This window comes from Streptomyces sp. NPDC127197 (genome assembly GCF_042672405.1).
GTDB classification, from domain to species: Bacteria; Actinomycetota; Actinomycetes; order Streptomycetales; family Streptomycetaceae; genus Streptomyces; species Streptomyces flavusporus.
This window is the reverse complement of record NZ_JBHXVG010000017.1, coordinates 113422-170659: the sequence shown is the minus strand read 5'-3', so window position 1 is coordinate 170659 and position 57238 is coordinate 113422. Positions and strand designations below refer to the sequence as shown.

Genomic DNA, 57238 nt, shown 5'->3' with positions numbered 1-57238 from the left:
GCCTCGGCCCGCACCCACCTCGCGCAGGTCGGTGTGCCGCTGCACGTCGGCCCGTACTTCATCGCGGCGGACGACACCGATGGGCCCACCCTCGGGATGTACGCCGGCCACCGCGGCGTCGCCCTGCAGGGGGACTGGGCGGAGTGGGTGCGCATCGGCACCGACCGGCTGGCGCACCTGTGTGTCCGCACCGACGGCTCCGTACAGGCCCTCTTCCTCGGTCGCGGCGAAGCCGCCCTCTTCGTCAACTCGGACGTTGCCGCCTTCACCCACTGCGCCGCCGCCCTGGACCGCGCCCTCCCGGTGATCGCCGCCTCCGACGGACTCCAGTCCGCCGCCGAGGCGTTCGCCGCGCTGGTCCGGGAGATCCGACAGATCGACCCGGAGGCCGTCGCCGACCGGGAGAACTGGTGGTCGCGGGTGCTCGACGACGTCCGCCACACCCTCAACTTCCCCTTCTCGTCGGCCTTCGAGTACGTGGGCCAGGACGGCGCGAAGCAGATCGTCACCGCCCAGGCCGGTCCCGGCCGCCTGCACCCCGAGGAGCAGCTGTGGCAGCGGCTCTCCTCCTCCGGAGTGGAGCCCGAGCAGGTCCGCCGCGTCTACTGCGAACTCGAACCGTGCATGATGCCGGGCCACTACTGCGCCGCCTGGCTCCAGGCCGTCCTCCCGCATGCCGAGTTCACGCACAGCTTCGACTACGGCAGCACCGCTGAGTCCCGCGAGGAAGGCATCAAGGAGCTCATCACCCACGCCGCGCAGCAGGCCCGGCAGTGACTCGCCGCCCGGGCGCCGCAGGAACGGGGGTGGGTTCATGACCGCCGGTTCCGCCCCGCGCTGGTCCCGGCCCGCTTCCGGGCGGGAGCCCGCCGCGGCCGCCCTGCTCTCCTGGCTCGGCGACCCCCGCGCCCCGGGCCTCGCCGTGGTCACCGGCGCCGAGGGCAGCGGCAAGTCGCGGCTCCTCGCCTGGTTGATCGGCCACGGCACCCGGCCCGGCACCGTCAGCGAACGCCGCGTCCACGGCTTCGTACCGCTGCCCGGCCAGACCGCGACCACGGCCGCCTGGATGCTCGGCGAACAGTTGTCGATCGCCGCCCGCTCCCCGGGCGACCTGCTGGCCGCGCTTGCCGCCGACCGGCGCCGCACCGTCATCGCGCTGCCCGAACTGCACTCTGCCGAGCGGCCCGGCTCCCTCGTCGAACTCGCGCTGGGTCTCGCCTCGTTGGAGCACGTCCGGGTACTTGTCGAGGTCCGCTCCGGTACGGAATGGGCGCAGGCGCTCACCGCCGGACCCTGCGCCCGCATGGACCTGGATGAGCCCCGGTGGACCGACGAGACCCGCCGCGCGTCCTGGGACGCAGCCCACCCCGTCGGCCCGGCCGGGGCGACGGGGCAGGACCCGGAGCCGGAGGAACCGTTCGACCTGGACGATCCCGCCTCGGTCTGCGCCGCCGACCCATGGAGCGTGACCACTGCGTACGAACGCTCCGAGGAGAGCCACGGCGGACTGCGCGCCGCCTGGCTGCGGGCCGGCGCCTCCCTGACCCGCGAGCAGCCGGTCGCCGAACGCGCCCTGGTCCTCCTCGCCGCCCTCGGTGACGCCGGTGATCCGCGCCTGCCCGCCACCCTCACCTCCCTTGCTCGAGACGCCTCCTGGACCGTCGTCTGGCACCGGGTGCGCGGCGACGTCACCCCACCGTGGCCCGGCCCGGTCCGCTCCCTGGCGGCCGGTACCGGCCCTCTGGCCGGGCAGCTCGTCGTCGCCGACCACCAGGGCACCGTGCGCGTCCTCGACGCGGAGAGTGCCCGCTCCGCCGGACGCCTCCCGCACTCCGCGCCCGGCGTCCGCGCCACTGCCGAGCACGGCGACGGCACCGTCAGCGTCCTCGACGAGCACGGCCTCCTGCACACCCAGCGCGCCGCCGAGTCCGCAAAGCCCAAGGGGCTCACCGCCCTCCTCGACGACGGCCTCTCCGTGCAGGAGCAACTCCTCAAGGCCGTACAGGAGTACATGCAACGTCAGCAGGAGACGGTCACCGCGCTGACCGGCGCCGGGGACCGGGTTGTCCTCGGTGATGCCTCCGGAACAGTGCACGTGGTGAACGTCGGCGCCGAGCCGCGTACCGCCACTCTGCACCGGGGGCGCGTCACCGCGGTCGCCGGGACCGCGCTGCCCGTCTCCGCTGAGGGTGACACCGTCCTCCTGCTGTACACGGGCGGCGCCGACGGCACCGTACGCGCATGGGCCCCCCACACCGACCCCATGCCCGAGCCGGTGGCCGCCCGCAACTGCGCCGTCAACGCGGTGGCGGTGGCGACGGCTGACGCCGGGCTCGTCCTCGCGATCGCCTGGGCCGACGGCCTCGTCGAACACCGAGCCCTGGACGACGACCGACTGCGCACCTTCCACCCCGGCAGCCAGGCCCACGCCCTTGCCTTCACGGCGGAAGGGGACCTGGTGGTGGGGACGGACGAGGCACTCGTGCGGATGCGGGGGCGGTGACGACTGCCACACGGTGAACGGCGGACACCCCCATGGCGCCGGCCACGGGGGTAAGTACGTGCCGGACACTCCACTGGCTGCGCGCCTGCCAGTTGCATTGCGTTGCATTCGGTGTGCCCGTGCGCGCCGGGTCAACTCCGGTGCAATCACCGTCAGATGGGACTCTTGTCACAGAACCGTGACGCGGCCCGGTTTTCCCTTGTGCACCTGACAAGCTGCCCCGTTAGCTGTGGGGCAGGAGATGCAGTAGTTGACGGGGGGACGGAGCGCGCGGCCATGGGGCTGGTACTGCCGAGCATCATCGACGAGGCACTCGACCTCATCGGGGTCAACTGGCCCAACGTCGACGAGGACGACTACTTCGAGATGGCGACGTCCATGCGGGACTTCGCCAAGCAGTTCGAGGGTCACGGCGGCAACGCGGACAAGGCCGTGACCCGCATCCTCGACTCCTCCGAGGGCTGGGCCGTGGAGTCCATGAAGAAGCACTGGTCGCACGTGAAGGCCGGTCACCTGGAGAAGATCCCCGAGGTGGCACGGCTGTTCGCGGACGCCTGCGACGGTGTCGGCCAGATCATCCGCGGCATGAAGGTCAAGGCGGGCGTCGAACTCGGTGTACTCGCCGCCACCGTCGTCGCCGAACTCGCCGCCGCTCCCGTCACGTTGGGTATTTCCGCCGCGGTCGCCGCCGGTGAAATCGCCCTGATGCGCACCATCGTGAAGCGGCTCATCGACGAGGCGGTCGAACAGATAGTCGACGAGCTCATCGCGAAAGTCACCGAGCCCGTCACCGGCAAACTCCGGGAACTCATCTCGGACATGGCCCTCGACCTCGCCGAGGGAGCCTTCAACCCCGGTGAGAGACCGGGCGGCATGAAGCTGGCCTCCGCGGGCGACAGCGGCGGCTCCGGCGGCGAGGGCAAGAAGACGGTCATCGACCACTTCGAGTTCGAGGACGGCGCCGACAAGGTCTCAGGCCACGGCAGCGACTTGGGCGGCCAGTCCGGAATCCATCTCGGCAAGTCGAAGAAAACCTTCGGCAAGACCAAGGGTAAAGACACTTTCACCCAGGCCTTCGACGGCATCCTCGAGGAAGCCATCGACAGCATGGAGAAGGCCGCCAAGAAGGTGACCGACCACGTCACCGACACCATCCCGGACCGTGTCAAGGCCGCCTCCCGGCACCAGAAGCGCAAGGACCACGACGTCGGCGGCGAGGCCGAAAAGGTCGAGGTCAAGAAGGTCAAGAGTGACGGCGACACGCCCATGTACCTTCTCAGTGACGACGGTTCGATACGCCAGTTGCACCACGACGGGACCACCAGTCCCGTCCGTTCCAACGACTCCTCCGGAGTGAACGACGTACTCGGCGACAAGGCCTGGTACCCGTGGAACAACAAGGGGGAGAAGCAGCGCAAGAGCAAGCCCGGCAAGGGCGACACGGTCAACTCCACGAAGGTCGCGCCCGGCTCCACCGATCTGGCCCGCGCCGCCCAGCTCGGCCGCTACGCCAACCGCACCGAACGCCCCGATTCCTACATCCCCGGCGGCAACTACGCCTCAGCGCTGTACGACGACGGCAAGGGGAATCGTTTCATCCTGGTCGGCGCCAGCGGCGAGGCACACTCCGAACGTTCCATCGGACACCCGCTGATCAAGAACGGGCACGAGGGCAACGTCAGCGAGCTCTATACGGAACGTGAGCCCTGCCAGAAGAATCCCAAGTGCGACAAGTATCTTGCGAGGGAATTCCCTGACAATCTCGAGGTCACCCACAGCGCGAAATACGACCAGTCCGAAAAGGGGCCGGACGGCGAAGAACTCAGCAAGTACAAGAAGGACCGGGAGCACCGCGCCTACGTCAAGTGGCTACACGAACAGTGGGACCAGCACGGCGTCGCCGGCGGACGCACTGATACAGTGATGAACCTCTCGCCCTCGGACAACAAGTTCATTCCGTAAGAGGGCGAGGGAGCGGGCGGGGCGGAATCGGAGTCGCCGGGAGCGCCTCGATCCGCAACGTTGTTGTTGTGACCGCTTCCGTCCACTGAAAGTCCCACGGCGCCCGTGCCGCCGCCGAGTTCGGAGTTCCGGCAGTGCTTTTCGACGTCACCCGCAGCGAACTCGTCGACATCTTCGGCGAGGACCGGCTCGCGACCATCCCCGCCACCGCCTTCCCGCCCGCCGCCGCGGACACCGAGGGCGCCCGCCTCCTCCAGACCGTCGGCGTCCCCACCGGGACGCTCCTGCTGCGTCAGCCCGACGAGGACGACGGCCTGCTGCCCCTCGTCCAGGACGTCGTCTACATCGAGGACTTCGAGGACGCCGCGGAGGGCGCGGGTGACTGGCCCGTCATCGGCTGGCTGCTCAACGCGCACCTCGCCCTCGACCCCGTATCCGGCAAGGTGCACGCCTTCGACCCCGACGAGGAGACCGTGCAGGAACTCCACACGGACGTCTCCTCCCTCGTCCAGGTCACCCTCCGGTTCCAGCGCCTGCTCGAAGAGTTCACCTTCAGCGGCGACGACGGCGACGAGGAAGCCGACTTCGAGCGCCTGGACGGCGAGGTCGATCGCATCCGTGAGGAGACGAGCAGCATCGACCCGCTCCCCTTCCAGGACGACGAGACCGTCTGGTCGGTAGTGGGCGATGAGATCGCCATGGGCCAGCGCTTCAAGGGCAACAGCCCGGGAGCCCGCTCGCTCTACGGGTGATCGCCGGCCGATGTCGCCCACGCACCGCGCGGTCTGCGCGGTGCGCAGGCCGCCTTCCTGCGGACCGGTCTCCTCATCGACCTGCCCGACCAGCTCCACACTCTGCTTGGCCCTGGCCTCACCACCCGCCCCTTCACGCCGTACGCAGCGCGCTCCTGTCCAGCCCGCACCCCGAAGGATGCAGGTATCCAGGACGATTAAGTCTTGCTCCCGTTCATCGTGCCCGGCGATCCCTACGGTCTCAGGAGCGAGGCCACTGCGGCGCAGAGTGTCTGGCCGCAGGGACCTCAGTCCCATCTCCCGCAACCACCCAGCAGCCAGAGGCAAGATGTGCGTCTGTGCTGCCTCCCCGAAAGACGCAAGCGTTCACGGCGCCGGCTGAAGCGCCAGGGCTCAGCAGCGGTGACAGTTCTCGCTGAAAGGTGCCGAGTCCCGCTGAAATTTTCAGCCGACCTCACCCCCGTCTCACCGGCTGGTGCCGCCGTCTGGTGGACGACGACGGCACCGCCCACGAGATCGCACCCGAGGCGTTCACCCGCCTGTGGACGCGCTGGACCACCGTCGAGGAGCCCCGCGGCTTCCTCTACGTCACCGCGGCCAACCCGGTGCGCGACCACTGGCGCAGGCTGAAGCGCGAACGCCGGGCCGTGCGGCGCGCCGGCACCGAGGTCGCGCCGACCGGCCGCCCGCAGGAGGGCGCGGAGACCTCGGTCCTGATACGGCTGCTGGTGCAGTCGCTGCCCGAACGGCTGGGGACCGTCGTCCTGCTGTACTACTACGCCGACCTGCCGGTCCGGTAGATCGCCCAGCTGACGGAGCGAAGAGAAGGCATCGTCAAGGCCGATCTGCACGCCGCCCGCGAGTACCTGCGCGCCCGCCTCGGAGGATGACTTGATCACACCCGTTGAGTCCTGGGACGAGGACGGAGACGAGGAACTGCCGCGCTGCTGCGCCAGGGCCCCGCGATGCCGGCGCCGCCGCCCGGCGCTTTCGAGGGGATCCGCCGCCGCACGGCCCGGCACCGCGGACTGCGCGCCGCGACCGCGGGCGGCGCGACCACCGCCATGATCGCTGCCGCAGCCTGCTGTGGTCCACCACGGCCGCACCCTGCCCGACCCCTCTGCCCCGCTCGCCCCACCGGCCGCCATCTCCACCCCGACCACCGCAGCCACGCCCGTCACCCAGGAGCCTGCCACACCGTCACCACAGCCCATCCCGACCCGCCTTCCGTCCCCTCCCCCACGGCCGCTGTCGTAGGCGCACCGGCAGCAGCGGCAGGACGGGCGTCGGCGGCGGCCCGGGCACTGCGCCGTAACACCCACGGGACTGATCAGTGCCGTGGTGACCGGGACAAGGCATCCGTGGCTACCGCACGGCCACATGTCGGTCCGGTTCCACACGCAGTGAACGACATGGCTGTGCAGCCGCGAACCGCCTCGGCACGGAAGCCGCTCGGACTCAGGATCCATGGGAGACAACGCCGTCTGGGACACACTGCTCGGCCAGGGCCCGCGACCGTGCCACGGCGTGCCCTTACGAGCGGACAACGACGGTCATCAACGGTGCTTCCAGACCCTCAGCCCACCGCGACAAAACTAATCTGCCCAGGTCAACAGCCATACGACCACACGAGCGCCGTCGCTTCCCAAGCTGAGAGCGCGAGTTCGATTCTCGTCACCCGCTCTTCTTGAAGCCCCAGGTCAGTGGCCTGGGGCTTGCATATTGGTGATCCATTGCTGCGTTATGCAGGTGCCCCTGCACCGCGAGACGGGGCACGCAGAGGGCACGGGTGCCTTGCGTTGGCAGCCAATCACGTCGCAGCGCGGCGCTGACCTGCACTTTCACGTAGTCGCTGGATCCTGCCTCAGAGCGGTAGGTCGTCGGGAAGCACCCGGAACGCCTTGTGGCGGCCCAGCGGGCGTACGGCCCGGAAGTCTCGTCGGTCGAGGGTGAGCATCGCGTCCGTGTCGTAGTCGGCGGCGAGTGCCACGTTCACCGCGTCGGCGAGGTCGAGATTCAACGCGCGGTAACGGACGCGGAGGGACTGCGCAGCGCCAAGGTGGTCCTCCGTGATACCCGGCAGAACCACACGCCCCCGGCCGATCCAGCGCCGCAGGTCGTCGACCGCGCTGAGGGCGGCCTCCCTGCCCAGCTCACGCGTGGCGACGTGATCCAGTTCGGCCAGCAGGAGCGGGGACATAACCAACAGGCCAGCCGCCATGATCGCCTCGTTGGCCGCCACGTGGTCCTGGTGAGTCTCGTCCAGGGCCGCCAGGAGGCCGGAGGTGTCGGCGATAACAATGATCACGCGGCGGTTCCGGAACCCGAGCCGGTCTCACGCTGGACGGCTTCGGCAACGGTGTCACGGACCTCCGACTTGGACGGCGTGCGCCCCGGCCCCTCGAACGTGCGCGAGAACAGCGGCTCGTCCCAGACCCTGTTCGCCATGGCCGCGAGGTGAATGCCCTGGCGGATGATCTCGGCCTCGCTTATCCCCCGGCGCTTGGCGGCCTCCTTGATGATCGCCAGGTCCTCCGGGTCGGCGTAGACGTTGGTGCGCTTCATGGACATGTACCAAGAGTAGTCCATGTACCGGATTGATGTATCCGGCGCGCTTCCCCATCTCCCGTTGACGAGGATCAGCCGAGCCGACCGCGTGGAAGCTACGGGCCCTCGGCCAGGGATGGGCGGACGGCCTCGACGGCCTCGCCCGCGCCTACGGAGTCGACGTCCAATGACAGCCGAAGGTCGGCGCACATACGCACCCGCGACCACAGCCGTCCTGGGTTCGAAACACCTGAACGCGGAATCCTTCCAAGACCCCGTCGCCCCACCAAGACATCTGCGCTGGTCAGAGCCTTGCGGCCCGCCTAGCGCCATCGCGGTCGGGACCGACCAATGAACTCGCACCCTGCGCCCATCATGTTTGACGGCTGATGCGCGGCCCACGTACCCGATGTTACGAAGGCAGAGGGGGCAGGGTGTAGCGCGGGGCACGTCAGGCGTTCAGAGTTGGCCGACTGCGGACAGGACAAGCAAGCAGAGGCCCATCGACGTGGCAAAAGCAGTGCCGCCGTAAAGGACTGCCTCGGCGAATCCGGCTCCGGTGCTTGCCTTCAGGATCCCAGCGACAAGAGCCACTACAAGCGAGAACAACGCTGCCACGAGTAGCCACAGGTACCGCGTTCCGGATCGCGGCTCGGACGACGGAGCGTTCACAGAAGTCTTCCTTCTCGAAGGGACTGAAAGCAGAGGAGCCTGTCATTCCGGGACCAGGACGCCGGTCAGCAGATGGGCGGCGAGTGTGCTGCGGTGATGCGTCGCGGCCTGAATGAGTTCGCGATGCACGGTGATCTGTACGTCTACGGCATCCAGCGCGGCGCTGATTCGCCGCTGATGGGCAAGGGGCGGCAGCGGTACGGGCAGAAGTGCCAGCGTGGCGGCGCTGAGAGAAGGGACGGCGGTGCCGCGGGCGTACTCCTTGAGCCAGTGCGCTGTCTCCGGCAGAGACAAGTAGGCAAGCAGGTAGCCGGGGAGGACAAGTGGCTCCCCACCCGATTCCAGGGCTCGCAGCCGTAGCAGATTGGTGCTGAACAGCCAGCCGTCCTGCGCCTTCTCGACCAAGGCAGGAGGCATCTGGGCGCCGGAACGCACGCACAGGATGTCTCCGGGGCTGAGACGGAACCTTGCCAGTGCGCGGGCGACATCCACACTTACTCTCTCCATGTCGCGATCGTCGATACGTCCCTCACGCAGGTGCTTGGGCATCACGACAGGTAGATCACCTGCCGCGGAGCGCACCTCGGCCGGCAGGCGTGAGTAGGACGGACCCGCCATGATGTCGACCAGGTCTCCCAGCGGAACCCGGCGCCAGTCACGAGGTAGCCCGTCGTACGAGAGCGCGACGGTTGACGGCAACGGGCCGTACGAGAGCGCGTCGACCGCGCTGTCCACGGCATTCGTCCGACGCCTCGCCGCATCGAGCGCCCGCTTGGTGGCTGCTGCCTCAGTTGCCGCATCAGTCGGTGACGCCGTGGACATCCATCTGTCCACATAGTCGGCGGGGCTGAGCGAGTAACCGGCAGCCCGCACCGCCTCCAGCGGAGCGGCGACCGCAAGATGGCCCGCGTTCTGCCGACCGAGACGGAAGCCGCTCCCTCGCCGCCACGCCTGGACGGTTTTCGTGACGGCCCGGACGTGTTCGTCGGACAGGACTCGGGGTCCGCGAGCCGCCTTGTCACCCAGGTCCCGGGCGTCCACGAAGAGGATCTCCTCGCACACCGCCGCGGAACGCCGCAGGAACCACAAGCAAACGGACGCCTGAGCCCCCGAGAAGAGCTGAGGCGGCAGCGCGACAATGCATTCGACAGCCCCGTCCTCCACCAGCCCGCCTCGAATCTCCCGCTCCCGGACGTCTGCGGAGGCGCCTGCGCTGACCGGCATCACCACGACTGCACGGCCCTCGTCCTTGAGAGACACCAGGACATGCTGGAGCCAAGCGAACGCAGGACTACCGGGGGGAGGCGGTCCGTACGGCCAGTCGATGCCCTCGCGCGGCTTCGGCACGGCCCCGCGAGCGTTGAAAGGCGGATTGGTCAGAATCAGGTCGGCCTGGTGGCTCTTCGGCCAGATACGTTCGTTCCATGGGGCCGTAGTGCCGGCCTCCAGTTCGACCGGGACTCCGTGCAGCGCGAGGTTCATTCCAGCGAGCCGAAGTGTGCCGCGCTGCGGGCTCTCACCACGCAGAGTCAGAGGCGCAACGCTACTGAGACGTTCAGCGGCTGCGTCAAGCATCTCGCCTGCGCGCACATACGGGTCGTAGACGCGTTGCGCGGAGTCCTCGTCCCCTATGGCAGCGTCCCGCATCAGCCGCACGACGGCACGTGGGGTGAAGAACTCTCCGCTGGGAAGCCCGGCTCGGGAGCCGAATTGATCCACCAGTTGTCGGAACTCGTCGATCCCCAAGCCGTCGGTCAGGCGGATCACCTCGACGACGTCCCCGTACTCCCGAGGCTCCAACTTGACGATGGCTGACCGCATGCCCGGCGGCACACCGCGCAGGCGCAGTGCCTCGTCGGCTGCCTCCCCGATCTCCTGCAACAACGCCGCCGTGTCAGCCCTGGATCGAGCCCGCACCGTACGCGGGAGCGACGCCGAGCGGGGGCTTCCGCTCACCTGCAGAAAAACCAGGGAGAGGAGCAAGGCCAGGTAGTCCGTCATCGATCCGCCGCCGCGCACGGCGTCTGCCATCGGTCCCAGCAGTTGCGCAAGTTGCCGCGAACGCTGTTCTTCGTCGCTCAACGGACCGCTGCCGCCTGCCTCACCCCTCAGCGCGGCTGCTCTCTGCCGGGCATCGTCCGATGCAACGAGGTTCCGCCGCATACGGTCGGCATAGGTGAATCCAGGCGGCTCGTCAGACGCACGCGCACGCGACGGGATCTGACGGGAGTCAAGCCAGCCGAGGACCGCCCGTAGACTGAAGAGTTCTGCTTCCCCCGTCCTGATCGGCTCCGGATAATCCTCGTACCGCCGCTGCCAATTGGTGACCGCCGGACGCATCACCCCGGCCAGTTCCGCCAGTTCGGCCCTCGACAGCAAGCGATCGTCGCTGAGACCCGTACCGTCCATGAAGCCCCCGTACACCGTCCTAGTTGCTCTCGATGAGGGAACGGTAGAGAGGTCACAGCAGGAGCGTCAAACAGCGCACCGACGGTGCGCAGATCGGCAGGCGGACGGGGCACGCTGATCGCGGGTCCGATTCTCAGCGGCCTTCCAGGCGTTCAACAGCTATTTTTCCCTTCCAGTGCTCCCTTCAGCCACCCAATCGTCAGGAGGCGAGAAACATTGCTTGTTAAGGGGCTAGCTGGGGAGAGCCTGCGTCAGTCTGGGCTGGTCAACCGGCTCAGCCAGGACCTCCATGTCGCAACCGAGAACCCGGAGCGCATGGATAAGGTGATCGACCTTGACGATCAGCTGGTCGCTGACGTGACCAAGGCCCTCGGCACCAGCACCAGCACCAGCACCAGCACCAGCACCAGCACCAAGAATGAAGCGGTCGACACCCCCCTGCGCGAGGTGCTCGAAAACCGGCGGCGCGTTCTGGCGCTCACCCGCCTGCGCGCGGCTGTGGAAGAAGGCGCCTTCGACCTGGATCTCTTCGAGGAAAAGGGGAACTGCCGCCGGTGAACGCCGCGCAGTTCCTGATCCACACCAGCGCGCTCGCCCGCCTCCTGCGCGGCGACGCCGAGCAGTACGGATGGGACCAGGCGGTGGCCGCCGGGCTCATCGCCACCTGCCCGATCACCGAGCTGGAGTTCTTCTACAGCGCACGTTCCGCTGCGGACCGGGCACAGGGCATCGACGACATGCGCCTGCTCTTCGGATGGGTGCCGGTCAACGACCGCGCCCGGCAGGTCCAGGAGATCCTCACACAGCGCGGACAGCACCGCAGTGCTGGAGCCGTCGACCTCGTGGTGGCCGCCACGGCCGAGCTGCAGGGGCTGACTCTTCTGCACCGGGACCGGGACTTCGAGTGCATCGCCGCGGTCACCGGCCAGGCGCTCCAGTGGTACGGCCCGGACGCCGGGAAATGAGCCGGGCCGCGTTTGCTGTTCCGAGGAAGCACGAGCGTCGATCCAATAGCCGGAGCACGCTAATTGGCAGGCGTGTGCTCGCGCGAAGGCGCCCCGAGCCGGACATCCCCATCAGCCGAGCCAGGCTCAAAGCCCATCGTGCCAGGGCACTGTCGGCCGGTGTCTGAAGTTGTGCCCACAGCGTGCCCGTAAGAGTGGACAACAACGGTCGACAGCGGTGCGATCCGACCGGCACAACCACCCCAGCGGGCAATCATCCGCGCAGGTCAGAACCGTAAGGCCCATTCAAGCGCCGTCGCTTCCCAAGCTGAGAGCGCGAGTTCGATTCTCGTCACCCGCTTCATGCAAAACCCCCAGGTCACAGACCTGGGGGTTCGTTGCTGCCCAGGCCGGTGGGAGGGGTGCGTTCCCCTGGCGCACCATTAGCGTTTCGGTGGCTCCTGCTGCCCTCGCTCCCCTGCGGAAGAGCGAGGGCACTTTTATGTGATCGCCGTGCGAGCGTGAACCGTCGAGAGCGACGTTCGGGTTATTGCACGTCCACGAAGTCGCCGGTCGCCTTGACGGCCGGGGTGGTGGAGGTGCCTGCGAAGTCCCAGCGCCAGTAGCCGTCTTCGGACGCGGGGACTGTGGTCGTCAGGTTGCCGGTGCTGGAGGTGTACACAGTCTTGATGGGCGTGTAGGTCGTAGTGCCGGCCTTGCGGAACTGGAGCTTGACCGGCTGGTTGGTGTAACCCCGGTAATCGAGCGTGTCCCAGTCGGCCCGGGTGAGCTTGCCGGTGACGGTGAGGGTCTTGCCCTTGGTGAGGACCGCGCCACTTCTTGAGGTCGGCGAAGCCGTGCTCGTTTGCCGCCTTCCGCCGAACTCAACAGCCGCCCACGCGAGAATCGCGATTCCGGTCCACTCGGTCTCGGCCCGCTTCCGGCCGTCTGCCTGCGGTTCCGCCGCGGACAGGGGGCCATCGCCGGCCCCGGTGCTGCGGTGAGCCGGGGCTGGGGTTCTCGTGCCGGTTGTGGGCGTGATCGTCAGCCGGTGATCATTCGGCGCGTTGCCGGTTCGCCGGCCTCATGGATGCTGCCGCCCTCGAGACCGTCGCGGACCTCGGTCCCTCGGCGCTTGGCGGCCTCCCGGCTGTGTGCCGCGCCGCGTGATCCACCGTGTGACGTCTGGGAGGGCGCTTGCGCTGGATAAGTGCCGCCTGTCGATCACGACAGTGGCAGTGACGAGCACAGCACCTGACCGCTGTGCTCGTCGTGCCTTCCGCGGAGCTCACCTCCAGACGACGTCCTACTGAAGGAAGCGACCCACCACGTGCGCATAAGACAGTTCGCAGAAAGAGCGGCACTTTCCGCTGCTCTGAGCCTCTCGTTCCTCGGCCTCGGAACGACCGCGGCCGCCGCGGACACCAGTAGCTCACTGCCGATCAGCTCGTATCGGGACATAGCCGTCGACGCAGCTCATCAGCAGGTCTTTCTCAGTGACCCGTTCGGTGACAGCGTTCTGGTGACGGACTACACGGGCCAGGTCGTAAAGCAGATCAGCGGTGCGGACGGCGCCTGGGGATTCGCGCTGTCCAGCGACTCCAGGACGCTGTACGTGGCGCTCCGCGACGCCGGCGCGATCGCCGCGATCGACACCGTCACCCTGCAGGAGACCGCCCGGTACGACACCGGCACCGGCGCGGGTGCCTATGCCGGTCCGACCTCCCTCGCGCTGGCCGGAGGCAGGATCTGGTTCGGCTACAGCCTCGACACCTGGAGGGGCGCTCTCGGCTCTCTGGACCTGAGCGGCGCGCAGCCGGTCGTCACCCGGGGCCAGGGCCTCGACACGTTCCGCGGCTCGCCCCGCCTGGCCGCCACGCCGCAGGATCCGAACACTCTCGTGGCAGCCGAGTCCGACGGCAACGCAGCCGCCGTGGCGGTGTACGACGTGAGTACCGGTCAGGCCGACACCCAGGCGAAGCGCGTCGATCCAGGGCCGGACGGATGCGAGAGCCTGCAGGACGTCGCCCTGACACCGGACGGCCGGCAGGTCGTCGTCGCCTGCGCCGCGGCCCATTACCACCAGGTGTTGCGCACAGCCGACCTGGCGGACGACGGCATCTACACCACCAGTTGGTCCCCCACCGCGGTGGCCATCGCCCCCGACGGCACGATAGCGGCGGGCGTCTACGGGCCATCCTGGCCCGACGTGCACCTGTTCGCGCAGGGCAACCCCACGGCCTACACGGCCTGGGATTTCCCGGAGCCCTCCGATTACGCCGACACCACCCTCGCGTCCGGCGGTCTGGCCTGGGCTCCGGACGGCAGCCGGATCTTCGCAGTCACCGAGACCAGCGGCTCTTCGTCCCTGACACTGCAGGTCCTGAATCACCCGCAGGTCGCCACCACCGTCACCGTGCAAGCACCCGCCTCGTCACCCCGGAACCAGAACCTCACCCTCACCGGAAAGCTCGAAGCGCCCGTGGGCTTCGGCGCTGGAAGCACCGTCGACATCTGGCGGATCGACGACCCCATGGCGGGTGAGGGCACGCTGATCGGCTCCGCGACCGTCGCCGCGGACGGCACGTTCAACTACACCGACCAGCCGAAGGCCAAGGGCGATGTCCAGTACACCGTTCAGTACTACGGCGACGCGCGGCACGCCTACGCCTATGGCTCGGTCACGGTCAACATCACCTCGGACTGAGGCCCTTCCACTTTGCGTCACAGGCTCGGCTCGGACCCTGCAGGCTGCATCCGACGCAAGGGGCCGTACCGGCTGACGCGGCTGATGTACTCAAGGGGTCGTTGCAGCACGTGGTGAGTCGGTCAAGCCGCGAGCAGCTCAGACAGGCGCTCGGCTGGGGTTTCCCAGCCGAGCGTTCTCGCGTGGGCGGCTGTTGAGTTCGGCGGGGACAGCACTCATCAGGCTCCCGGGATCGACCCGTGCACTCGCGACGGCGCTCCCGAGCACGCCATGCTCCTGCTCGACATGACCGCACCCCAGCCGCCGGCCGCCCGGACACGCAGGCCGAACAGCAGCAGCGCACGCAGTCCTGACCGGCGCCGACGTCACAACAGCCATGTGCGGCCGCAACGGCACATCGAGGACCAACACGGGCATCAAGCACCCTGGACGCAGGGTGAGCCGCACGGGCGGCCCGGCAGCCCTCACCGCCTCCCCGTGCCCACAGCGTGCCCGTAAGGGGGGACAACCACGGTCCACAGCGGGCGATCCGACCCGCACGGCCGCCCCGAGGGGGGGCATCCGCGCAGGTCAGCGCCATAGAAACCGCCCAAGCGCCGTCGCTTCCCAAGCTGAGAGCGCGAGTTCGATTCTCGTCACCCGCTCCAGAATGAAACCCCAGGTCAGTCACCTGGGGGTCGCTTGTTGTCCAGACTGGTGGGGCAGGTGGCGCACCACCGGGAGAGCGCCAGTCCCCGCAACGACCAGGAGGCGTCGCTGCTGGTCTTCCGTCTCCGTCTCCGTCTCCGAGTACGAGGGAGGCCCGACCTGTCGCGGTCGGGGCCTCCCTCGTACTCTCACGACGTCAGATCAGAAGAGTGCCTTGTAGCCCTGCCATCCGGTGGCGATCTTCACCCGGCCGGAGAACGAGCCCCTGCCGTTGCCGCTGTTGCGCCACAGGTTGCCGGAGGTGTCCCGGGACACGAGGTCCGCCTTCCCGTCACGGGTGATGTCCCCGACGCCGACGACGACGTTGTACGCCGCACCCCAGTTGTCGAACACCTTCACCCGGGCCGTGAACTTCCCCGTCCCCATGCCGTTGTAGCGCCACAGCTCGTTCGAGGAGTCCTGGGCGAGCAGGTCGCCGTGGCCGTCGCCGTTCAGGTCGTCGACGCCCATGATCTTCTTGTAGCCCTTCCAGTTGTCGTACAACTTCACCCGCGCCGCCAGCTTCCCGTCGCTGGTGCCCTTGTGCAGATACACCGTGCCGGTGGAGGAGTTACGGGTGATCAGGTCCGCCCGCCCGTCACCGGTGATGTCCCCCGGCGAGGTCAGCACGTTGTACTGGTTCCAGCCCGTGCCCAGCGACACGTACGGCGTCGACGGCGTGACCGCCTTCCCGCAGCCCGGCCGGTACGCCCGCAGGGAGCCGTCGGCCATCCGCACCAGCACGTCGTTGCACCGGTCGCCGTTCACGTCCCCGAACGGCACCGCCTTGACGGATGTCGACCAGCCCGAGCCGCTGCTCTTGCCCGAGAAGGCCCCCGTACCGGAACCATGCTGGAAGGTGAGCGAGCCGCTGGAGTTCAGCGTCAGCAGATCCCCGACGCCGTCCGGCACCGAACCGGCGCCCGCGTGGTCCCTGGGCGCCGCCGCGATGACGCGTGCGGAGGACTCGGCCGTCGTGCTCTGCCGGCCGCTCTTGCGGGCGGTGACGGCCACGGTCAGCTTCTTGCCGCGCAGCGAGGCGGGCACCAGGTACGTGGAGGCGGTGGCCCCCGAGATCGCCTTGCCGTCGGCCTTCCACTGGTAGGTGTACGAGTCCGGAGTCGGCGTCCAGGATCCGGGCTTGGCGGTGAGCTTGGAGCCGACCCGGGCGATGCCGGTGACGGTCGGGGCGGCGGTGTTCTCCAGCGGGGCCGGGGTGACGGTGAAGGTGCCGCGCGGGTGTTCCCAGCCGTTGTGGGTGATGACGCTGAGACTCCAGTCGCCCGGGGCGAGTCCGGTCAGGTCCAGAACGGCCGTCAGGGACTTCCGGTCGGCCGCCACCGAGGTGGTGGTGGACTCGACCGTCTTGCCGGACTGGCTGATCCGTACCTTGTCGTCCTCGTGCAGGGCGCTGCCCGTAACGGTCACCGTGGGCTTGGTGCCGCTGACGCCGCTGGTCGGGGTGACCGTGCCGACGGTGATCTGCTCGGTGCCGCAGAGCGAGGACGTACAGACGAGTTCCGCCTTGTAGGCGGTCTGCGAGGCCTTTTCCGGCAGCCCGATGACCAGGATGCTCGGGGTGACGTCCGTCGTGTACGGCTCCTTCACGGAGCACTTGTAGCCGGTCGGGATGTACAGCGTGCAGGTGTTGTCCAGGCTCGCGTCGTACAGCGCGGGGACGGCCGTCTGGGTGCCACCCGCGGTGTCGCTCACCACGAAGTCGAAGCGGTCGTCGTACGCGGTGGGCAGCGCCGCGCAGACCGCGGTGTGCTGCTCGTCCAGGGTGCCGGTGACCGGCCCGTACCCGTAGTTGACGTTCGGGGCCTTGGCGCACTCTACGGCCCGGCCGCCTGTTATGGGCGCAGGAGCAGCTTGCCGCGCGGGTGGCCGGATTCGCTGAGTTCCTGGGCCTTGGCAGCGTCGGCGAGCGGGTAGCTCTGGTCGATACGGACGCGCAGCCGGCCCGTCGGCAGCATGGCGGGCGTGGTCGGCGAGCTGTGGCCCGAACCGGCCGTCGGGGGCGACGAAGGTGATGCCCAGCTGGGGGCCCGGAGGAGCGCACCGCAAAGCTGAGGCAGTCGTGACTCCGATCAGACGGCGTGCCCATAGCGTGCCCGTAAGACCGGTCAACCACGGCCAACAGGGGTGCGATCCTGCGCTTCCGGGCGCCGTGCCAGGGCGCATACCCCCAGGTCAGAAGCTGTCCAACTCCACAAGCGCCATCGCATTCCCAAGCTGAGAGCGCGAGTTCGGTTCTCGTTACCCGCTCCATGTGAAACCCCCGGGTCAACGGTCCGGGGGTTTTGTCTCTGTCGGCGGGTTCCTGGCGCGCTGGTGCGTGGGGGCGTCCATGTGGTGCCTCGCGCGCGACCGCTTCCGGCCGAAGGAGATGCGCGCCGGGGGCCGCACCCTTCTCACCGACGCAGAGCAGTCCATCGCCCCCCTTCGCCCCGGTCTCGCTCGGGCAGTGCCCAGCCGACAACCTGATGCAGCAGCGATTCAGATCAGTTCGGGTTGGGGCTCCGGTTGCCGGGCTGGGGCGGGGCTCGGCTCCCACAGGGCGGTGGTCTGTATGTAGCCGTAGATCACTGAGGTCATCGCCAGTATGAGAAGCGGTCCGGACACCCAGGGATGCTTGGCCATCTCCAACGGTAGATGGCGGTAGGACACCAAGAGCGCAGCGAAGACCGTTGCGCCGTAAGCGACCAGTCGGATGCCGGAACGATCCCAGCCGCGGTCGTGTGAGCGCAGAGCTGCCTCGATCGTGAGCGTGAAGACCACGCCGGCTATGAGATCCGCGCCGTAGTGGTAGCCGAATCCCAGCGTTGCGGTGAGCGTGGCGATCAGCCAGAACGTGCCTGCGTAGCGCAGAATCCGTGGGCCCTTGCGGGAATGGATGAAGATCGCGGTTGCCCACGCCGTGTGCAGACTGGGCATGCAGTTCCTTGGGGTGATCTCGTCGAACGGCATGTGGTGCGGCGTATTGATCGGCGGCGGCGTTTGCGGCCACAGGTTGGCCACCGCCCAGCGCGCGCTGGAAGGAATTTCCTCCGCCCACAGGCTGACCGGCGCCCAGTGATCGGTGCCGGTGCCGTAGGCGAAGACCGGTCCGACCACCGGGTAGATCATGTAGAAGGCTGGCCCGAGGAGGCCTATCACCAGAAAGGTGCGCACCAGGTGGTGGCGCGGGAAGCGGCGCTCGACCGCCACGTTACGCAGTTGGTAGAGCGCGGCTATGACCGCGGCCACCGCGAGCTGGCCGTAGACGGTGTCGAGAAAATTGAAGCCGATGGGGCCGGTGGCCGTGACGATCCGGCCTACCAGCCACGACGGGTTGCCCAGCGCATGATCGGCGGTTGCCACGTACTGGTCGAGCACCGCTGGGCGGGTCTTCGAGGTGATGAGCAGCCAGGTGTCGCCTGTCTTGCGGCCGGCCACCAGCAGCAGGCCCAGCCCGACGCCCTTCAGCAGCAGGACACGTTCCCGGCCGGTGCGGCGAGTGACAGCGATAACCGCACAGCCAAGCATCACCCACAACGCGCCATTGCCGAAGGGGTGGCCGTCGGTCACCTTGTAGTCGACCGCCCACCGGACCGCCAGGAACGCGATATCGATGCCGATCGCCGCAGCCACCGCGATGAATCGTTGCCGCCAGGTGAGTACCACCATCATCAACGCCATAGCGGCGTACAACAGACCGCCCGACTTGGGGGCGAATATCACCTCTCGTACCTGGTTGGCGATCGGCCCTGGCAGGCCGTAGCGACGCGCGGCGAATTCCAGCGCAATGAGGAATCCGAGGGCCACGACACCCGCTACGGCCCAGAGTCTCGCCCGTGGTTGGCGCCACACGGAGAACGCGGTTCTCCGGTTTATTCGTGGAAAGTCCTGCGGTGGTATGTATCTCAATTTTTGACTGCTTTGCTCGATGTTGGTCGTGGCAGGGCTGGTTCGCCCGTCACCGCTAGACGGAAAGATCACGGTCCGGGTTCCGTCGGCGTATCCGCACAGCCCGCTCTGCCGGGTGACAGCCCGACTGATGCTGTTCTTCGCCCTGTTGGTCGCCCACGGGCCACTGAGGCAGCCGTCACGTCAATTCATCGCGCACCCGGCATGCTGCGATGCCGTGTCCGGCAGGCCGCCGGAGACGACGCCGGCAACGTCACCGGCGAGCGGCAGTACGGGCATCGTCGCGGGCTACGTCCGTGGAAACCCGCCTCGCAACAGCGGTGACGTCAGGGGGTTCGTTCGGCGGACGTACGAAGATCGCTACGGGCCGGCAGAGGCAGGGAGTGCAAGGCCTTACCTACAGGGAGTACAAGGCCGTCCTATAAGGAGCATCGACCTCGTGGCGCCCACTGCCGGGGCAGGACCGGTCGAGGTGTGCGCATGTGCGATGCGGTCGCTTCGCCCGCGAATCCGATGAGTCTCCCAACGCCCCGAGACACCTCATGCCCCCTTGATCCGCCCCTGCACGCCACCCGTGCCCTTGGTGTGCCCTTCAGGGCGGACAACCACAGTCAACAGCGGTGCCACCAGGCCTCACGCCGAGCGAAGCACAGCGAATCTACGCAGGTCAATAGCCATGTGGGCGCGCAAGCGCCGCCGCTTCCCAGGCTGAGAGCGCGAGTTCGATTCTCGTCACCCGCTCCACGACCAAGGCCCAGGTCATCCGACCCGGGCCTTCTTGTTGTCCGCTGTGATCAGTAGTCCAGGGCGTCGGCCATGGTCGACTGCCAGTACGAGACGCGGATCGAGTCGTCGACGTACACGCCCTTCGCGGGGAGTGACGGGTGGGCGGCGACGCTCGCGCTCTTGTCGAAGTAGACCGCGAGGGACTTGGCCGTGTAGCCACCTGAGCCACTGCCGTCGGCGGCCGAGAGAAGGACGCTCGCATAGCCCGACTCGCCAGGGGCCAGCGTGACCACCGCCTGCGGCTTGGAGTCCTCGAAGGCCGGCGGGACGGATTGGGCCTCGCCGAATCGGGCCGCCGGATAGCCGGTGAGGTTGCAGTTCTTCGAGCCGGTGTTGGTGATGGTGAGGAGAAGGTGGTTCAGGGGGCGGGAGATCTCCGTGGCGGTCGTCCGGGTGGAGGCGGGGGAGCAGGGGGTCCTGGTGGGCTCCGAGTCCTTGGAGCCCGACGAGCCCGACGAGCCCGTGGAACCCGACGAGCCCGTGGATCCCGTTGTGCTGCTCGAACCGGCCGCGCCGCCAGTCGAGCCTTCGGAGGTCGAGCCCGCCGAGTCGGTCTGACCCGTCCCGGTGGAGGTTCCCCCGCTCGCCTTGGGCGAGGGCGTGGTGGAGGCCATGGGCGCCGATCCTGCCGATGCCCCCTCGTCCTGAACGCCCTTTCCACTGTTGCATGCCGTCAACGTCAGCGTGGCGGCCGTGAGCGCGGCGGCGACGAGCATGCGGGTGCGGTGGGTGCGTGTGGACATGCGATCCCCCTTGTGCGGTACGGGTGTTGGCATGGGCCGCTCGACCGGGTGCCCGAAACGGCGTGCCGGGAACGGCGTGCTTGGATGGCCCAAGCTTGTGCGGTGATCCGTCCCGGCCGCCACGGCTGCCGGGGTATCCGGGACGCTGGAACGCTTGCGATGGCTCTGACCTGGGGGAATGACCTCCCCCTGGAATGGGGGTCCGGGACGTGGGGAGAGGGAGGAACGGTGGCGGGGGACGAGTTCTCGGAGCTGTTGGGCCGGTTGAAGGAGCGGTCCGGGCTCAGTTACGGGGTGCTCGGGAAGCGGCTGCACACGAGTGCGTCCACGCTTCACCGGTACGTCAACGGGGACGCCGTACCGACGGACTACGCGCCCGTGGAGCGGTTCGCGCGGGTGTGCAAGGCGACGCCCGAGGAACTGGTGGAGCTGCATCGGCGGTGGGTGCTCGCGGATGCCCGGCGGAGGCAGAAGGCGGGCGGGGCCCCTGCGGAGGAGGAACCGCGGGCGCGGACAGCGACGGAGGCCGGGACCGGCGCAGCGGAGGCCGGGGCCAGGGCAGTGGAGGCCGGGACCGAGACGTCGGGGACCGAAGCAACGACGGCCGAGGCAGGTCCCGAGGGTGAGCGGCGGCCCTTGGCGCAGGCTCCTGTGGCGCGGCGGCGTACCGTCGTTCTCGGCGGGGCGGCCGTGGCCGCCGTCCTCGTGTCGGCCGCGCTCGCGGTGAATCTTGTGCCCGGCGAGGGGGATGACGACCGGAGCGGGAAGCAGTCCATGGGGGCTGCCTCCCAATCTGTCGGCTCCGTCGGCTCCGTCGACGACAGCCCCGGCGCCTCCGAGTCGGCCGGTGCGAAGGGCAGGTCGGCCTCGCCGTCCACCTCACGCAGCGGCACTCCCACGGCACCCGCCTCCGCCTCCCGGAGCAGTGGGGCCGGGGCGGCCCAGGGCGGCGGTTCCGAGAACGGGGCCACCGCGCCCAGCGTCGCCGTCAATCCGTACAAGTGGGAAGACCCGTGCAGCCAGCACTACCTGGTCGACCGGCAGCCCGAGCAGGTGCCTCCGCCGCCGAGTGAGCCGGACGCGCGCGGGTGGGTCAGCGCGCTCGGCGGGGTCGCCGGCGGCCAGCAGATGCTCGCGCTGACCGTGCAGGGCACCGGGAAGGCCACCGTCGTTCTGGAGGAACTGCATGTGCGGGTGGTGGAGAAGAGCGCGCCGCTCGCCTGGAACGACTTCGAGATGGGCGTCGGGTGCGGTGGCGGCGTGGAGACGACGGCATTCGGTGTGGACCTCGATGCCGGGCGGCCCGCGCTCTCCCCCAAGGCCGGTCAGCGCGACTTCCCGTACAAGGTGAGTGAGTCCGATCCCGAGGTCTTCTACATCTTCGCGGACGCACGGGCGCACAACGTGAGCTGGTACCTGGAGCTGGACTGGTCCAGCGGTGACCAGCGGGGCACCGTACGCGTCGACGACAACGGCAAGCCCTTCCGGACGAGCGGAAACGCGGGACGGCCCGCCTACAACTACCCGCTCGGTTCCTCCGAGTGGGGGCGGAACGAGTACACCCCCGACATTCCCGGCTGAACGCCCGGCAGGCAGAGGGGACTTCATGCGGCAGCTGTCCGCCGGTCATCCGCGGAGGTAGGTGAGGACGGCGAGGACGCGGCGGTGTCCGTGGCCGTCGAGGTGGAGCTCGAGTTTCTGAAGGATGTTGCTGACGTGCTTGTTGACCGCTGCCTCGGTGACGTACAGCTCGCGGGCGATGGCGGCGTTGGTGCGCCCCTCGGCCATCAGGGCGAGGACCTCGCGCTCTCGGGGGGTGAGGCGTTGCAGGGGATCGCGGCGGCGGTTGAGGAGTTGGCGGACCACCTCGGGATCCACGACCGTCGCGCCCGCGGCGACCTGGGCGATCGCGTCGACGAACTCGCTGACGGCGCTGACGCGGTCCTTGAGGAGGTAGCCGACTCCGGTGTCGCTGCCCAGGTCGAGCAGGTGGGCGGCATAGGACTGCTCGATGTACTGGCTGAGTACCAGGACCGGCAGGGTGGGGCGCCACCCCGACGACGCCCGGCTCAACGAACTGATCGGCGAAGCCGTCGTCAAGGTGCCGGAGTTCAGCGCCTGGTGGGACAGCCACCGAGTGGCCCTGTGCGCCCACGGTACGCAGCGCTTCCACCACCCGGTGGTCGGCGAACTCACCCTGCACCACGAGACTCTCGCCCTGCCGTCCGACCCGGGCCAGACCGTGTGCGTGTACACCGCCGAACCCGGCTCCGCCTCCGCACAGGCCCTCGCCCTCCTTGCCAGCTGGAGCGCCCCCGACGCCACCCGGGGCGACGGCGCGTCACGCACCCCCCGGCCCGGCAGCGCGGCACGCCCGGAGTGATGTACGCCACCGTCAGCACGCGGCGGACTCGCCCTCCCGCGCACTGCTGCGGAGCACCCGTGAAAGGAAGACCATGAGCGTGGGCGGTGAAAGGGTGCTCAACGTAGACCAACGCTGACAAGCCTCGACGGTTCGATCCTCACCCGCTGGCTGAATCCGGCGCTGTCCGTCACCCACGCCGAGGGCCCGTTCGCCCCAGACCGGGGGCCAAAGCCTGCCCACCCCCTTTCACCTGCACGAACACCCCCTTGCCGCCACCACCCCGCTGATAAGATCCGGCCACTTGTGCGAGGGCACGGGCCCTCGTAGGGGAGGGAACCTCACGTGGGCAGACACGCCCTGAGACGGGGCGGGCCGGCCGCCGCCGTCTCCTCGCTCGCGGTCGCCGTCGCGGCCGCGTCCGTCGTCGTCCTGTCGGAGGGCGGCGGCTCCGCGGAAGCGGCCGAAGCCGGCACCACCGCGATCACGCTGGTCGACCCCAGCTCCACCACACCACGTACCGACCGTCCGTACGTCGACGGCGACAGCGGCTTCCTGCACTGGCAGACCGGCCGCACCGGGCTGCTGTGGACCGACCACGCCACCGGCAGGACGGTGACGGTCGAGAACGCCGACGGCGTCTACACCCCGGTCTCGAACTGCAAGTACATCGGCTGGGACTGCTACACCGCCTGGTACGGCACGGACAGCGACCTGGTCGCTCTGCCGACCTCCACGTCCGACGAGTTCGCCACCCTGTGGGACCCGGCGACGGCCACCTCCAAGAAGGTGAGCTGGAGCAGCACCCACGGCTACTACGCGGCACTGGTCGGGAACACGATCGTCACCACCTACTCCCTGATCGACAAGGTCGACGGCGCGTGGCGCGTCCGCAGGGTGACCGGGGACACGGCGAACCCGCAGGCCGGCAACGTCCTCGCGGCGGACTCCTCCGGTGTGTTCGTGGAGAACAGCACCTTCGGCTCGCTCCACTACATCGACATCGCGTCGGCCGTGAGCACCAAGGTCTTCACGGGCGCCGACAACAGCCCGAGGTACGTGATGAGCGCGGACCGCATCGGCTGGTACGACGACGGCCTCGCCGAACTGCACCTGAAGTCCCGCACCGACCTCACCGCCGCCGAGCAGGTCGTCACCCTGCCCTCGCACCCGGGCACGCTCGACGGCCCTCCGGTCCTGATCGGCGACTGGCTGCTGCTGCCGCTGTCCTCCAGCTCGCCGGGCTCGAAGCTGCTCGCGGTCGACGTCGACGACCCGTCCGTGCAGCAGACCCTGCTGACGAGCGCCGGTGAGTACACCCTGGCGGCCGGTGACGGCACCGCGCTGGTCACCGGCGGCACCGGCGCCACCGACTGGTGGGTGCAGCGGGTGAGCCAGGCCGAGGACGGCACGCTGAAGCTGGAGAAGGTGTACCAGTCCCCGGCGGTGGAGAACGCCAAGACGGGCCTCGCACTCAGCCGTGGCCGCCTGCGCGTCGCCGAAGCCGGCACCACCGCGACCTCCCTGCGCACCCTCACCACGAACGGTTCAACCGAGCTGAGCGCGTCCGACGCCACCGACAGCGGCTCGGTGTACTCCCCCGTCTGCCCGTACGAGGGCACCACCTGCTCGACGATGTGGGGGAACCTCGACGGCCAGGACGCCTACCTCACCAAGTCCAACGACGGCACCGAGCGGTACTGGGACCGGATCGTCGCCGTCGGCGGCCACGAGCTGGAGTTCGGCACCCAGGGCGGCACGATCGTCGACGCCGGCGACGACTACGCCGTCTACAACTCGGGCGGTACGACACCGGCGCAGTACGTCGGCGAGTTCGGCCAGGGCCAGAAGCTGAAGCGGTCCGTGCGTGCCGCCGCCCTGAACGGCCCCACCCTCTGGAGCGCCACCACCACCGCCGGCACGCTCACCTCGTACAGCATCCCGCTGGCGAAGACGCTCGCCACGGTGACCGTCCCGGGCCTGGCCTGCGTGCCGAGCGAACTCCAGGCGGCGGGCCGCTGGGTGTACTGGGCCTGCGGGACGGACTCGGCGGGCGTGTACGACACCAAGGCCGGTACGTCGACGGCGGTCACCCCCGGTGATGTGCTGCTCGGCGACGGCTTCACCGTCCGCCACGACCACACCGCGGGAACACTGGTCCTCACCGAGGCGGCCACCGGCACCACCTGGGTGATTGCCTCCGGCCTGCCCGACAAGGGCCTGACCGCGGACCGCCGTTACCGCTGGACGGTCGACGAGTACACCGGCCTGGTCGCCTGGTTCGACGACTACGAGCGCACCCGGGTCACCACCACCGGCATCACGCCGTCCGCGGTGACGGCCTTCAAGTCGTCGGCCACGAGCTATGTGGACCCGGCGACCCTCTTCCAGGGCAACTGGGTGCTGTCCCGCCCGGTCACCTCCTGGTCGCTCACCTTCACCTCCGTCCAGAGCGGCGCGACCGGCAAGGCCACCCGCACCTTCACCGGCGGCGCTGCCCCGGAACGGGTGGGCGTGAGCTGGAACGGCAAGACGGCGAGCGGGACCTACTTCCCCAACGGCGCGTTCAAGTGGACCCTCAAAGCCACGGGCCTGGGCACCACCACCCCGGTCACGGTGACGTCCGGCGACGGCTTCCTGACCCGTGGCTCCGCGGTCCGCCACGACCACGTCAGCCCCGACGGCGTCGACGGCCGCGGCGACCTCCTCACCCTCAACTCCTCCGGCGGCCTGACCTTCCACAGCGGCACCGGCACGGGCAAGTTCGGCGACAAGAACACGGGCAGCGGCTGGGCGACGACGATCAAGGCCGTCCCCTTCGGCGACCTGAGCGGCGACCGCTGCAACGACGTCCTCGTGCGCTACAGCAGCGGCGCACTGCGGCTGTACAAGCCGGGCTGCGGGGCGGCGGTCAAGCCGTCGACGTCGTACACGACCCTCGCGACCAGCGGCTGGACGCAGTACGACGCCCTGACGTCGCCCGGCGACGTGAGCGGCGACGGCCGCCCGGACCTGATCGCGAGGAACTCGTCCACCGGAGCGGTCTACCTCTACAAGGGCACGAGCGACGGCAAGCTCGCCTCCCGCGTCAAGCTCTACGACAACTGGAAGGGCTACAAGAAGATCGTCGGCACCGGCGACTTCACCGGCGACGGCAAGGCGGACCTCCTGGCCCAGGACACGTCCGACAACCTCTACCGCTACAACGGCAAGGGCGACGGCACGTTCGCGGCCCGCGTCAAGGTGCTGTCCAACTGGGGCGGCTCGTACAACGTGGTCGTCGGGGTCGGCGACATCACGGACGACGGCAGGCCGGACCTGGTCTCCCGCGACACCAGCGGCAACGTGTGGCGCAACAGCGGGGACGGAAAGGGCTCGTTCGGTCCGCGGACGCAGATCGCGAGCGGCTGGAGCGGCTACAAGTTCCTTTCGTAGACGGTGAGTTGATCCTCCAAAGGCGCCCGGAGACTTGATGTCACCGGGCGCCTTCACGCTTCCCGCGTGATGTCGGCGCGCTGCGCGAGGCGCTTCACCCGCTCGGTGCGTGCACAGGCATCGCCGCCGTCGCCGCGCACCATCCGCAGGAGCGGTGCGCCCCGGTGTCGTGGGTCCCACCAGCAGTCGGCCGAGGACGCGCTCTCCTCACCACGTACGCTTAGGCAATCCTTAGCTAATGGACAGTGGATACGGGAAGGGCGCATGTCAGGAGTCGCGAGCCGACGTGTCGGCTGGATGGCCGTCGCCCTTCTTCTCTTGCTGCTGGCCGTGGTGCTGAGCCTCGCGGTCGGCAGCCGCGCGATCGCCCCCACAGCGGTCTGGGACGCGCTGCTGTACGGCGGCACGAGCGACGACGCCCAGGTCGTACGGGCGCTGCGGGTGCCGCGGACGGTCGTCGGTGTGCTGGTCGGGGTCGCCCTCGGCATTGCCGGAACGGTCCTGCAGGGCATCACCCGCAACCCCATCGCCGAGCCCGGCATCCTCGGCATCAGCCAGGGCGCCTCGCTCGGCGTCGTCTGTGCCATCACCTTCTTCGGGGTGCACACGCTGAACGGATACGTCTGGTACGCCTTCGCGGGCGCGGCCGTCGCCGCGGTGTGCATCTACGTCGTCGCCAGCGGCGGACGCGGGGGCGCCTCGCCGGTCAAGCTCGCGCTCGCGGGCGCCGCGATGAACGCCTTCCTGGCCTCCGTCGTCACCGGCATCCTCACCACCGACGCCCGTGCCCTGGACGAGTTCCGGTTCTGGGACGTCGGCTCGATCGCCGGCCGGGACGCCTCGATCGTCGGGCAGACCTGGCCCTTCCTGGTCGCGGGGCTGCTGCTGGTGCTGGCCATGGCCCGCGGGCTGGACGCGCTCGCGCTCGGCGAGGACATCGCGCGGGGGCTGGGCCGCAACGTGGCGCTGCTGCGGGCGACCGGGGCCGTGGGCGCGACCGTGCTGACCGGGGTCGCGGTCGCCGCGGCCGGACCGATCGCCTTCACCGGCCTCGCCGTCCCGCACATCGCCCGGGCGCTCGTCGGCCCCGGGCACCGCTGGCTGCTGCCCATGGCCGCCGTGCTGGGGCCGGTGATGCTGCTCCTCGCGGACGTCCTCGGGCGGGTCGTCGTGCGGCCCTCGGAGGTGCCGGTGGCCGTGATGACCGCGTTGGCCGGGGTGCCGTTCCTGGTGGTGCTGGTACGGCGGAGGAAGGTGGTGGCGGCATGACCCAGGCCACCCTCCGTCCTCCGGGGCATGCCGTCCTGCGCGCCGGGAAGAGCAGCTTCCTGCTCCACCGCAGGAGCCTCCTCGTCGCCGTCGTCCTCACCGCGCTGCTCGCGGCCACCGTCGTCGCTTCCCTGTGCGTCGGAGAGTCGTTCGTCGCGCCGGGCGAGGTCGTCCGCGTGCTGCTGGGTCTGCCCAGCCCCGACCAACTGGTCGTCGGCACGCTCAGGTTGCCGCGTCTGGTGACCGGGCTGCTGGTGGGCGCGGCGTTCGGGGTCTCCGGCGCGCTGATCCAGACCGTCGCCCGCAATCCGCTGGCCAGCCCCGACGTCATCGGCGTGACGCACGGGGCGGGCGCGGCGACGGTCGCGGCGATGACGTTCGGCGTCACCTCGTACGCCGTACTCCCCTACGTCTCCGTCGCCGGCGGTCTCGCGGCGGCGCTGCTCGTCTATCTGCTCGCCTGGCGGCGCGGGCTGAACGCCGCCCGGTTCGTGCTCGTCGGCATCGGCATCTCGGTGGCCCTCGGCTCCCTGACCCGGCTGTTCGTGACCAAGGGCGACTACCTGGTCGCCCAGCAGGCCAAGGTCTGGCTCACCGGCTCCCTCAACGGCCGCGGCTACGACCAGGCCGCACCACTCGCGACCGTCCTCCTGCTGCTCGTACCGTTCCTGCTGTGGGCGGCCCGCGCCCAGCGCGGCGCGGGCCTCGACGACGGCACCGCCACCGCCCTCGGCACCCGGCTCGACCGGGACCGGCTCGGACTCGGCGCGCTCGGTGTGGTGCTGGCATCCGTGGCGACCGGCGCCGCCGGACCGGTGGACTTCGTGGCGCTGCTCGCCCCGCAGATCGCCCGCCGGCTCACCCGCACCCCGCACATCCCGCTGCTGTGCTCGGCGCTCATGGGTGCGCTGATCGTGACCGTCGCCGACCTGCTGGCCCGCAGCCTCTTCTCGCCGACCGAGTTGCCGGTCGGCGTGTTCACCGCCCTGGTGGGCGCCCCGTATCTGATGTGGCTGATCGTCAGCTCCCGCAGCAGCCGTTCCGGAGGAACCGCGTGACCGGCAACCGTCTCACCGCCCAGGGGCTCACCCTCGCCTACGAGGACCGTACGGTCGTGGACAGCCTGGACCTTCAGGTCCCGGACGGGAAGGTCACCGTCATCGTCGGGCCCAACGCCTGCGGAAAGTCCACCCTGTTGCGCGCCCTGGGCCGACTGCTCAAGCCGAAGCGCGGCGCGGTGCTGCTCGACGGTACCGAGCTGTCCCGCATCCCGACCCGGCGGATCGCCCGGGCCGTCGGCCTGCTGCCGCAGACGCCCGTGCCGCCGGAGGGCATCACCGTCGCCGACCTGGTCTCGCGCGGCCGGCAGCCCCACCAGAAGTGGTGGCAGCAGTGGTCGGAGGCGGACGAGACGGCCGTCGCCGAGGCGATGGAGCGCACCGGGACCGCCGAGCTCGCGGAGCGGCCGGTCGACGAGCTGTCGGGCGGTCAGCGTCAGCGCGTGTGGATCGCGATGGCCCTCGCCCAGGACACCGACGTCCTGCTGCTCGACGAGCCGACGACCTATCTCGACATCGCCCACCAGGTGGAAGTCCTGGACCTGGTGCGCCAGTTGAACCGGGAGCGGGGCCGGACCGTGGTCGCCGTGCTGCACGACCTGAACCAGGCGGCCCGCTACGCCGACCGCATCGTCGCCATGAAAGCGGGCCGGATCGTGGCGCAGGGCGCGCCGGCCGACGTCGTCACCGCCGAGCTGGTCGAGGAGGTCTTCGGACTCGCGTCGGTCGTCGTACCGGATCCGGTGACGGGCGATCCGCTGGTGGTGCCGGGGCCGCCGCGTTCGACGCATCCGGCCGTGCCCGAACAGGCCGTACCGGGAACGTGATCGGAGCCACATGCTCCGGATGTTCCGGATGCACAGACTTCTCATAAAGTAAGGCTCGCCTAAGTTTCATTCGTACGACGGGAGCCTTCCCATGTCTGCCAGCCGCCGCGGTACCGCCGCCGCAGCCCTCGCCCTCGCCGCCGCGCTCTCGCTGACGGCCTGCGGCGGTTCCTCCGGAAGCGGCGAGGAGTCGTCCGCGGGCGGTTCCGCCGGTGCCGGCGACAAGAAGGCGGTCGCCCAGGGCGGCGAGGACTTCTCGAAGGCGGCGGAGCAGACCGCGGCGATGGGCACCGACGCCAAGGCGGGTGAATGGCCGCGGACCGTCGAGCACGCCATGGGCGAGACCGAGATCAAGGCCCAGCCCAAGCGCGTCGTCGTCCTGGACGTCGGCGAGCTCGACAACGTGGTGTCGCTCGGCATCAAGCCGGTCGGCCTCGCCCCCACCGAGGGCTCCCCCGAGCTGCCGTCGTACCTGAAGAAGGAGGCGGGCAGCCCGAAGAACGTCGGCACCATCAACAACCTCAACCTCGAGGCCATCGCCGCGCTCAAGCCCGACCTGATCCTCGGCAGCCAGCTGCGCGCCGCCGACAAGTACGACGAGCTGTCGCAGATCGCGCCGACCGTCTTCTCCCTGCGCCCGGGCTTCACGTGGAAGGAGAACTACCTCCTCAACGCGGCCGCCCTGGACAAGACCGCCGAGGCCAAGGCGCAGCTCACTGAATACGACGAGAAGGTGGCGGCGCTGAAGGCGAAGCTGGGCGCCGACAAGCCGGCCGTCTCGATGGTCCGTTACCTTCCCGACGGCGTGATCCGCCTCTACGCGAACGCCTCGTTCATCGGCACGATCCTCAAGGACCTCGAGATCCCCCGCCCGAAGAACCAGGACATCGAGGACCTCGCCGCCGAGATCAGCGCCGAGAACATCGACCAGGCCGACGCCGACTACATCTTCACCGGCGTCTACGGCGACCCGAAGGCCACGGACAGGTCCAAGGCGCAGGGCAACCCGCTGTGGAAGAACCTCGACGCCGTCAAGGCCGGGCACGCGTACGACGTCCCGGACGAGACCTGGTACCTCGGCCTCGGTGTGATGGCCGCCGACGAGGTCCTCGCCGACCTGGAGGAGCACCTCACCCAGTAGGCACGCGGGCGGACCGGCAGCCGGCATCCGGCTGCCGGCTGCCGGACCGGTTCAGAACACGACAGCTGTAGTTCTTGACCTGGTGTGTCAAGAACTACAGCTCCGCTTTGCGGCTGGACTCTTCGAGGCTTGCCGCGTAACGGTTGGCGTCGATGCAACGCCGGGCCTGCTCCCTGAGCAGGGCGTACCAGGGATAAGTGAGCAATCCTCCCAGCGCGCCCCCGACCAGCGCACCTCCCAATCGGTAGTCGAACCAGCTGGCTGCTCCGCCGATCAGAGCCAGAAACAGCCCCAGCAGAGAAAGCATGGCGAATCCGAGCCCGAACCATCGCGTGGTGCTGGGGCGGATCGAGCTGTCTGTCCATGCGTGGTAACGCTCTGCGCGTTGCACGGCCGGCGCCGCCAGCCGGGGATCTGAGACCGCACGGCCGCGCAAGGTGGCACGGTACAGCTCCCACCGGTCCCGCCAGGGCAAGGCCTTCGCGGTCCGGCACCACTCGGTCCACCCGCTCTCGATTTTCTTCCGCTGGTCGATGATCACCCAGAGAACGAAAAATGCGACCAGAAAGGCGAGTGTGACGTAAAGGAAAGCTATCGCCAACGAATCAGACATGGGATTTTCTAACCTCGTGAAATCGGAAATCATCAGCGAGGCGAGAACACCCACGACCCTCCACCACATAGCGCTTCACCGGCCTCGCCTCGACATTCAGGGTGCCTGGCACCGGGAAGAGGGGCTCGTCCCGAATATTCGTTTCTTGACGGCAAAGTCCCCACGCGGTAGAGGATGCGGCCGGGTCAGATCACGCGGAAGAGGTCGGCGGCGGCGTGGACGTCGGTGAGGTCCTCGATGGAGCGGAGGTTGTCGCACAGGGCGTCCAGGACCGAGTCGGCTTCGGCGACGCGTGGGGCGCCGACGGCCACGCCGAAGACCCGGAAGCCCAGCCGGTGCTTGGCGTCGTTCCAGCCGCGCATCCATTCCTCGGTGACGCCGCAGTCGTCGTTGGTGAGCATCACGATGTCGCCGCGCGCGCGGGCGGCGTCGTTGAACTCCTCCTCCAGCAGTTCACCGGCCGCTGTCAGCGGCCTCTGGTAGCTGGTGCCGCCGCCGAGGAAGGTCTCCGCGAAGTCGAGGACGCGGGCCATGTCGGTGGGCCGGCCGGCCGGGAAGCGGAAGACCTGGAGCTTGTCGGCTGCGGAGAACAGGATGCCGACGAAGTCACGCCCCGCATGGCGGGCCTGATCCAGCAGCGCCAGGGCGCACGCCTTGGCCCACGCCTCCCGGGTGACTCCGCCGGGCCCTGCCTCGTACATGGAGTGCGAGGTGTCGACGCACGCGATGATGGCGCCCTGGCCGGTGGTCTGCTCTCCCTGGCTGTCGTAGAGCATCAGCTCCCCGGCGGCGTAGCGCGCGGCGGACACCGCACGCAGCTCGGGCAGGCCGAGACCCGCCAGCTCGGAGGGGATGACGCGGGAGAGGTCGTTGCCGAGCGTGACGCCGACCAGCTCCCCGGTGGCGTTCTCCACCTTGCAGGCGCGCTCACCGCCGGCCATCTGCCGGAAGCGACCGATCAGCTCGGCCCACTGTGCGAGACGGCCGGTGCGCAGCCGCTCGGCGAGCCGCTCGTTGAGGTAGCCCAGCGTCTCGTTCAGCGCCGCCGTGGAGCACTTGAAGATCTCGTCGATGAAGGCGACATGCGCGGTCGTGGCACGGCCTTCGTACACCTGGCGGTACTCACCCCGGGCCAGCGCGGCGACGTCGATGGGACCGAACATCCTCGTCGGCGCGGTGAACTTCGACAGGAGGATCTCCCAGTAGGACGCCCCCTCGATCCTGCCCGTGAGCTCCCGGGCCATCTCGGACTTCGCCGTCCCGGGCGGGCCGAGCACCAACGAGTGCTGTCCGGCCAGCAGCGTCACCACCAGCGTCCGCACCACGTCGTCCCGCTCGTAGAAACGGTCCGACAGCTCGTCGATGATCGCCCGCAGCCTCACGGCCGTGCCCTGCGCGTCCATGTTCAACTCCTTGTCTGTGACGCCCTGTCGGGCTGACGAGACGACCCTTCCCCCGAAGAAGCTATGACGAAGTGACAAGTCACTGAGGTTGATGGCGGTTACGTTGAGCTGTTCTCAGAAACGGCCCTTTGGCCGAGCAAGATCACTTGGAGGCCGCCGGTGTGCACTCACGTGGCTGCTGCGGTGGTCGAGGCGTCGGGCTGTTGGACGAGCGTGGTGGGCAGGGCGACGTACGCCGTGACGCCCGAGCCCTCCGTGGGGCGCAGCTCGACATGGGCGCCGAGGCGGTTCGCGAGCGCACCGACAACGTGGTGGCCGAGGAACCGGGTGGGCGCAGCGAGCAGGGAGCCGCCCTTGCCGGACAGCAGGGCGTTGGCCTGCGCCATCCGCTGCGCGGTCATCCCGATTCCCCGGTCGACCACGGCGAGGCAGTACTCGCCGCCGTCCCGCCAGCCGTACACCGCGACGGGTTGCTGGGGCGGGCTGAACATGAGCGCGTTCTCGATCAACTCGGCGAGCAGGTGGGAGAGTTCGGCGACACAGTGGCCACGGACGCGGCACTGCTCGATGTCGGTGACTGCGACGCGCTGGTAATGCTCGACCTCGGAGACGGCCGACTGCACCACCTCGGTGACGGTGACCGCGCTGGGCCAGCGGCGAGCCGGGGGCTCCTCGCCGGCGAGGACAAGCAGGGACTCGGCGTTGCGGCGCATGCGTGTCGCCAGATGGTCGAGCTCGAAGAGCTCGGCGAGGGCGTCCGGGTCGAGTTCCTGGCTCTCCAGGGTGGTGATCAGCCCGAGCTGGCGGCGGAGGAGCGTCTGGTTGCGGCGGCCGAGACTGGCCAGGGACTCGGTGCTGTTGCGGCGTAGGACGGCCTGTTCGACGGCGAGGCCCACGGCTGTGCGCTCGACATTGCGCAGAGCGGCGGCCAGCCGGTTGATCTCCCGTGCGGTGCCGGGGACTTCGGTCGCCTCGCGCTCCGCGGGCAACGGGGTGTCGGGGTCGGTCTCCTGGATGTACCTGACCACGTCCGGCAGCCCGGTGCCCGCGACTGCGTCGGCCTCGTCGGCCAGGGCGCCCAGGGGGCGGGTGATGGAGCGGGCCGAGAACACCGCGAGTGCGCAGGCCACGGCGAGGATCAGCGCGCCCAGCGCCAGGAAACCGATGAGTTCCCGGGTGGCCGCGCCGCCGACCTGGTCCGCTCGTGCCCGTACGTCGTCACCGACCTGTTTCTGCACATCGTGCAGATCATCGACGAGCGTCGTCATGTCGGCCCACCAGCGGGCGGGGTCGACGTCGAGTGACGAGCCGTCGGCGCCCGCCTCGGCCTTGGCCTCGTACCCGGTGACGCGGCGGGCGGCAGCCGTCCCGAAGGCCTGGTCGAGGGATGACTTCTGGGCGCTGTCGGCAAGTTGGCGGAACTGGCCGAGGGCGGCGACCCGCGTGGCGCGGACATCGGTGAAGTCGAGGTACTCGCCGGAGTGGAACCGCTGTGCCGCGAACACGCCGTTCAGGGAGCCGCGTTCGAGGGCCACGGCCTCCGTGGCACGCGCCAGGGCCTGCAGCGCCTGCACGCCTTGCGCGATACGGCGGTCGCCGTTGGGCACGCCGGCCCCTTCGGCGTCGATCAGGGCGGTGACGGCCCGGGTGTAGAAGCGGAGTGTGACAGTGCGGTCGGCCGTGCCGGTGTCGACGGCGGTACGGGTTCCGGTGAGGTCGACGAGCGGGAGCTGGGCCCGGCGTAAGGCGGAGGCCGCGGCCTCGGGCAGATCGCCGCTCTCCTCCGAGAGCGCCGCCCTCAAGGACGCACGCGCGTTGTCGGTGCGCGCCCGTTGCCTGCGGACATCGTCCCGGTACTGCTCCGCGCCGCTCAACAGGCCGTTGGTGAGGCCGCGTTCACGCTGGAGCTCACGGACGAGGTCCTGCTCCCGCAGCAGGATGCCGACCTGGGACTCCGTGGCCCGCGCGGCGGACCAGTCGTGGGCGCGGTCGGCAACGCCCAGCCCGGTCAGGGCGAGGAGCAGACAGGTGGGCACGGCAAGGACGATCGCCATACGGCCGCGGATGGAGCCCCAGCCGGGAATGCGGACGGACTGGTCAGGTCGGCGGATTCGGTTCCCCCTCATGCTCCGCGAGACTAGGGGCGGCCCGGCAGGCGCCTCGTTTCCCGCTCGTAAGGCATCGATTCACAGGTGCTCACCCGCCGCACGCAACAGCTGTGAGAGTGGTCACGGCGATGGATCAGTGGCACCTTCAGGCAGGGCCGGTACCGCCACCTGGCGCCTCACCGGGGCCGGCTCGTCGGGCTTGGGCGACCCACAGCAGGTCACCAACAGACTTATAGGGCGGGACTCTCAGACACCGTGCTGCTCTGCAGTAAGTAGCCCTGCTGGGGGGCCGGCTGCGGGGCTTGTGGCTGCATGGGCACCGCCCCCGGCTGTACGGTCACCGGCCGGGCAACTGGCTGCCTGGTCAGCGCATCCGGTCGCACATTGCCCGAGAGGGTACCGCTGGGACGGTCGCGCCCGACTGTGCAGCCGGGAACGCTGCGGTCGTACTCGACTCGGCCGAGTGGAGTTACTCCGATGGGACTGCACGGTACGGCTGGTGCTACGGCCGGAGCGTTCGCGGGGGCCAGGGTGACGCCGTGCTGCGGGGCCGCCGATGCGGCCATCGCGGTCGTCGGCAGCGCCAGGCCGCCACCGGCCAGCCCCACGGAAGCCGCGACCAGCACCATACGACGGTTCAAGGAAAGCTTGGTCATCGGAATTCTCTATTCAGTATTGCAGGGATTTTCCATCCAGCCCGCGCAGTACGCCGGGATATTTTTGGGCCTCCTGTTGTCCGGGGATTTCCCCGGCGAAGACCTGCCTCCAAAGAACCCGACCGGAGGGACTCCGTCATGTCACTGCAATACGTGGCTTGACACCCGAAACCGATCGCGATAGGCGATCGCCGCCACTCGCCTAGCAAAGGCACACCGTCGCGTCAAGTCACGTGCTTTGGGGGCATGACGGACATCTTCACGGTCGTGTCTGCTGACCTTGGGTCCGCGTCAAAGGACGAAGACCTCAGTCAAGTCTTAGCGATACTCCTGTGAGATCAAGGTGGAATCCATGAATACCCACAATCATGCACCGGCGGCCGGAACGCCCTATCACCGGTTGGCGCGGACCATGCTGCACCGCTGGTGGCTTCCGCTGGCGGCCACGCTGGTCGCCGTGGTCGGCTGGTTGCTGCTTACGCTCAACGCGGGATTCGGGCTGGGTGTGGCGGCCTCGCTGGCCGGAGTCGAGCTGGGCACGGGCGACCTGCTGTTCGCCGATCCCCTGTGGGACAACGCCGCTTGGTTGCTCATGCTCGCGCTCTTGCTCCCGGCGGTGCTGCTCGCCGCGCGCCTGGTGCAACGCCGACCGGTCGGCACCCTGTCTTCGGTGACCGGACGGCTGCGCTGGCGTTGGCTGCTGGTCTGCCTGGGGGTGGCCGTGGCCGCGACACTGCTCCTGTTCGGCCTGATAAACGTCTTCACCGCTGTGTCCGGGTCCGGAGCCTTCGGGTCGACGTCTGCTGCCTGGGTGGGCTGGCCGACGTTCCTGGCTGCCGCCGCGATGCTCGTCCTGCTGGTGCCACTCCAGGCCGCCGCCGAGGAGTACGTCTTCCGCGGCTGGATCCCCCAGGTCTTCGGCTGCTACCTGCGCACCCCTTGGGTCGGCATCACCGCGGGAGGTCTGCTGTTCGCCCTGTCCCACGGGCTTGGCACGCCGTGGGGCTTCGCCGACCTGGTCCTGTTCAGCCTCGTCCTGGGCGTGCTGGTGATCCGTACCGGTGGCCTGGAGGCGGCCATCGCCCTCCATGTGGTCAACAACCTCTTCTTCTTCCTCCTCTCCGCCACCGTCGTGGACGGGCTCAGCGATACCACCACCAACGCTGGGGACGCCCCCTGGGCACTGCTGGCGGCCGAGGCAATCGTGCTGCCGCTGTACGCGTGGGTGGTCCTGCGCCTGAGCCACCGGTTCCGCATCGCACGCACCACCCCCGTCCCCACTCGCCGCCTGGCGGAGCCTGCGGCCACCACAGCTTGAAAGATCCACACCTCACCTGAGAACGGAGCAGGCATGGACCATGAAGTCACGGACGTCACAGCGTCCGAGAAGCAGAAGTTGTCCAAGGGCGTGGCGATCGTCGCCACGATCACGGCAGCGGTGTGCGGTGCGGCAATGGTGCTGGCGGTGTTCTCCTGGCTGGGCTGGGTCCCCCATCCGTGGTTGGGGTGGCTCGTCGCCAAGGGGGCGTGGAAGCTCGCGGTGATCGGATCGGTCGGTTTCGTGGGTCTGCCCGCCTTGCTGCGGCAGGGCCGCACGAAGAAGAAAGGGGACTGACAGATCGTTATCGGGGTGGTTACGATGCTGACGATGACGAACCTCTGTTCTTATGGATTGGGGGAATCGTTCGCGCAAGGTGAGTGCTGATGGCGCATCACTTCGCGAACGCGATTCCGTCCCGCTTGTTGATGTGGCAGCGCGTGCGTGAGTACGCCGTGCCACCGTCCATGATCGAGACCGCGACCGCACGGCGTGCGGTCGGTGACTGGGCGGGGGCCTGCGCCGCCGCCCGGATCGACGTCGATCTCGATCTGCGCGCCGTGCGCGACCGCCACGGCACCGATCTCGTCACCCGCCTCCGTACAGATCTGCGTCTGCTGGCGCCGGATCTGCTCCGCTGGCACATGCCCAGGATCGCCCCCGACGGGCGGCTCCGGCCCGGTCTGACCATCTCCCTGGCCCGTTACCGGAGTTCCGGCGACACGCCGCTGCACTTGGTGGTGCGGACACCGCCGACCTGGGCGGACGCCGGACAGCGGATGTCCCTGACCCTGTGGGAGGGGTCCGGGAACGGTGCCCCCGGGCACCATCCGCATCCGCACCCGCATCCCGACCGGCGTTTCCGGCTCGACCTGCACCGGCATCTCTGGGACTCCGGGCGGAGCGGCGAACTGGCGCGGCGGTGCGGTGCGGGCGGGGTACCGCCAGTGGTGCCGCCCGACCGGATCCACCTACCCGGTCGACCAGTCCTGCCAGATCGTCCCGATCGGCCTGCCCTCCATGACTCCGCGTGGGCGGTGGCACGTTGGGCCGCCGAGGCGGAGGTGCTGTTGCGGGCCGAGGGGCGCCCTCGCGGGGCCTTCACCGTGCGGCTCGGTGCGCGGAGCCGCGCCGTGTTCGAACTCGTCGCCCCCGACGACAGCCATGCCCCGACGTTCCAGCCGCTACGGGAGGCGCTGCCGCCGCAGGAGGTCGCGGCGCTTCCGGTGCTGCCCGAGGCGGCGGCCCGGGTCCTTCCGGATCTGGAGCTGCTGCGGGCCGGGCTGGTCGCGGCCGAGCGGCTGCATCCGCTCGTCGCCGCAGCACTGGCGGCGTCCGGCTCGGTGGCCGCGTCCGGCTCGGCCCCGGTGGCCGGTCCCGCCCCCGCGCCCGGCGATCCGCACCGGGTGGAGTGCCGGGGCGAGGTCCACCGGATCGCGCTGCGGGACGGGGTGCTGACGGCGATCGATCACGACCCGGACCAGCTGCACCGGGAGGAGCTGCTGGTGGCGCTCGGCGGGCCGGCGCTGCCGTGCCTGCGGGCGATCGACGCGGTGCACCGCAACCCGGAGGCGCTGCCTGCGGTCCGGGAGCGGCTCGCCCACGGTGACGTCGCCGGGGCGCTGGACGTGGTCGAGGGGCTGCTCGGTCCCGGTGCGGTCCTGCGCGACGGGCCGCTCCGGGAGGAACTGGAGTCGGCTGCGGCCCGCCGTATCGACCACGGGCTCTTCCGCTCGGGGCTGGTCGCCGTGCACCCCGGTGCCGGTGCGGTGGGGGACGGGAACGTCTCGGGCGTGGGGCAGGCGGAGGCCGGCCGCCGTCCCCGGCTCGACCGCCGTACGCCGCTCGCGATGCGCCGCAAGCGGACCAGCCGGGCCCGGCCCCGTACCGGCCTGTTCGGCTGATCCCGTCCCAACTCCCCTGCTCGCGCCGCGCATTCCGCGCCGCACTCCCGCACGACATCCGGGACGGGCCGTCCCGTCCCCTTATCCCACCCCAGGTGATGACCATGACTTCCAGCACCCTTCTGCCCGCCCCGGTCCCGGCCGCCGACAAGCCCGCACCCGTCCCCGCCGACGCCTCCGGAACCGGCACCCAACTCGCCCTCGCCGACGACCTCCTGTCCCTCCTGCGGACGACCACCACCGAGCCGCGCCTCGACGAGCAGCTCGAAGCGCTCACCCTGGCCGTCGCGGCCGACCTGCCCGTGCTGCTCTGGGGCGAGCCGGGCATCGGCAAGACCGCGGCCCTGACACAGCTCGCCACCTCCCTCGACCTACCGCTGACGACCGTGATCGCCAGCGTCCACGAGCCGTCCGACTTCTCCGGACTGCCCATCGTGGGCGACGACCCGGCGGTGCAGGGGGTGCCGATGGCGCCGCCGCAGTGGGCGGTGGAGCTCGTGCGGGCCGGGCGGGGACTGCTCTTCCTGGACGAACTGTCCACCGCCACCCCGGCCGTCCAGGCCGCACTGCTCCGGGTCGTCCTGGAGCGGAAGGTAGGTGCGCTTCAACTGCCGCCGGGCGTACGGATCGTGGCGGCCGCCAATCCGCGGGCGTCGGCGGCGGACGGGTGGGAGCTGAGCCCGCCGCTGGCCAACCGGTTCGTGCATCTGTACTGGGTGCACGACCGGGAGGTGGTGGTGCGCGGGCTGGGCGGGGTCTGGCCCCGGGCGGAACTGCCCCGGCTGGTGCCGGAGCGGCTGCCGGAGGCGGTGGCTTTCACCCGGCGCGCGGTCTGCGGCTTCCTTCAAGCCCGGCCGACGCTGATCCACCGGCTGCCGAGCACCGAGACGCGGCGCGGTGGTGCCTGGCCCTCGCCCAGGAGCTGGGAGGCCGCGTTGGCCCTGCTGGCCTTCGGCACGGCGGCCTCCGTCTCCCGGGAGGTGCTGGCGCTGCTGGTGCGGGGCGCGGTGGGGGACGGTCCGGGGCTCGAACTCCTCGCCCATGTGGACCGGATGGACCTGCCGGATCCGGAGTCGCTGCTGGCCGATCCGGCCTCCGCCGAGCTGCCGGTGCGGGGCGATCTGCGTCAGGCGGCGCTGGAGGCGGTGGTGGCCGCCGTCGGGGCGCGACCGGAGCGGGAGCGGTGGGAGGCGGGCTGGGCGGTGCTGGTCCGGGCGCTGGAGACCGGCGCCCCGGACCTGCTGGTCGCCCCGGCGACGGCGCTGGCCGCGCTGCGGCGCGACGACTGGGAGGTGCCGGAGGCGGTGGAGCGGCTGGCCGGGGTGGTCGGTCTCGCCCGGCGGGCGGACCGGTCGGTGGGGCGGGCCGCGGCGGCGGCCGACGCCGGGCGGGCGACGGGGGCGCGCCGATGACGGGGGCCGTGCGGCGACCGGTGCCGCGCCCCATGTCCCCGCCCCCGCCACCGCGCCCGGTGCGGGCCACCGTGCCGAATCCGCCGACCGGTTCCGGCGGGCCGGACGACCGGCCCGGACTCCCGCTGGACATGGAGAAGTTGCTGGCCGCCCGGCTGCACGCGGTGAAGGTCCGCCCCTACCTGGCCGCCGCGCTCTTCGCGCTGCACGTGGTGGAGGACCGGTCGGTGCCGACGATGGCGGTGGACGCGCACTGGCGCGCTTACGTCTCCCCCGGCTTCGTGGCGCGCACGCCGGTGGAGGAGCTGGCGGGCGTGTGGGTGCACGAGGTCTCCCATCTGCTCCGGGACCACCACGGGCGGGGCGAGCGGTATGCGCGGGAGCACGAAGAGCACGGGCCGGGCGAGCGCAGCGAGAGGGGGGTCCCCCCGTCCGAAGGCTGGGGGAGGCTGCGGCGGAACATCGCTGCCGACTTCGAGATCAACGACGACATCTACGGTGACGGTCTGCCCCTGCCTGTCGGGGCGGTGCTGCCGTCGCTGCTGCGGCTGCCCGACGGGCTGCTGATGGAGGAGTACCTGCGGACGGCGTCGATGTCCGGGCTCGCCGCGGACCTGGCCTGGCTGGACTGCGGCAGTGGTGCCGACGGGCAGGACCGGCCGTGGGAGCTGGGGCCCGACGGGGCCCACGGGCTGAGCAGGCAGCAACGGGACGCGGTCCGCTTCCGGGTCGCCGAGGGGATCAAGGGCCGGCCGGGCGACGCGCCGGAGGGGTGGCGCCGCTGGGCGGACGAGGCGTTCCATCCGCCGCAGCCGTGGCGGCAGTTGCTGGGGGCGGCGGTCCGCTCGGCGGCGGGCGCGCCGGGCGTGGGCGAGGACCACAGCTACCGGCGCCCGTCCCGGCGCTCGGCGAGCGTCCCCGGGGTGGTGCTGCCGAGCCTGCGCCGTACGCCGCCCCGGGTCTGCGTCGTGATCGACACTTCCGGGTCGGTGAGCGACGCCGAGCTGGGCAGCGCGCTGCTGGAGGTGGCGGCGATCTCGCGGGCGGTGGGCGGGCGACGCGACTTGGTCTCGGTGATCTCCTGCGACGCGGCGGCCGGGGTCGCCGTCCCGCTCTGCCGCGCCGAGAACATCGCACTGGTCGGCGGCGGGGGAACGGATCTGCGCTCCGGTTTCGCCCGAGCGCTCCGCTCCCGGCCCCACCCGGACGTGATCGTCGCCCTGACGGACGGTCAGACACCGTGGCCCTCCGCGCAGCCGCCCTGCCGCACCGTCGTCGGTCTCTTCCCCCGTCCCGCCCGTGCCGTGGACGAGGAGAACCCCGACTACGTCCCGGACGCCCCGCCATCCTGGGCGCGGGTCGTCACCATCAGCTGAGAGAGCGCAGTAGCGCGGCATCCCCATCCGTTACGAACGGTGGCGGGATCGCCGAGGAGATCCGAGCACACACCATTGACAGCAGACCGCTGCGAGCTGAGACTCGTGGCTCAGCTTGAGGTGAATTTTAGTTCACCAGACGAACAAGCGACTTCAGTTCCAGGGCGATCCCCAGCCCAAGGTCGAATCTCCAAGGACGAAGATGACCTCCTCCTCTTCCCCCACGTCTGCCGTACCCCGTCCCCCGCACACGTTCCGCTCCGTCTTCCCTGTCCTGGCCCTGTGCTGGCTGGCCGTGTTCTTCGACGGCATGGACGTCAACATCTACGGTGCCGTCATGCCGCACATGCTCGACGACACCGGGCTCGGGCTGACCCCGGCCACTGCGGGCACCATCGGCAGTTGGACGACCTTCGGCATGCTCATCGGCGCTCTCACGGCCGGAAACCTCACCGACTGGCTGGGCCGACGGCTGATGCTCGTCTCCAGCGTGACGCTGTTCTCCGTCGGCTCGGCGCTCTGTGCCGTGGCCCCGGGCGTCGGCCTGTTCGGGGCCGGTCGCTTCGTCGCGGGCCTCGGTCTCGGCGGTCTGATGCCGCTGGCCCTGGCCATGGTGATGGAGTTCGCACCACCGCGCCGGGCTGCCCTGACCACCGGCCTGCTGATGACCTCGTACCACTTCGGCGGCATGGCGGCGACCGGGCTCGGCCTGACGCTGGCTCCGGCCGCCGGCTGGCGCTGGGTGTTCTGGGCGGGCGTACTGCCGGCAGTGATCGCCGTGCCGCTGCTGCTGACCCTGCTGCCGGAGTCGCCGGGCGTGCTGCTGGCCCGCGGTGAGCGGAGCAAGGCCGACGCCGTCGCCGACCGCTACGGCCTGCCCCGCCCCACCCCGGTCGAAGCACCGGCCGCCGGCGCGGCGGGCCGCCTGGCCGCCGTACGAGCTCTGTTCCGCCCGGAGTCGCGCTGGGCGACCCCCCTGCTGTGGGTGGCCTCCTTCTGCGGCCTGCTGCTCGTGTACGGCGTGAGCACCTGGCTGCCGCAGATGATGCGGGCCTCCGGCTACGGCCTGAACTCCTCCGTCAGCTTCCTCCTCGTGATCAACGCGGGCGGCATCGTCGGCCTGCTCATCGCGGGCCGCACCGCCGACAAGTTCGGCGCGGTGCGCGTGTCCGCGATCTGGTTTGTGCTGACGGCTGCCGGCGCACTGCTGCTCAAGGCCCATCTCCCGCTGGGCGTGACGTACGCGGTGGTGGCCGTCACCGGTGTGTGGCTGTTCAGCGCGCAGGTCATGGTGTACGCCGCCACCAACACGGTCTACCGGGACAGCGAGCGCGCCGCAGGACTCGGCTGGGTCACCGGTGTCGGCCGCACCGGCGCCGTCGTCGGGCCCTGGCTGATCGGAGCGCTGGCCGCGGACGGCAACGAGAGCTGGGGCTTCACCACCTTCGCCCTGGCCGGACTGGTGGGCGCGATCGCCATCGCCCTCGTCCCGCTCGCCGGTCGACTCGGCAGCAGCGCCCCGGCCACGGCGGCCGTTGCCCCGGCGGCGACCGGCGCGGGCAGCTCGGACGCCTGACGCTCAGCCCCGGTGGACCTGGCGAGTTACTCCCTCTGGTCGGTCGTCCTGCACAAGGGCTACGACCCGCGCCTCGACACCGCCGCGTCGTGAGCCCGACAGCGAAGCGGGCGCCCTCGTATCGCGGGCGCCCGCTTCGTGGGGTGGGTCAGGCCGGTGTCCTGGCCGCCGACCCCGCCCGGGACGGCTGCCGTACGACGCGGCGGCGCCGGATCGGGATGCCCATCGTCGGGTTGGCGGCGCCCCAGACGGCGCCCTTGCAGACCAGTTCCTTGTAGAGGGCGGCGACGCGGCCGGTCAGGGCCGCCCGGACGGCGCGGTCGTCGGCGGTGACGTACTGGATCAGGCCCTCCTTGCGGCCCAGCGAGATGCACTGGTTGAAGTAGCGCAGCGGTACGTTCGGGAGCTTGCCGCCCGTCAGGCGGGCCGCGATGGCCTCGGCCGCCTGCCATGCGGTGAAGCCGCCCGAGGCGCACGACATGCGCAGTGGCTTGTCGCCGGCGCCCATCGCCATGGCCGCGTCGCCGATGGCGTACACGTCCGGGTGGGAGACCGAACGCATGGTCCCGTCGACCACGATCTGGCCGGTGCCCGTGACCTCCAGGGTGGTGGCCCGTGCGATCGGGTGGACGGCGAAGCCGGTGGTCCACACGGTCACCGCGGCCGGGATCGCCGTGCCCTCGGCGGTGGTCACGCGGTCCGCCCCGACGGCGGTGACCGCGGCGTGCTCGTGCACCGTGATGCCGAGCCTGCCGAAGACCTTGCGCAGGTGCCGGGCGCCCTTGGGCGAGAGCCAGTCGCCGAGTCCGGCGCGGGCGGCGAGGGCGACGTCGAGGTCCGGGCGGGCCTCGGCGATCTCGGTCGCGGCCTCCAGGCCGGTGAGGCCGCCGCCGACCACGACCACGGGCTGTCCGGCGTCCAGGCGGGCCAGGCGCTCGCGCAGCCGGAGCGCTCCGGGGCGAGAAGCGAGCTCGTGGGCGTGCTCGGCGGCGCCGGGGACGCCGTGGTCGTTCCAGCCGCTGCCGAGGGCGTACACGAGGGTGTCGTACTCCAGCTCCTCGACGCCGTTCGCGGCCTGGACGGCGACGGCCTTGCGGTCGACGTCGACGCCGGTGACCTTGGCGATCCTCAGCTCGACGCCGGTGTCCGCGAACATCTCGCTGAAGGGCCGGGGCCTGAGGTCCTGGCCGACCGCGACCTGGTGCATCCGTACGCGTTCCACGAAGTCGGGCTCGGCGTTGACGAGGGTGATGGCGACGTCCGCGCGGTGCAGCCGCCTGGCGAGGCGCCCGGCGGCGGTGACTCCGGTGTAGCCGGCTCCAAGGACGACGATGCGGTGCTGCATGTCCGTACTCCTGTCTCGGGCGGATTCGCCACTTGAACCGGGCGGCCCGCCGTTTCCTGACAGGAATGGAATGTGAAGCACGTCACATGTCGTCTCGGAAGGCGTTCACAGCGCTCAGAACGCGTTGCGCAGCAGGGGCTCCCCGTGGTCCGTGGCCGCCCACCGCTCGGTCGCGCGCTCCAGCTTGTCGGGGTTGACCTGGTTGCGGAACGCGGCGATGCCCTCGGCGGTCACCTCCAGGCACATGACGCCGATGACCCGGCCGTCGAGGACCGCCACGATCGCCGGGTCGCCGTTGGCGGTCGTGAAGTGGACCTCGGGCGAACCGCCGGCCAGGGAGCGCTTGGCCTCGCTGGGCTTGAACAGGCCCCGCAGGAACTTCGCGACCGCGAGGGCCCCCTCGAACGCCTTGGCCCGCGCCGGGACCTTTCCGCCGCCGTCGCCGATCGAGATGGCGTCCTGGGTGAGCAGCCGCACGAGCGGCTCGGTCTCACCGCTGGTGGCGGCCGCGAGGAACTCGTCGACGATCCGCCGGGCGGCTGCCTCGTCGATGTCGGTGCGGGCCTTGCCGTCCGCGACGTGCTTCTTGGCGCGGTGGAAGATCTGCTGGCTGGCGGCCTCGGTGATGTCGAGCATCCCGGCGATCTCCCGGTGCGGGTAGTCGAAGGCCTCCCGCAGCACGTACACCGCCCGCTCGTTGGGGGAGAGGCGCTCCAGCAGGGCGAGGACGGCGTACGAGATCGACTCGCGCTGTTCGGCGGTGTCGGCCGGGCCGAGCATCGGGTCGCCGGCGAGCAGCGGCTCGGGCAGCCACTGGCCCACATAGGTCTCGCGCCGCGCGCGGGCCGAAGTGAGCTGATTGAGGCACAGGTTGGTGAGCACCTTCGTCAACCAGGCCTCGGGGACCTCGACATGGTCGACGTCGGCGGCCTGCCAGCGCAGGAACGTCTCCTGCACGGCGTCCTCGGCCTCGCTCGCGGAGCCGAGGAGGCGGTAGGCGATGGCCTCCAGGCGGGGCCTGGAGGCCTCGAACCGGTCCACGTCGTTCACGGTCAGGGCCATGGCCCGGATCCTAGCTTTCGCCGCGCGCGACGGCCGCTGCATTGCGGCCCTGCCCTATGAGAGCGGCCTCGAGAACTTCACCCGTCATCTCGATCACTGTGGCATCGTCCTGCATGGCCGCCGGAAGATGCGCATGTTCCTCCGCCCCGCACACGACCCCGCCCCTGCTCGGGTCGATGACGACCGCTCCCAGCCGGGAGACCAGCTCCGCGACGATGCCCCACACGCCTCCGGCATGCGGGCGGTGCACCTCGATGCCCTGCCCACCGGCGAATATCTCGGCCTCGCTGCCGTCGGAAGCCCGGACCCAGAACCCGAGGCCCCCGTCCTCGCCCACCGTGAGCTGTGGGTCCCCGACATCGTGAGGTTCCAGAACGGCCCGTATCAACGCCATGTCCAGCAGTACGGGCTCCTCACCGCCGTCGACGAACTTGTAGATCAGCGGGCTCCAGCCCAAGGTGACCCCTCCACACCGCTCTTGGGACGCGTAAGCGCGGGTGGCGCCAATTTACGGCCTGTCGGCGGCAGGCTGGTTGTGATGGGGGCGGTCGATTCGTTCGTAGAGGGTGATGCTGCGGCCGCGTCGGATCGTGGTGGAGCGTTTGGTGAAGTGGTCGTGCAGGACGCGTTGTTTGGCGTGGTCGCGTGCGTTGTGGGCGGGGCGGGGCTCTGCGTCGGTGATGAGGATGATGTGCCGTTCGCGCAGCATTGCGCGGGCTGTCGTGTCCGGGTCGGTTTCGATGCCGTGCAGGGTGGCGGACTCGACGGGGCTCCGGGCGAGCGCGATGTCGCGCAGGCCGTGGAACGCGGTCGGCGTGACCAGGGCGGTGTCGCGTCGGGCTGAGGGAAGGAAGACCACCGCGGCGCCCTGTCCACGCGCCGCGTCCACCAGGGTGGCCGCAGCCAGTACGTCGTCGACGCGGCTGTGCGGGCTGCGTACGTGCTGTTCCACGGGGAGCAGGGCGAGGAACGCGAGTGCCGTGACGGCGGCGAGCGGAACTCCGGGGTGGGTGGGCAGGCGGATGGCGAGTGTGGCGAGCACCGCCCCGAAGAGGAGGGCGAGTCCGATGTGGGCGAACAGTACGTAGCGGCCGACGTAGAGGGGCTGCCAGGTGAGCGAGACGGCGAGGAGCATCAACTGCGGGACGGCGCACAGCGGGACGGCCACAGTGGCCAGGCTCAGTCGCCCCCCGGCGGGTTTTTGTGCGCGGCGCAGGAGTGCGCATCCGCCGGCCGCAAGGATGGTGGCTGCGACGGCGTACATCGTGCCGGGGGTGGTGGGCTGTATCCAGGAGACCTGCCTGGACTGGCCCCGGCTGGTCAGGACGAGGGGCAGGGCGCCGAGTACGGCGGTGCTTGCGGCGAGGAGCCAGCGCACCCGGATGGTGCGGTGGGGCCGGGCGAGGGCGAGCGTGACGGCGTGGGCGGGCAGCGCGAGCAGGGAGAACCAGTTGAGCAGCGCACCGAGCAGGACGACGAGTGCGTATGCGCTCCAGGTGCGGGTGCGCGGACGGTGCATGGCGGCCACCAGCAGCCAGGTGGCGAGCGCGACGGTGGCGGTCACCATCGCGTAGGGGCGGCCTTCTTGTGCGTACGTCTGGAGGGTGGGCAGCAGCGCGAAGGCGAGCCCCGCGCCGAGCCCGCTCCATCGGCCCGCGAGCTGGGCACCGAGGTCGGCGGTGAGGGAGGCCGCCACGGCCATGGCGAGGACGGAGGGCAGCCGCAGCGTCAGGAGACTGTCGCCGAAGACCCCGAACATGACGTGCATGAGGGCGTAGTACAGGCCGTGGACGACGTCTGCGTGCCCGAGCAGTTGCCAGATCTCGGGCAGGCTGCGGTGGGCGACCTGCCAGGTGGCGGCCTCGTCGCGCCACATGCTGTCCTGGCGGGTGATCCCCCACAGGCCCAGGGCGATCACGAGGCCCGCGGGCACGGCTGCCGTGAGTGCGCGGCTCGGACCGGGCCGTGGGGTGGCCGGCGGCACGGGCGGGCGCGGGACGACGGGTGGCCGGGGCGTGGTGACGGCGGGCGGATCGAGCAGGGTGCCCGGGTGCACTGTGGGGGACGGCATGTCGGATCCCGGCCGTCTCAGGTGGTGGGCAGGGCTGAGCGGCTGACACGTATCTTCGACTGGCCGTGCGGGCGCTGCTCCCAGTCCTCCATGAAGCGCGCGTGCAGGCCGTGTTTGCGGGCCAGGGCCAGGAGGGTCTCGGTGCGGTAGTAGAAGTCCTCGCGCAGCACCTGGTGTTCGGCGCCCTCGGTGCGGTCGAAGGTGAAGTCGAAGAACCCGGTGTCGGTCAGCACACGGCCGACGTGGGCGAGGCATTCCTCGATGACGTGCAGCGGCGAGTGGGAGAAGACGCTGTGCGCGTGGATGACGTCGAAGTGGTCGCCGGGCAGGAAGTCCAGGGTGAGGTCGCCCGTGATGGTCAGATGCGGCAGCTTGTCCTGGAGGCTGCGCTCGACGAGCGTCTTCTTGGCGGCGATCAGGATGTCGGGCGAGATGTCGATGCCGTAGTAGTTGCCGGTGTCGAGGTGTTCGATGAAGCGCCAGCCGCCGCGCAGGTTGCCACAGCCGATGTCGAGCATGCGGTGTTCGGGGCGCAGCCCGTGCTCGATGAGGTAGTCGAACTGCATCTGCCCGAGTGCCAGCCAGCGTTCGTGGGTCTGACTGCCGACCGCGGCCTCCGGGTTGCGGCGGGTGTCCGAGGCCATCACGGCCCGGTAGTAGCCGACGTGGTCGGGGTGCTTCAGGCGCAGCCAGGCGTCCCGGCCGGCCCGGCGGAGGTACGGGGTGACGCGGCCGGGGTGGCGCAGGGCGTAGCCGATCTTGTGGGTGAGGGCGGCGCGGTTGTTGCGGAGTTTCTTCGGTGACTTGGCGTCTGCGGGCATGGTGAAGCGACCTCCGTACAAAGGGGACCCCGGGTGCGGGGCTGAAGGGCGGATGCGTTGGTTCGGCGCGGTCAGATGCGGCGGCGCAGGAGCAGCACGGTGACGGCCGTGAGCAGGAGGGCGAGGCCGCCGAGGGCGGCGGTGTCGATCCACTGGACGGTCCAGTAGTCGCCGGCCGGGTTGGCCTCGTAGAAGCGGGCGACGTACCCGTGCCGGTCCATGCACTCCTTGAGCTGGGCACCTGACGGGAAGGGGCAGTTCATCACGTCGTCGCGGCGGCCGGAGGCGGTGATCAGGCCGTAGTTGCCGGCCGACCACTTCTCGCCCATGGGCGGTTTGGGGACGCTGCCGGCGCTGGTGTAGGTGTGCGGCGGGATCAGGAGGCGCGTCTTGTGCGTCCATTCCAGTACGAGTGTCATCGCCCCGGTGACCAGGAGGGTCAGGCCCATCGCCGCCAGGACCCGGCGGGCCAGCAGACCCAGCAGTGTGCCGGTCGCCAGGCCGAACAGGGCGGCTGCTACGACCCGCGGGCCTGAGCCGCTCAGGGCCGTGGTCTCGTACCAGAACAGGCCGTAGCTCCGGTCGGCGGCCGGTCGCCACCACCACGCGAACACTCCCGCGAGCAGACCGGAGAGGGTCACCGCGGACGCCGCGGCCAGGGCGAACCGGGAGGCGAACCACTGGCCGCGGCTCACACCCTGGGTCAGAACCATGCGGTGCGTGCCCAGTTCCCGGTCGCGGCCCAGCAGCGGGGCGCCCCAGAAGACGCCGATGACGACGGGCAGGGCGATGTTCAGCGCCCCGAGGTACTGCAGCGGCTCGATGTCCAGCAGCAGGGGCACACCGGTGTCGGAACGCGTGCAGGAGACGGGGCCGGGGTCGCAGTGGTCGAACAGCCCGCTGCGCAGGGCGTCCAGCATGCCCGAGCGGTAGTACGCGGCGATCGCCGCGGCGACGGCCAGGACGGCCGCGCCGACGCCGACCAGCACCCGCTGCTGGCGCCACGCGAGCCAGAGGGAGCCGTTCCGGAGGGAGCTGTTCATGCCGCCGCCTCCGTCCGCTCGGCGGGGGCGGGACGCACCATGTCATCGGCGTCATCGGCCTGGAGGTGGCCGACCAGGATGTCCTCCAGCCTGGGCCGCTCGACGTGCCAGTCGCCGTGCAGCGGTCCGTGCTGCCGTACGAGGGCGGTCAGCTGTCTGCCGGCGGTCCGGCGGTGGACGACGGTGTGGCGTCCGGCCAGGGTGTCGGCCTGGTCGGCCTGTCCGGTGAGGATGACGTGGCTCTCGCGCAGCGCGTCGGCGTCCTCGCTCAGCTCGATGCGGCCGTTGCGCAGCAGCAGCACCCAGTCGCAGGTCTGCTCCAGTTCGGGCAGGACGTGCGAGGACAGCACGATGCTCATGCCGCGGTCGGCGGCCTCCGCCATCAGCGCCGCCATGATCTCGCCTCGCGCCACGGGGTCGAGGTCGGCCATCGGCTCGTCGAGCAGCAGCAGTTCGGGCCGCTTGCCGAGCGCCAGGGCGAGTGCGACACGGGTGCGCTGTCCGGGGGACAGCTCGCCGACACGGGCGGTGAGCGGGATGCCGCCCTCGTCGACGGTCCGCTCGGCGGCCGCCCGGTCCCACGAGGAGTTCAGCTTCTCGCCCATCCGCAGGGTGTCCGCCACGGTGAAGCGGGGGTAGAGCGGCTTGTCCTGGGTGAGCAGCGCGACCCGGGCGCGGGCCTCGGATGTGCCCGGTACGGCGTCCAGTACGCGTATCTCTCCGGAGCCGGCGTGCAGCAGCCCGCCGGCCAGGTGCAGCAGGGTGCTCTTGCCGGCGCCGTTGCGTCCGACGAGGGCGGTGATACGTCCGCTGGGCACGGTGAACTCGCAGTCCCGCAGGGCCCAGCCGCTCCGCGCCCGGTACCGGAACCCGAGTCCCGTGGCGCGCAGCGCGGCCGGCGCGTCAGGCCCGGTCATGCGTCCTCCTCTTTGCGCTCCCGGTCGCCCGGGGTGTGCTGGTGTTGCTCGTGTTGCTCTTTGTCGTGGGCGTCCAGGGCGGCGGTGACCATGGCGAGGATGTCGGCCCGTTCCAGTCCCGCCGCACGCGCGCGTGCCGTCCAGTCGGTGAGGTCCGTGCGCAGGGGCGAGTCGTCCTCCGCTGCGGGCCGCACGAGCGACCGCGTCACGAAGGTCCCGAGCCCACGGCGCAGTTCGACCAGGCCGGCCTGCTCCATGTCGCGGTAGGCCCGCAGCACGGTGTTGGGGTTGACGGCGGTCGCCGCCACCACCTCCCTCGCCGTGGGCAGCTTGTCCCCGACCTTCAACGTGCCCATCCGGAGCGCCCGTTCGGTCTGCTCGACGATCTGCACGTAGGCGGGTACGCCGCTGCCACGGTCGATCCGGTACTCGACCACGTCACCTTCCACGGTTTCAGTGGGCTTCCATTAATGAATTAACACAAGCATGGTGGAGGGGTTGCAGGGATGTCAACGTGAGTGTGTCGGCGGCGGTGTCGATCGCCGTTGCGGCGCCGGCCCGAACGTCGTGGTGTGGCGCAGGCCATAGGAACCCGGGTGGGACGGCGGAGCGTACAGAGTGTGAGGCAGACAGAACCAGCGGAGTCGATGCGTGCACGCATACGGGCAGGGGACCGTGCGGCGTTCGCCGACCTGTACGACGAGCACGCGAGGGCGGTCTACAACCATGCTCTGCGCCTGACCGGCAACTGGTCGGAGGCGGAGGAGGCCATGTCCGAGACCTTCCTCGCCGCCTGGCGTACCCGGGAGACGGTGGAGCCGGAGGGCGGTTCGCTCAAGCCCTGGCTGCTCGGCATCGCCACGCACAAGGCGCACAACGCCAACCGTGGTCTGCGCCGACGGCTCGCCTTCCTGGCCCGCAGCCCGGAACCGCGTCCCGTCGAGGACTTCGCGGACGAGACGGCCGGCCGGATCGACGACGCCCGCCGTCTCGCGGTGGTTCACGAGGCGCTGGGCCGGCTGCGCCGCCAGGACCGGGAGGTGTTCGCGCTGTGCGTGTCGGCCGGGCTGGACTACCAGCAGGCCGCCGATGCGCTCGGCATCCCGGTCGGCACCGTGCGGTCGCGGCTGTCGCGCGCCCGGGCGCGGCTGGCCCGGATGAGCTCCGGTCAACTCGACCGCGCACAGGCGGAACCGCGGGGCCCTCGCGGAGAGAAGGAGAGTGAGGCCGCGTTCGCGGCCACGTTTCTGCAGGAGGAAACCGGATGAACAACAACAATCCGCCGCTCCCCGGTTCCGGCCGGAGTGAGGCCGAGGAGTTGCTGTCGGCTCCGGCCGAATGGGACCTCCCGCGGAGCAGACACCTCCACTACAAGGACGTTCTGATGCAGCAGATCGACCACGACCGCACCCCTTCCACCCAGGCGCGCCCGACGCCACGCCGCCGACTGGCGCGTGGAGTGGTGCTGTTGCCCCTCGCGTCGATGGCACTGGCCGGGGCGCTGGTCGTCACATTCTCCGGCGGTGACGACACCTCCGCTCCCGCGACCCGAGCCGCCGACGCCAACAGCGCCTCCGCCACCCTCAACCGGATCGCCGTCGCCGCCATGGCAACCGACGAGGCACCGGTGAAGGACGGACAGTTCGTGTACGTCGAGAGCCTGGTCCGCGAGAACAAGGGCACCTTCGAGGGTCCCGTACGGCTCGGCGCCGTGCACAAGCGGGAGGTCTGGATGTCGCAGAACCCCGGGCCGGTCACGAAGACCGGGTGGATCCGCGAATCCGGGAAGGATGCCGTGATGCCCGGTCAGCTGGGCCCCATCGAGTCCACCGCTCCCGTCTCGGCGGGCATCGACCACCCCACGTACAAGTGGCTGGCCTCGCTGCCCACCGACCCCGACGCGCTGCTCGACCTGCTCTACACCCAGACCAGGGTGGAGGAGGGCGAGTCGAAGGAGCAGGCCGTCTTCACCATGATCGGCGACCTGGTGAGCGAAACGATCATGCCGCCGGCGAACGCCTCCGCGTTCTACAGGGCAGCCGCAAAGATCCCCGGCGTGCAGGAGATCCCCGACGCCGTCGACGCCGCCGGCCGGCACGGCATCGCCATCACCCGCGAGGACGCCTCCTCCGCGACCCGTTACGAATGGATCTTCGACAAGGACACCCTCGCCTTCCTCGGCTCGCGCGCGTACATCACCCATGACGAGGCCAAGGGGATCACTTCCGACACACTGTTCGGGACCAGCGCGATCATGAAGCGCACGGTCGTCGACCAGCACGGCAAGGCACCCGCCAAGACCGGCAGCTGACCCGCCCCACGCCGGGGGAGCCGTCCCGTGCGGGGGCGGCTCGACGGCGGTGGTGCCGGGTTCGTCAGTCGCCCCACTGGGCGGGCGGTCCGTACGCCGGGGCGACGGCGGACGGGAGTTGCGGGGGCGCGGCGTGGCAGGTGAAGCCGAGACGGGTCAGGGCCCGGGTCATCTCCCCGACGGTGAAGTCACGGCGGTCCTGGCCCGTGATCACCTCGCCCACCTGCTTGACCGGATACACGCGGCCGCCGATGTCGACGCAGACCGCGGTGACGGGCTCGGGGCGAACGCTCTCCATCGATGTCTCCACCTCGCTCTTGAAGAGGTCGAAGGGGTAACGGGCGATCACACAGCGCATGGTGCCTCACCAGGAGTTCGGGATGGCGGATGGCGGGATGGGGTGGGACAGCGGAGGGTGTCTTCGGAGGATCCGGGTCCGGGAAACGGAAAAGGGGCCCGCACCCAAGGTGCGGGCCCCTTTTCCGGCGTACGCGTGTACGAAATTCAGACGCGTTCGGACGCGGGTATCAGGCGGGAACGATGTTCTCCGCCTGCGGGCCCTTCTGGCCCTGCGTCACGTCGAAGGTCACCTTCTGGCCTTCCTGCAGCTCGCGGAAGCCCTGGGTGGCGATGTTCGAGTAGTGGGCGAAGACGTCGGCGCCGCCGCCGTCCTGCTCGATGAAACCGAAGCCCTTTTCCGCGTTGAACCACTTCACGGTACCGGTGGCCATGTCAATTCTCCTGAGGCAGTGCTGGAGGCCCGCACCTCGCGGGCTCCCTACATCGCTGCCATGATCACCTGGCCCGGGAATCCCGAAAAACGGCAACCACAACTGCAATTCACGTCGAGTCTAGCACGGAAGGAATCGACGACAAGGAAGCGAGAAGGAAGGGGGAGAAAATCCCGGAATACGGCGGCTGGATGCAGGGAAAAGCCTCTTCCAGTACCGGTCGAATTTCTGCTCCGGCGCTGTCAGATTTTCACTCGCCGCCGCCGTCGGGCCCCTCGTCCGGACGGCCTTCCGGGCGTCGCAGTTCCTTGTTGGCGCGCAGGGCCTCCTCCAGCCGGTCCTCGAGACCGATGATCCGGCAGGCGGCCTCGATCGGGGTCCCCTGGTCGACCATCTCGCGGGCGCGGGCGGCGAGGCGCAGCTGGTGGCGGGAGTAGCGGCGGTGGCCGCCCTCCGACCTCGTCGGCGTGATCAGTCCTGCCTCGCCGAGGGCCCGCAGGAAACCTGGCGTGGCACCGATCACCTCGGCGGCACGACCCATGGTGTACGCCGGGTGGTGGTCGTCTTCCAGCCGGTGGGCGGTGTGCGGCCGGTCTTGCGAGGGCATAGGCGCCTTCCTGCGGACCACCGAAGTCGCGGCCCGCATCAGGGGAGCGGGTTCCCCGTAGGGGAACTCTAGTCGCCCATGCGGAATTCCTGTCGTCGCGGGCACAGATGTCCTCGGCCGGGCACGCGCAGCCACTGTGACGACACCGCCCTCGTGACCCACGGCGACCAGGACCCCGCTCCTCCCCGCACGCATCCATGGATGTGACCTTCATCACAGCACGAGCCTCGGCGTGTTCCCCGACCCCTCATCCGCCGGCGCCGACGGCAGCCGAACGCGGGCCCATCGGAGGAGGTCAGGGCGCTGTGACCGTCAGGCGCCTGCCCGCAACGGCGCCGACCGGCGGAGGAATACCTGTGGTCGTGAAGTGAGAAATCGACGCGGCGTGCGAGGAATATTCCCCGGCCGACAGACCGGGGCGGATTTATTTTCCGCGCCGGAGGATGACGCCGTGGTACTGTCCATATCAGTTGCAGTTGTGGTTGCCAGAAGGTTTTTCCGACGGGTCGATCATTACGGCGACCGGAGTCCGCACAGGGCGAACTCCGAACACCGTCCCGAAGGAGAAAAAATGGCTACCGGTACCGTGAAGTGGTTCAACGCGGAAAAGGGATTCGGCTTCATCGCGCAGGACGGCGGCGGCGCCGACGTCTTCGCCCACTACTCGAACATCGCCACCCAGGGCTTCCGCGAGCTGCAGGAAGGCCAGAAGGTGACGTTCGACGTCGCGCAGGGCCAGAAGGGCCCGACGGCCGAGAACATCGTTCCCGCCTGACACCAGAACTGACGCTTACTTCGTAGCTGGGGCCCGCACCTTGGGGTGCGGGCCCCAGCTCGCTATGTTTCAGGGCGCCGCAGAAGAGGATTCTCGGTTCGCCCCCCATCGTCTTCGGCTCGTTCTCGCGATTCTCGGCGCTGTTCCATGACTGCGCGATTTCCTTGATACGTGCCGCATCAAGGAAAGTGTGAAGGTTCCGCATGAGCCGTGCCCGCACAAAGCGCACATACGACCGCTTCGGTGGCTCCGCCTCCAACCGCTCCGCCTCCAACCGCTCCTCCGGCGCCTCGCGCCGTTCCAAAAGCTCCAAGGGCTACGGAGTTCGACAGTCCGCGCCCCAGGGCGACTTCGCGCTGCCGGTGACGACGACGCCCGCGTTGCCCGCCGTCGAGTCGTTCGCCGATCTCGCCCTGCCGGCGCCGTTGCTGGCCGCGCTGGGCCATGAGGGCGTGACCGTACCGTTCCCGATCCAGGCGGCGACCCTGCCGAACTCCCTGGCCGGTCGTGACGTACTCGGCCGTGGCCGCACCGGTTCGGGCAAGACCCTCGCCTTCGGTCTCGCGGCGCTGGCCCGTACGGCGGGTCGGCGCGCCGAGCCACGACAGCCGCTCGCCCTCGTCCTCGTACCCACCCGCGAGCTTGCCCAGCAGGTCACCGACGCGCTCACCCCGTACGCCCGCGCTGTGAAGCTGCGGGCGGCCACCGTGGTCGGCGGGATGTCGATCGGCAAGCAGGCCGCTGCGCTGCGGACCGGGGCGGAGGTCGTCGTCGCGACGCCGGGACGGCTCAAGGACCTCATCGACCGGGGCGACTGCCGGTTGGACGACGTCCGCATCACCGTCCTCGACGAGGCCGACCAGATGGCCGACATGGGGTTCATGCCCCAGGTCACCGCGCTGCTCGACCAGGTGCGCCCGGACGGACAGCGGATGCTCTTCTCGGCCACCCTGGACCGCAACGTCGACCTGCTGGTCCGCCGCTACCTGACCGACCCGGTGGTCCACTCCGTCGATCCGTCCGCAGGCGCGGTCACCACGATGGAACACCACCTGCTCCACGTACACGACACGGACAAGCAGCGGACGACCACCGAGATCGCGGCGCGAGACGGCCGGGTGATCATGTTCCTGGACACCAAGCACGCGGTGGACCGGCTGACCAAGCACCTGCTGAAGAGCGGCGTCCGCGCCGCGGCCCTGCACGGCGGCAGGTCCCAGCCGCAGCGCACGCGGACCCTCGCCCAGTTCAAGAGCGGGGATGTGACGGTACTGGTGGCGACCAATGTCGCCGCGCGCGGCATCCACGTCGACAACCTCGACCTGGTCGTCAATGTGGACCCGCCCACCGACCACAAGGACTACCTGCACCGGGGCGGTCGTACGGCCCGCGCGGGCGAGTCCGGCAGTGTCGTCACGCTCGTGACCCCCGACCAGCGCCGCGGCATGACCCGGCTGATGGCCGCGGCCGGCATCACCCCGCGGATCGCGTCGGTACGTTCGGGTGAGGCGGAGCTGAGCCGTATCACCGGGGCTCAGGCGCCTTCCGGTGTCCCCGTCGTGATCACCGCGCCCGTGGCGGAACGTCCCCGCCGCGCTGCGTCTTCCAGGTCTTCATCATCTGCTTCATCTGCTTCATCTTCCTCGTCCCGTGGCCGCCGCGGCCGCACGGCTCAGGGGCGGCCCGCCGGCGAAACGCCCCGCCGCAGGGCGCGGCGGCAGTCCTCGCTCGACCCGGCGGCGTAGAGCCGTCGCACCCGACTTCAGAGCGGTCCGTCAGTCGGCGTCCACCAGCCCCGTGGCCCGGCCTTCGTCGTCCCAGCGGACCTCGAGCACGCGCTCGACGGCGTCGCGGTCGACGGGGCCGAACACATGCGGGAACAAGGTGCTCTCGGCGACCCCGGGAGGCGGAGCAGGAGCGGCCGCCTCCCACTCGCAGTTCGCGGTGAGCCGGTCCTCGTCGATGACCAGCGCCAGCAGGGGCCGGGGGCTGGTGCGGTAGAACGCGTTGACGACGGTGAGCGTGGTCTCCTCGTCGGGAGAGCAGTGGACGAAACCGTCCTCGGCGAGGGAAGCGGGTGTGTACGGCCGGTCGGGATCGGCGTTCCACTCGTCACGCGACACGACGTGATAAATCATGATCCGGTTATACAGCAGCAGGTGCACGGTCTCCCCGTGGACCACATCGCCGCAGCTACGTCCCCGCGTGGACGTACGCCGCCCAGATGTGCGGACGGTCGGGTATGCGGCGTCGTAGCTGTCGGACGGTGTCGTGCAGGGCGTGGGCGGCGGTGGCGGCGCCGTCGCCTGTCATACGGCGGTAGAAATCGCGGGTGACGTGGTCGGCGTGCGCGCTGTCGATCTCCCAGAGGGTGCCGACCGCCGTGGGGAAACCGGCGAGGAGGAACGAGCTGGTGATGTGGATGGCCTCGTCCGTCAGCCGCTCCGCCGTGCGTGCGGTGCCGCAGGCCGCGAGG

At 70.0% G+C, this 57238-nt stretch carries 47 protein-coding genes and 3 pseudogenes (2 of these 50 running past the window's edge); 25 read left to right on the top strand and 25 right to left on the bottom strand.

Annotation, left to right across the window (positions count from 1 at the left end):
• The 5 genes and pseudogenes from ACFVJQ_RS25735 to ACFVJQ_RS25715 all read left to right on the top strand — a co-directional run.
• Nucleotides 1-777: the 3' portion of a nucleic acid/nucleotide deaminase domain-containing protein gene (locus ACFVJQ_RS25735; protein WP_385511753.1), read on the top strand. 93 nt of this gene lie to the left of the window's left edge; the window shows 777 of its 870 coding nt (coding positions 94-870); the start codon falls outside the window, past its left edge; its stop codon occupies nucleotides 775-777.
• Nucleotides 778-814: 37 nt separating this feature from the next.
• Nucleotides 815-2503 carry a hypothetical protein gene (locus ACFVJQ_RS25730; RefSeq protein ID WP_385511751.1) on the top strand — a complete coding sequence of 563 codons (1689 nt, stop codon included), beginning with the start codon at nucleotides 815-817 and terminating at the stop codon, nucleotides 2501-2503.
• Between the two features lie 276 nt (nucleotides 2504-2779).
• On the top strand, nucleotides 2780-4465 hold the full coding sequence (locus ACFVJQ_RS25725) for a nucleic acid/nucleotide deaminase domain-containing protein (protein WP_385787260.1): 1686 nt from the start codon (nucleotides 2780-2782) through the stop codon (nucleotides 4463-4465).
• Between the two features lie 134 nt (nucleotides 4466-4599).
• Nucleotides 4600-5217, top strand: coding sequence for an SUKH-4 family immunity protein (locus tag ACFVJQ_RS25720; protein ID WP_385511748.1), 618 nt, complete (start codon nucleotides 4600-4602; stop codon nucleotides 5215-5217).
• Between the two features lie 422 nt (nucleotides 5218-5639).
• Nucleotides 5640-6107: pseudogene (locus tag ACFVJQ_RS25715) on the top strand (RNA polymerase sigma factor).
• A gap of 974 nt (nucleotides 6108-7081) precedes the next feature.
• Here the strand turns inward: ACFVJQ_RS25715 and ACFVJQ_RS25710 are convergent.
• The 3 genes from ACFVJQ_RS25710 to ACFVJQ_RS25700 form a co-directional block, all read right to left on the bottom strand.
• Complete coding sequence (locus ACFVJQ_RS25710; RefSeq protein WP_385511746.1) at nucleotides 7082-7525, bottom strand: PIN domain-containing protein; 444 nt, start codon at nucleotides 7523-7525, stop codon at nucleotides 7082-7084.
• Nucleotides 7522-7788: a CopG family transcriptional regulator gene (locus ACFVJQ_RS25705; protein ID WP_385511745.1), complete on the bottom strand. Its 267-nt coding sequence runs from the start codon at nucleotides 7786-7788 to the stop codon at nucleotides 7522-7524. The genes ACFVJQ_RS25710 and ACFVJQ_RS25705 overlap by 4 nt, the downstream gene beginning before the upstream one ends.
• 690 nt (nucleotides 7789-8478) lie before the next feature.
• Nucleotides 8479-10845, bottom strand: coding sequence for an N-6 DNA methylase (locus tag ACFVJQ_RS25700; protein WP_385787255.1), 2367 nt, complete (start codon nucleotides 10843-10845; stop codon nucleotides 8479-8481).
• A gap of 315 nt (nucleotides 10846-11160) precedes the next feature.
• Here ACFVJQ_RS25700 and ACFVJQ_RS25695 point away from each other — a divergent pair, with 315 nt between their 5' ends.
• Nucleotides 11161-11403: a type II toxin-antitoxin system VapB family antitoxin gene (locus tag ACFVJQ_RS25695; RefSeq protein ID WP_385787252.1), complete on the top strand. Its 243-nt coding sequence runs from the start codon at nucleotides 11161-11163 to the stop codon at nucleotides 11401-11403.
• Nucleotides 11400-11810: a PIN domain nuclease gene (locus ACFVJQ_RS25690; RefSeq protein ID WP_385787249.1), complete on the top strand. Its 411-nt coding sequence runs from the start codon at nucleotides 11400-11402 to the stop codon at nucleotides 11808-11810. The genes ACFVJQ_RS25695 and ACFVJQ_RS25690 overlap by 4 nt, the downstream gene beginning before the upstream one ends.
• 526 nt (nucleotides 11811-12336) lie before the next feature.
• Here the strand turns inward: ACFVJQ_RS25690 and ACFVJQ_RS25685 are convergent.
• Nucleotides 12337-12612, bottom strand: a pseudogene (locus ACFVJQ_RS25685) (calcium-binding protein); the annotation flags it as partial.
• 699 nt (nucleotides 12613-13311) lie between these two features.
• On the opposite strand from ACFVJQ_RS25685, the gene ACFVJQ_RS25680 reads away from it, so the two are divergent.
• On the top strand, nucleotides 13312-14496 hold the full coding sequence (locus ACFVJQ_RS25680) for a YncE family protein (protein WP_385787246.1): 1185 nt from the start codon (nucleotides 13312-13314) through the stop codon (nucleotides 14494-14496).
• 849 nt (nucleotides 14497-15345) lie between these two features.
• On the opposite strand, the gene ACFVJQ_RS25675 is transcribed toward ACFVJQ_RS25680, so the two are convergent.
• The 4 genes from ACFVJQ_RS25675 to ACFVJQ_RS25660 form a co-directional block, all read right to left on the bottom strand.
• Nucleotides 15346-16896, bottom strand: coding sequence for an FG-GAP-like repeat-containing protein (locus ACFVJQ_RS25675; protein ID WP_385787243.1), 1551 nt, complete (start codon nucleotides 16894-16896; stop codon nucleotides 15346-15348).
• 140 nt (nucleotides 16897-17036) lie between these two features.
• Nucleotides 17037-17159 (bottom strand): zinc-binding dehydrogenase, encoded by a 123-nt coding sequence (locus tag ACFVJQ_RS25670; RefSeq protein WP_385787240.1) that lies wholly within the window; start codon nucleotides 17157-17159, stop codon nucleotides 17037-17039.
• Nucleotides 17160-17682: 523 nt separating this feature from the next.
• Nucleotides 17683-19035 (bottom strand): phosphatase PAP2 family protein, encoded by a 1353-nt coding sequence (locus tag ACFVJQ_RS25665; RefSeq protein ID WP_385511738.1) that lies wholly within the window; start codon nucleotides 19033-19035, stop codon nucleotides 17683-17685.
• Nucleotides 19036-19886: 851 nt separating this feature from the next.
• Nucleotides 19887-20621 (bottom strand): DUF4232 domain-containing protein, encoded by a 735-nt coding sequence (locus ACFVJQ_RS25660; RefSeq protein ID WP_385787237.1) that lies wholly within the window; start codon nucleotides 20619-20621, stop codon nucleotides 19887-19889.
• Between the two features lie 228 nt (nucleotides 20622-20849).
• Between ACFVJQ_RS25660 and ACFVJQ_RS25655 the strand changes: the two genes are divergently transcribed.
• On the top strand, nucleotides 20850-22202 hold the full coding sequence (locus tag ACFVJQ_RS25655; RefSeq protein WP_385787234.1) for a helix-turn-helix domain-containing protein: 1353 nt from the start codon (nucleotides 20850-20852) through the stop codon (nucleotides 22200-22202).
• A 45-nt stretch (nucleotides 22203-22247) separates the two neighbouring features.
• Here ACFVJQ_RS25655 and ACFVJQ_RS25650 read toward each other — a convergent pair.
• Nucleotides 22248-22670: pseudogene (locus tag ACFVJQ_RS25650) on the bottom strand (LuxR C-terminal-related transcriptional regulator); the annotation flags it as partial.
• Here ACFVJQ_RS25650 and ACFVJQ_RS25645 point away from each other — a divergent pair.
• From ACFVJQ_RS25645 to ACFVJQ_RS25620, 6 genes are all read left to right on the top strand, one after another.
• Complete coding sequence (locus tag ACFVJQ_RS25645; protein ID WP_385787231.1) at nucleotides 22633-23004, top strand: hypothetical protein; 372 nt, start codon at nucleotides 22633-22635, stop codon at nucleotides 23002-23004. The pseudogene ACFVJQ_RS25650 and the gene ACFVJQ_RS25645 sit on opposite strands and share 38 nt — an antisense overlap.
• 324 nt (nucleotides 23005-23328) lie before the next feature.
• Nucleotides 23329-26418 carry an FG-GAP repeat domain-containing protein gene (locus tag ACFVJQ_RS25640; RefSeq protein ID WP_385511732.1) on the top strand — a complete coding sequence of 1030 codons (3090 nt, stop codon included), beginning with the start codon at nucleotides 23329-23331 and terminating at the stop codon, nucleotides 26416-26418.
• Nucleotides 26419-26682: 264 nt separating this feature from the next.
• Nucleotides 26683-27687 carry a FecCD family ABC transporter permease gene (locus tag ACFVJQ_RS25635; protein WP_385787228.1) on the top strand — a complete coding sequence of 335 codons (1005 nt, stop codon included), beginning with the start codon at nucleotides 26683-26685 and terminating at the stop codon, nucleotides 27685-27687.
• Entirely contained in the window at nucleotides 27684-28745 is a 1062-nt protein-coding gene (locus ACFVJQ_RS25630; RefSeq protein ID WP_385787225.1) for a FecCD family ABC transporter permease, read from the top strand. The genes ACFVJQ_RS25635 and ACFVJQ_RS25630 overlap by 4 nt, the downstream gene beginning before the upstream one ends.
• Nucleotides 28742-29572, top strand: a complete 831-nt coding sequence (locus ACFVJQ_RS25625; RefSeq protein ID WP_385511727.1) for an ABC transporter ATP-binding protein — start codon at nucleotides 28742-28744, stop codon at nucleotides 29570-29572. The genes ACFVJQ_RS25630 and ACFVJQ_RS25625 overlap by 4 nt, the downstream gene beginning before the upstream one ends.
• Before the next feature lie 91 nt (nucleotides 29573-29663).
• On the top strand, nucleotides 29664-30713 hold the full coding sequence (locus ACFVJQ_RS25620) for an ABC transporter substrate-binding protein (RefSeq protein ID WP_385787222.1): 1050 nt from the start codon (nucleotides 29664-29666) through the stop codon (nucleotides 30711-30713).
• 94 nt (nucleotides 30714-30807) lie between these two features.
• On the opposite strand, the gene ACFVJQ_RS25615 is transcribed toward ACFVJQ_RS25620, so the two are convergent.
• The 3 genes from ACFVJQ_RS25615 to ACFVJQ_RS25605 form a co-directional block, all read right to left on the bottom strand.
• Nucleotides 30808-31380, bottom strand: a complete 573-nt coding sequence (locus ACFVJQ_RS25615; RefSeq protein ID WP_385511724.1) for a hypothetical protein — start codon at nucleotides 31378-31380, stop codon at nucleotides 30808-30810.
• Nucleotides 31381-31511: 131 nt separating this feature from the next.
• A complete protein-coding gene (locus tag ACFVJQ_RS25610) occupies nucleotides 31512-32729 on the bottom strand; it encodes an AAA family ATPase (RefSeq protein ID WP_385787219.1) in 1218 nt (405 codons plus the stop codon).
• 167 nt (nucleotides 32730-32896) lie between these two features.
• Complete coding sequence (locus ACFVJQ_RS25605; RefSeq protein WP_385787216.1) at nucleotides 32897-34855, bottom strand: nitrate- and nitrite sensing domain-containing protein; 1959 nt, start codon at nucleotides 34853-34855, stop codon at nucleotides 32897-32899.
• Between the two features lie 990 nt (nucleotides 34856-35845).
• Here ACFVJQ_RS25605 and ACFVJQ_RS25600 point away from each other — a divergent pair.
• The 6 genes from ACFVJQ_RS25600 to ACFVJQ_RS25575 all read left to right on the top strand — a co-directional run bounded on the left by ACFVJQ_RS25600 (nucleotide 35846) and on the right by ACFVJQ_RS25575 (nucleotide 43079).
• Nucleotides 35846-36811: a CPBP family intramembrane glutamic endopeptidase gene (locus tag ACFVJQ_RS25600; RefSeq protein WP_385511721.1), complete on the top strand. Its 966-nt coding sequence runs from the start codon at nucleotides 35846-35848 to the stop codon at nucleotides 36809-36811.
• Between the two features lie 33 nt (nucleotides 36812-36844).
• Nucleotides 36845-37108, top strand: a complete 264-nt coding sequence (locus tag ACFVJQ_RS25595; protein WP_385511719.1) for a hypothetical protein — start codon at nucleotides 36845-36847, stop codon at nucleotides 37106-37108.
• 89 nt (nucleotides 37109-37197) lie between these two features.
• A complete protein-coding gene (locus ACFVJQ_RS25590; RefSeq protein ID WP_385787212.1) occupies nucleotides 37198-38715 on the top strand; it encodes a hypothetical protein in 1518 nt (505 codons plus the stop codon).
• Nucleotides 38716-38819: 104 nt separating this feature from the next.
• Entirely contained in the window at nucleotides 38820-40127 is a 1308-nt protein-coding gene (locus ACFVJQ_RS25585) for a sigma 54-interacting transcriptional regulator (RefSeq protein ID WP_385787209.1), read from the top strand.
• A 131-nt stretch (nucleotides 40128-40258) separates the two neighbouring features.
• Nucleotides 40259-41503, top strand: coding sequence for a VWA-like domain-containing protein (locus ACFVJQ_RS25580; RefSeq protein ID WP_385511770.1), 1245 nt, complete (start codon nucleotides 40259-40261; stop codon nucleotides 41501-41503).
• 202 nt (nucleotides 41504-41705) lie between these two features.
• Nucleotides 41706-43079: an MFS transporter gene (locus ACFVJQ_RS25575; protein ID WP_385787206.1), complete on the top strand. Its 1374-nt coding sequence runs from the start codon at nucleotides 41706-41708 to the stop codon at nucleotides 43077-43079.
• Nucleotides 43080-43227: 148 nt separating this feature from the next.
• On the opposite strand, the gene ACFVJQ_RS25570 is transcribed toward ACFVJQ_RS25575, so the two are convergent.
• The 8 genes from ACFVJQ_RS25570 to ACFVJQ_RS25535 form a co-directional block, all read right to left on the bottom strand.
• Nucleotides 43228-44424, bottom strand: coding sequence for an NAD(P)/FAD-dependent oxidoreductase (locus ACFVJQ_RS25570; protein WP_385511712.1), 1197 nt, complete (start codon nucleotides 44422-44424; stop codon nucleotides 43228-43230).
• 114 nt (nucleotides 44425-44538) lie between these two features.
• A complete protein-coding gene (locus ACFVJQ_RS25565) occupies nucleotides 44539-45486 on the bottom strand; it encodes an RNA polymerase sigma-70 factor (protein ID WP_385787203.1) in 948 nt (315 codons plus the stop codon).
• A gap of 10 nt (nucleotides 45487-45496) precedes the next feature.
• Nucleotides 45497-45943: a hypothetical protein gene (locus tag ACFVJQ_RS25560; RefSeq protein WP_385787200.1), complete on the bottom strand. Its 447-nt coding sequence runs from the start codon at nucleotides 45941-45943 to the stop codon at nucleotides 45497-45499.
• A 51-nt stretch (nucleotides 45944-45994) separates the two neighbouring features.
• Nucleotides 45995-47557 (bottom strand): glycosyltransferase family 39 protein, encoded by a 1563-nt coding sequence (locus ACFVJQ_RS25555; protein WP_385787198.1) that lies wholly within the window; start codon nucleotides 47555-47557, stop codon nucleotides 45995-45997.
• Between the two features lie 17 nt (nucleotides 47558-47574).
• Entirely contained in the window at nucleotides 47575-48378 is an 804-nt protein-coding gene (locus tag ACFVJQ_RS25550) for a class I SAM-dependent methyltransferase (protein ID WP_385787195.1), read from the bottom strand.
• 71 nt (nucleotides 48379-48449) lie between these two features.
• Nucleotides 48450-49421, bottom strand: coding sequence for a transporter (locus tag ACFVJQ_RS25545; protein WP_385787192.1), 972 nt, complete (start codon nucleotides 49419-49421; stop codon nucleotides 48450-48452).
• On the bottom strand, nucleotides 49418-50338 hold the full coding sequence (locus tag ACFVJQ_RS25540) for an ABC transporter ATP-binding protein (RefSeq protein WP_385511703.1): 921 nt from the start codon (nucleotides 50336-50338) through the stop codon (nucleotides 49418-49420). The genes ACFVJQ_RS25545 and ACFVJQ_RS25540 overlap by 4 nt, the downstream gene beginning before the upstream one ends.
• Entirely contained in the window at nucleotides 50335-50787 is a 453-nt protein-coding gene (locus ACFVJQ_RS25535; RefSeq protein WP_385511701.1) for a GntR family transcriptional regulator, read from the bottom strand. The genes ACFVJQ_RS25540 and ACFVJQ_RS25535 overlap by 4 nt, the downstream gene beginning before the upstream one ends.
• Nucleotides 50788-50985: 198 nt before the next feature.
• Here ACFVJQ_RS25535 and ACFVJQ_RS25530 point away from each other — a divergent pair, with 198 nt between their 5' ends.
• Both ACFVJQ_RS25530 and ACFVJQ_RS25525 read left to right on the top strand, forming a co-directional pair.
• The gene (locus ACFVJQ_RS25530) at nucleotides 50986-51606 is read left to right on the top strand and encodes an RNA polymerase sigma factor (protein ID WP_224735127.1); all 621 of its coding nucleotides are present in this window, start codon (nucleotides 50986-50988) and stop codon (nucleotides 51604-51606) included.
• A complete protein-coding gene (locus tag ACFVJQ_RS25525; protein WP_385787188.1) occupies nucleotides 51603-52649 on the top strand; it encodes a CU044_5270 family protein in 1047 nt (348 codons plus the stop codon). Before ACFVJQ_RS25530 ends, ACFVJQ_RS25525 begins: the two co-directional genes overlap by 4 nt.
• A gap of 64 nt (nucleotides 52650-52713) precedes the next feature.
• Here ACFVJQ_RS25525 and ACFVJQ_RS25520 read toward each other — a convergent pair whose 3' ends face one another.
• The 3 genes from ACFVJQ_RS25520 to ACFVJQ_RS25510 all read right to left on the bottom strand — a co-directional run bounded on the left by ACFVJQ_RS25520 (nucleotide 52714) and on the right by ACFVJQ_RS25510 (nucleotide 53987).
• Nucleotides 52714-53007 carry an SCO5918 family protein gene (locus tag ACFVJQ_RS25520; protein WP_224735129.1) on the bottom strand — a complete coding sequence of 98 codons (294 nt, stop codon included), beginning with the start codon at nucleotides 53005-53007 and terminating at the stop codon, nucleotides 52714-52716.
• A 169-nt stretch (nucleotides 53008-53176) separates the two neighbouring features.
• Nucleotides 53177-53380 carry a cold-shock protein gene (locus ACFVJQ_RS25515; protein ID WP_010986199.1) on the bottom strand — a complete coding sequence of 68 codons (204 nt, stop codon included), beginning with the start codon at nucleotides 53378-53380 and terminating at the stop codon, nucleotides 53177-53179.
• 250 nt (nucleotides 53381-53630) lie between these two features.
• Nucleotides 53631-53987 (bottom strand): MerR family transcriptional regulator, encoded by a 357-nt coding sequence (locus ACFVJQ_RS25510; protein ID WP_385511697.1) that lies wholly within the window; start codon nucleotides 53985-53987, stop codon nucleotides 53631-53633.
• A gap of 571 nt (nucleotides 53988-54558) precedes the next feature.
• Here ACFVJQ_RS25510 and ACFVJQ_RS25505 point away from each other — a divergent pair.
• Entirely contained in the window at nucleotides 54559-54762 is a 204-nt protein-coding gene (locus ACFVJQ_RS25505) for a cold-shock protein (RefSeq protein WP_129798962.1), read from the top strand.
• A 203-nt stretch (nucleotides 54763-54965) separates the two neighbouring features.
• On the top strand, nucleotides 54966-56507 hold the full coding sequence (locus tag ACFVJQ_RS25500) for a DEAD/DEAH box helicase (RefSeq protein ID WP_385787184.1): 1542 nt from the start codon (nucleotides 54966-54968) through the stop codon (nucleotides 56505-56507).
• 30 nt (nucleotides 56508-56537) lie between these two features.
• On the opposite strand, the gene ACFVJQ_RS25495 is transcribed toward ACFVJQ_RS25500, so the two are convergent.
• Both ACFVJQ_RS25495 and ACFVJQ_RS25490 read right to left on the bottom strand, forming a co-directional pair.
• On the bottom strand, nucleotides 56538-56900 hold the full coding sequence (locus ACFVJQ_RS25495; RefSeq protein ID WP_224737292.1) for a DUF952 domain-containing protein: 363 nt from the start codon (nucleotides 56898-56900) through the stop codon (nucleotides 56538-56540).
• A 55-nt stretch (nucleotides 56901-56955) separates the two neighbouring features.
• Nucleotides 56956-57238: the 3' portion of a CHAT domain-containing protein gene (locus ACFVJQ_RS25490; RefSeq protein WP_385787181.1), read on the bottom strand. The gene runs 4205 nt beyond the window's last position; 283 of the gene's 4488 nt are visible here — the last part of the coding sequence; the start codon falls outside the window, past its right edge; the stop codon is at nucleotides 56956-56958.

Bases quoted from the DNA above. Each gene is read 5' to 3' on its own strand.
- ACFVJQ_RS25565 (WP_385787203.1), bottom strand. From the start codon at position 45,486: ATGGCCCTGACCGTGAACGACGTGGACCGGTTCGAGGCCTCCAGGCCC.
- ACFVJQ_RS25525 (WP_385787188.1), top strand. From the start codon at position 51,603: ATGAACAACAACAATCCGCCGCTCCCCGGTTCCGGCCGGAGTGAGGCC.
- ACFVJQ_RS25580 (WP_385511770.1), top strand. From the start codon at position 40,259: ATGGAGAAGTTGCTGGCCGCCCGGCTGCACGCGGTGAAGGTCCGCCCC.
- ACFVJQ_RS25585 (WP_385787209.1), top strand. From the start codon at position 38,820: ATGACTTCCAGCACCCTTCTGCCCGCCCCGGTCCCGGCCGCCGACAAG.
- ACFVJQ_RS25550 (WP_385787195.1), bottom strand. From the start codon at position 48,378: ATGCCCGCAGACGCCAAGTCACCGAAGAAACTCCGCAACAACCGCGCC.
- ACFVJQ_RS25635 (WP_385787228.1), top strand. From the start codon at position 26,683: ATGTCAGGAGTCGCGAGCCGACGTGTCGGCTGGATGGCCGTCGCCCTT.
- ACFVJQ_RS25620 (WP_385787222.1), top strand. From the start codon at position 29,664: ATGTCTGCCAGCCGCCGCGGTACCGCCGCCGCAGCCCTCGCCCTCGCC.
- ACFVJQ_RS25505 (WP_129798962.1), top strand. From the start codon at position 54,559: ATGGCTACCGGTACCGTGAAGTGGTTCAACGCGGAAAAGGGATTCGGC.
- ACFVJQ_RS25590 (WP_385787212.1), top strand. From the start codon at position 37,198: ATGGCGCATCACTTCGCGAACGCGATTCCGTCCCGCTTGTTGATGTGG.
- ACFVJQ_RS25540 (WP_385511703.1), bottom strand. From the start codon at position 50,338: ATGACCGGGCCTGACGCGCCGGCCGCGCTGCGCGCCACGGGACTCGGG.
- ACFVJQ_RS25630 (WP_385787225.1), top strand. From the start codon at position 27,684: ATGACCCAGGCCACCCTCCGTCCTCCGGGGCATGCCGTCCTGCGCGCC.
- ACFVJQ_RS25700 (WP_385787255.1), bottom strand. From the start codon at position 10,845: ATGGACGGTACGGGTCTCAGCGACGATCGCTTGCTGTCGAGGGCCGAA.
- ACFVJQ_RS25570 (WP_385511712.1), bottom strand. From the start codon at position 44,424: ATGCAGCACCGCATCGTCGTCCTTGGAGCCGGCTACACCGGAGTCACC.
- ACFVJQ_RS25510 (WP_385511697.1), bottom strand. From the start codon at position 53,987: ATGCCCTCGCAAGACCGGCCGCACACCGCCCACCGGCTGGAAGACGAC.
- ACFVJQ_RS25600 (WP_385511721.1), top strand. From the start codon at position 35,846: ATGAATACCCACAATCATGCACCGGCGGCCGGAACGCCCTATCACCGG.
- ACFVJQ_RS25515 (WP_010986199.1), bottom strand. From the start codon at position 53,380: ATGGCCACCGGTACCGTGAAGTGGTTCAACGCGGAAAAGGGCTTCGGT.
- ACFVJQ_RS25660 (WP_385787237.1), bottom strand. From the start codon at position 20,621: ATGTCCACACGCACCCACCGCACCCGCATGCTCGTCGCCGCCGCGCTC.
- ACFVJQ_RS25670 (WP_385787240.1), bottom strand. From the start codon at position 17,159: ATGCTGCCGACGGGCCGGCTGCGCGTCCGTATCGACCAGAGCTACCCG.
- ACFVJQ_RS25610 (WP_385787219.1), bottom strand. From the start codon at position 32,729: ATGGACGCGCAGGGCACGGCCGTGAGGCTGCGGGCGATCATCGACGAG.
- ACFVJQ_RS25705 (WP_385511745.1), bottom strand. From the start codon at position 7,788: ATGTCCATGAAGCGCACCAACGTCTACGCCGACCCGGAGGACCTGGCG.
- ACFVJQ_RS25695 (WP_385787252.1), top strand. From the start codon at position 11,161: ATGGATAAGGTGATCGACCTTGACGATCAGCTGGTCGCTGACGTGACC.
- ACFVJQ_RS25575 (WP_385787206.1), top strand. From the start codon at position 41,706: ATGACCTCCTCCTCTTCCCCCACGTCTGCCGTACCCCGTCCCCCGCAC.
- ACFVJQ_RS25495 (WP_224737292.1), bottom strand. From the start codon at position 56,900: ATGATTTATCACGTCGTGTCGCGTGACGAGTGGAACGCCGATCCCGAC.
- ACFVJQ_RS25520 (WP_224735129.1), bottom strand. From the start codon at position 53,007: ATGCGCTGTGTGATCGCCCGTTACCCCTTCGACCTCTTCAAGAGCGAG.
- ACFVJQ_RS25595 (WP_385511719.1), top strand. From the start codon at position 36,845: ATGGACCATGAAGTCACGGACGTCACAGCGTCCGAGAAGCAGAAGTTG.
- ACFVJQ_RS25645 (WP_385787231.1), top strand. From the start codon at position 22,633: ATGTACTGGCTGAGTACCAGGACCGGCAGGGTGGGGCGCCACCCCGAC.
- ACFVJQ_RS25530 (WP_224735127.1), top strand. From the start codon at position 50,986: ATGCGTGCACGCATACGGGCAGGGGACCGTGCGGCGTTCGCCGACCTG.
- ACFVJQ_RS25500 (WP_385787184.1), top strand. From the start codon at position 54,966: ATGAGCCGTGCCCGCACAAAGCGCACATACGACCGCTTCGGTGGCTCC.
- ACFVJQ_RS25555 (WP_385787198.1), bottom strand. From the start codon at position 47,557: ATGCCGTCCCCCACAGTGCACCCGGGCACCCTGCTCGATCCGCCCGCC.
- ACFVJQ_RS25725 (WP_385787260.1), top strand. From the start codon at position 2,780: ATGGGGCTGGTACTGCCGAGCATCATCGACGAGGCACTCGACCTCATC.
- ACFVJQ_RS25730 (WP_385511751.1), top strand. From the start codon at position 815: ATGACCGCCGGTTCCGCCCCGCGCTGGTCCCGGCCCGCTTCCGGGCGG.
- ACFVJQ_RS25545 (WP_385787192.1), bottom strand. From the start codon at position 49,421: ATGAACAGCTCCCTCCGGAACGGCTCCCTCTGGCTCGCGTGGCGCCAG.
- ACFVJQ_RS25605 (WP_385787216.1), bottom strand. From the start codon at position 34,855: ATGAGGGGGAACCGAATCCGCCGACCTGACCAGTCCGTCCGCATTCCC.